At 61.6% G+C, this 57,671-nt stretch carries 44 protein-coding genes and 3 tRNA genes (2 of these 47 cut by a window edge); 30 read left to right on the forward strand and 17 right to left on the reverse strand.

The annotated features are described in order from the left end of the window. Positions 1 to 279, reverse strand: the 5' end (the start) of a protein-coding gene (gene purM, locus ACJO2E_RS13845; protein WP_406964587.1) for a phosphoribosylformylglycinamidine cyclo-ligase. The gene continues 786 nt to the left of window position 1, outside the view; the window shows 279 of its 1,065 coding nt (coding positions 1-279); its start codon is at positions 277 to 279; its stop codon lies beyond the left edge, outside the window. Positions 280 to 464: 185 nt separating this feature from the next. Here purM and ACJO2E_RS13850 point away from each other — a divergent pair, with 185 nt between their 5' ends. The 4 genes from ACJO2E_RS13850 to ACJO2E_RS13865 all read left to right on the forward strand — a co-directional run bounded on the left by ACJO2E_RS13850 (position 465) and on the right by ACJO2E_RS13865 (position 3,308). Further along, complete coding sequence (locus ACJO2E_RS13850; RefSeq protein WP_406964588.1) at positions 465 to 1,619, forward strand: DUF8605 domain-containing protein; 1,155 nt, start codon at positions 465 to 467, stop codon at positions 1,617 to 1,619. 40 nt (positions 1,620 to 1,659) lie between these two features. Next, on the forward strand, positions 1,660 to 2,217 hold the full coding sequence (locus ACJO2E_RS13855; protein WP_406964589.1) for a CDP-alcohol phosphatidyltransferase family protein: 558 nt from the start codon (positions 1,660 to 1,662) through the stop codon (positions 2,215 to 2,217). Further along, the gene (gene hda, locus ACJO2E_RS13860) at positions 2,214 to 2,909 is read left to right on the forward strand and encodes a DnaA regulatory inactivator Hda (RefSeq protein ID WP_406964591.1); all 696 of its coding nucleotides are present in this window, start codon (positions 2,214 to 2,216) and stop codon (positions 2,907 to 2,909) included. The genes ACJO2E_RS13855 and hda overlap by 4 nt, the downstream gene beginning before the upstream one ends. Before the next feature lie 63 nt (positions 2,910 to 2,972). Continuing rightward, entirely contained in the window at positions 2,973 to 3,308 is a 336-nt protein-coding gene (locus ACJO2E_RS13865) for a YqcC family protein (RefSeq protein ID WP_406964592.1), read from the forward strand. Between the two features lie 30 nt (positions 3,309 to 3,338). Here ACJO2E_RS13865 and ACJO2E_RS13870 read toward each other — a convergent pair whose 3' ends face one another. Then, positions 3,339 to 5,402, reverse strand: coding sequence for a putative bifunctional diguanylate cyclase/phosphodiesterase (locus ACJO2E_RS13870; protein WP_406964593.1), 2,064 nt, complete (start codon positions 5,400 to 5,402; stop codon positions 3,339 to 3,341). A gap of 75 nt (positions 5,403 to 5,477) precedes the next feature. Beyond that, positions 5,478 to 6,347, reverse strand: coding sequence for a carboxylating nicotinate-nucleotide diphosphorylase (nadC, locus tag ACJO2E_RS13875; RefSeq protein WP_406964595.1), 870 nt, complete (start codon positions 6,345 to 6,347; stop codon positions 5,478 to 5,480). Positions 6,348 to 6,642: 295 nt separating this feature from the next. On the opposite strand from nadC, the gene ACJO2E_RS13880 reads away from it, so the two are divergent. Continuing rightward, complete coding sequence (locus tag ACJO2E_RS13880; RefSeq protein ID WP_406964596.1) at positions 6,643 to 9,111, forward strand: DUF1631 domain-containing protein; 2,469 nt, start codon at positions 6,643 to 6,645, stop codon at positions 9,109 to 9,111. Between the two features lie 110 nt (positions 9,112 to 9,221). Continuing rightward, positions 9,222 to 9,800 (forward strand): 1,6-anhydro-N-acetylmuramyl-L-alanine amidase AmpD, encoded by a 579-nt coding sequence (gene ampD, locus ACJO2E_RS13885; RefSeq protein ID WP_406964597.1) that lies wholly within the window; start codon positions 9,222 to 9,224, stop codon positions 9,798 to 9,800. Here the strand turns inward: ampD and ACJO2E_RS13890 are convergent, their stop codons facing one another. The 5 genes from ACJO2E_RS13890 to ACJO2E_RS13910 all read right to left on the reverse strand — a co-directional run bounded on the left by ACJO2E_RS13890 (position 9,801) and on the right by ACJO2E_RS13910 (position 16,314). After that, entirely contained in the window at positions 9,801 to 10,358 is a 558-nt protein-coding gene (locus tag ACJO2E_RS13890; protein ID WP_406964598.1) for a cob(I)yrinic acid a,c-diamide adenosyltransferase, read from the reverse strand. A gap of 40 nt (positions 10,359 to 10,398) precedes the next feature. After that, positions 10,399 to 11,346, reverse strand: coding sequence for a ketopantoate reductase family protein (locus ACJO2E_RS13895; RefSeq protein ID WP_406964599.1), 948 nt, complete (start codon positions 11,344 to 11,346; stop codon positions 10,399 to 10,401). Continuing rightward, entirely contained in the window at positions 11,347 to 14,199 is a 2,853-nt protein-coding gene (locus ACJO2E_RS13900) for a valine--tRNA ligase (RefSeq protein ID WP_406964600.1), read from the reverse strand. Positions 14,200 to 14,354: 155 nt separating this feature from the next. Next, positions 14,355 to 14,834 (reverse strand): DNA polymerase III subunit chi, encoded by a 480-nt coding sequence (locus ACJO2E_RS13905; RefSeq protein WP_406964601.1) that lies wholly within the window; start codon positions 14,832 to 14,834, stop codon positions 14,355 to 14,357. Then, entirely contained in the window at positions 14,821 to 16,314 is a 1,494-nt protein-coding gene (locus ACJO2E_RS13910) for a leucyl aminopeptidase (protein WP_406964602.1), read from the reverse strand. The genes ACJO2E_RS13905 and ACJO2E_RS13910 overlap by 14 nt, the downstream gene beginning before the upstream one ends. A gap of 207 nt (positions 16,315 to 16,521) precedes the next feature. Here ACJO2E_RS13910 and lptF point away from each other — a divergent pair, with 207 nt between their 5' ends. Continuing rightward, positions 16,522 to 17,631, forward strand: coding sequence for an LPS export ABC transporter permease LptF (gene lptF, locus ACJO2E_RS13915; protein ID WP_406964603.1), 1,110 nt, complete (start codon positions 16,522 to 16,524; stop codon positions 17,629 to 17,631). Further along, the gene (gene lptG, locus ACJO2E_RS13920; protein WP_406964605.1) at positions 17,618 to 18,679 is read left to right on the forward strand and encodes an LPS export ABC transporter permease LptG; all 1,062 of its coding nucleotides are present in this window, start codon (positions 17,618 to 17,620) and stop codon (positions 18,677 to 18,679) included. The genes lptF and lptG overlap by 14 nt, the downstream gene beginning before the upstream one ends. On the opposite strand, the gene ACJO2E_RS13925 is transcribed toward lptG, so the two are convergent. Then, entirely contained in the window at positions 18,680 to 19,228 is a 549-nt protein-coding gene (locus tag ACJO2E_RS13925) for an RDD family protein (protein WP_406964607.1), read from the reverse strand. Between the two features lie 141 nt (positions 19,229 to 19,369). On the opposite strand from ACJO2E_RS13925, the gene alaS reads away from it, so the two are divergent. The 8 genes from alaS to ACJO2E_RS13965 all read left to right on the forward strand — a co-directional run bounded on the left by alaS (position 19,370) and on the right by ACJO2E_RS13965 (position 28,176). Beyond that, complete coding sequence (gene alaS, locus ACJO2E_RS13930; RefSeq protein ID WP_406964609.1) at positions 19,370 to 22,000, forward strand: alanine--tRNA ligase; 2,631 nt, start codon at positions 19,370 to 19,372, stop codon at positions 21,998 to 22,000. Between the two features lie 171 nt (positions 22,001 to 22,171). Further along, the gene (locus ACJO2E_RS13935; RefSeq protein ID WP_406964610.1) at positions 22,172 to 23,404 is read left to right on the forward strand and encodes an aspartate kinase; all 1,233 of its coding nucleotides are present in this window, start codon (positions 22,172 to 22,174) and stop codon (positions 23,402 to 23,404) included. 186 nt (positions 23,405 to 23,590) lie between these two features. After that, positions 23,591 to 23,791 (forward strand): carbon storage regulator CsrA, encoded by a 201-nt coding sequence (gene csrA / locus ACJO2E_RS13940; protein ID WP_406964611.1) that lies wholly within the window; start codon positions 23,591 to 23,593, stop codon positions 23,789 to 23,791. Positions 23,792 to 23,960: 169 nt separating this feature from the next. After that, positions 23,961 to 24,050, forward strand: a tRNA-Ser gene (locus ACJO2E_RS13945). A 189-nt stretch (positions 24,051 to 24,239) separates the two neighbouring features. Beyond that, positions 24,240 to 24,316 (forward strand) — tRNA-Arg (locus ACJO2E_RS13950). Positions 24,317 to 24,504: 188 nt separating this feature from the next. Further along, positions 24,505 to 24,581 (forward strand) — tRNA-Arg (locus tag ACJO2E_RS13955). A gap of 451 nt (positions 24,582 to 25,032) precedes the next feature. Beyond that, positions 25,033 to 26,460, forward strand: a complete 1,428-nt coding sequence (locus ACJO2E_RS13960; RefSeq protein WP_406964612.1) for an alpha/beta hydrolase — start codon at positions 25,033 to 25,035, stop codon at positions 26,458 to 26,460. A gap of 276 nt (positions 26,461 to 26,736) precedes the next feature. Continuing rightward, positions 26,737 to 28,176 (forward strand): alpha/beta hydrolase, encoded by a 1,440-nt coding sequence (locus tag ACJO2E_RS13965; RefSeq protein WP_406964613.1) that lies wholly within the window; start codon positions 26,737 to 26,739, stop codon positions 28,174 to 28,176. 45 nt (positions 28,177 to 28,221) lie between these two features. On the opposite strand, the gene ACJO2E_RS13970 is transcribed toward ACJO2E_RS13965, so the two are convergent. Beyond that, on the reverse strand, positions 28,222 to 28,761 hold the full coding sequence (locus tag ACJO2E_RS13970; protein WP_406964614.1) for a DUF2058 domain-containing protein: 540 nt from the start codon (positions 28,759 to 28,761) through the stop codon (positions 28,222 to 28,224). Positions 28,762 to 28,860: 99 nt separating this feature from the next. Between ACJO2E_RS13970 and dbpA the strand changes: the two genes are divergently transcribed. The 4 genes from dbpA (at position 28,861) to ACJO2E_RS13990 (ending at position 33,916) form a co-directional block, all read left to right on the forward strand. Continuing rightward, a complete protein-coding gene (gene dbpA / locus ACJO2E_RS13975) occupies positions 28,861 to 30,237 on the forward strand; it encodes an ATP-dependent RNA helicase DbpA (protein ID WP_406964616.1) in 1,377 nt (458 codons plus the stop codon). 240 nt (positions 30,238 to 30,477) lie between these two features. Next, positions 30,478 to 30,729 (forward strand): OadG family protein, encoded by a 252-nt coding sequence (locus ACJO2E_RS13980; protein ID WP_406964618.1) that lies wholly within the window; start codon positions 30,478 to 30,480, stop codon positions 30,727 to 30,729. Between the two features lie 42 nt (positions 30,730 to 30,771). After that, positions 30,772 to 32,568 carry a sodium-extruding oxaloacetate decarboxylase subunit alpha gene (oadA, locus tag ACJO2E_RS13985; protein ID WP_406964619.1) on the forward strand — a complete coding sequence of 599 codons (1,797 nt, stop codon included), beginning with the start codon at positions 30,772 to 30,774 and terminating at the stop codon, positions 32,566 to 32,568. Between the two features lie 13 nt (positions 32,569 to 32,581). Next, positions 32,582 to 33,916: a sodium ion-translocating decarboxylase subunit beta gene (locus tag ACJO2E_RS13990; RefSeq protein WP_406964621.1), complete on the forward strand. Its 1,335-nt coding sequence runs from the start codon at positions 32,582 to 32,584 to the stop codon at positions 33,914 to 33,916. 154 nt (positions 33,917 to 34,070) lie between these two features. Here ACJO2E_RS13990 and ACJO2E_RS13995 read toward each other — a convergent pair whose 3' ends face one another. Genes ACJO2E_RS13995 through imuA form a run of 3 tightly spaced genes read right to left on the reverse strand, consistent with a single transcriptional unit; the run spans position 34,071 to position 39,324 of the window. Next, positions 34,071 to 37,193, reverse strand: coding sequence for an error-prone DNA polymerase (locus tag ACJO2E_RS13995; protein WP_406964622.1), 3,123 nt, complete (start codon positions 37,191 to 37,193; stop codon positions 34,071 to 34,073). Positions 37,194 to 37,203: 10 nt separating this feature from the next. Then, positions 37,204 to 38,622 carry a Y-family DNA polymerase gene (locus ACJO2E_RS14000; protein ID WP_406964623.1) on the reverse strand — a complete coding sequence of 473 codons (1,419 nt, stop codon included), beginning with the start codon at positions 38,620 to 38,622 and terminating at the stop codon, positions 37,204 to 37,206. 3 nt (positions 38,623 to 38,625) lie between these two features. Beyond that, positions 38,626 to 39,324, reverse strand: coding sequence for a translesion DNA synthesis-associated protein ImuA (imuA, locus tag ACJO2E_RS14005; RefSeq protein WP_406964625.1), 699 nt, complete (start codon positions 39,322 to 39,324; stop codon positions 38,626 to 38,628). A gap of 122 nt (positions 39,325 to 39,446) precedes the next feature. Between imuA and ACJO2E_RS14010 the strand changes: the two genes are divergently transcribed. After that, positions 39,447 to 39,788, forward strand: a complete 342-nt coding sequence (locus tag ACJO2E_RS14010; RefSeq protein ID WP_406964626.1) for a 4a-hydroxytetrahydrobiopterin dehydratase — start codon at positions 39,447 to 39,449, stop codon at positions 39,786 to 39,788. Here ACJO2E_RS14010 and ACJO2E_RS14015 read toward each other — a convergent pair whose 3' ends face one another. Next, on the reverse strand, positions 39,789 to 40,577 hold the full coding sequence (locus ACJO2E_RS14015; protein ID WP_406964628.1) for a universal stress protein: 789 nt from the start codon (positions 40,575 to 40,577) through the stop codon (positions 39,789 to 39,791). A 118-nt stretch (positions 40,578 to 40,695) separates the two neighbouring features. After that, positions 40,696 to 41,553 carry a helix-turn-helix domain-containing protein gene (locus tag ACJO2E_RS14020; RefSeq protein ID WP_406964629.1) on the reverse strand — a complete coding sequence of 286 codons (858 nt, stop codon included), beginning with the start codon at positions 41,551 to 41,553 and terminating at the stop codon, positions 40,696 to 40,698. A 374-nt stretch (positions 41,554 to 41,927) separates the two neighbouring features. Between ACJO2E_RS14020 and ACJO2E_RS14025 the strand changes: the two genes are divergently transcribed. Continuing rightward, positions 41,928 to 45,038, forward strand: a complete 3,111-nt coding sequence (locus tag ACJO2E_RS14025; protein ID WP_406964630.1) for a hypothetical protein — start codon at positions 41,928 to 41,930, stop codon at positions 45,036 to 45,038. 100 nt (positions 45,039 to 45,138) lie between these two features. Here the strand turns inward: ACJO2E_RS14025 and ACJO2E_RS14030 are convergent, their stop codons facing one another. Then, the gene (locus ACJO2E_RS14030; protein WP_406964631.1) at positions 45,139 to 45,888 is read right to left on the reverse strand and encodes a substrate-binding periplasmic protein; all 750 of its coding nucleotides are present in this window, start codon (positions 45,886 to 45,888) and stop codon (positions 45,139 to 45,141) included. A gap of 82 nt (positions 45,889 to 45,970) precedes the next feature. Between ACJO2E_RS14030 and ACJO2E_RS14035 the strand changes: the two genes are divergently transcribed. Next, entirely contained in the window at positions 45,971 to 46,423 is a 453-nt protein-coding gene (locus tag ACJO2E_RS14035) for an acyl-CoA thioesterase (protein ID WP_406964633.1), read from the forward strand. On the opposite strand, the gene ggt is transcribed toward ACJO2E_RS14035, so the two are convergent. Continuing rightward, the gene (gene ggt, locus ACJO2E_RS14040) at positions 46,420 to 48,141 is read right to left on the reverse strand and encodes a gamma-glutamyltransferase (RefSeq protein ID WP_406964635.1); all 1,722 of its coding nucleotides are present in this window, start codon (positions 48,139 to 48,141) and stop codon (positions 46,420 to 46,422) included. The two genes, ACJO2E_RS14035 and ggt, sit on opposite strands and share 4 nt — an antisense overlap. Positions 48,142 to 48,304: 163 nt before the next feature. On the opposite strand from ggt, the gene purU reads away from it, so the two are divergent. The 7 genes from purU to cmk all read left to right on the forward strand — a co-directional run. Continuing rightward, a complete protein-coding gene (purU, locus tag ACJO2E_RS14045) occupies positions 48,305 to 49,159 on the forward strand; it encodes a formyltetrahydrofolate deformylase (protein WP_406964636.1) in 855 nt (284 codons plus the stop codon). A 75-nt stretch (positions 49,160 to 49,234) separates the two neighbouring features. Then, entirely contained in the window at positions 49,235 to 51,856 is a 2,622-nt protein-coding gene (gene gyrA / locus ACJO2E_RS14050; RefSeq protein ID WP_406964637.1) for a DNA gyrase subunit A, read from the forward strand. Further along, complete coding sequence (gene serC / locus ACJO2E_RS14055) at positions 51,849 to 52,931, forward strand: 3-phosphoserine/phosphohydroxythreonine transaminase (protein ID WP_406964638.1); 1,083 nt, start codon at positions 51,849 to 51,851, stop codon at positions 52,929 to 52,931. Before gyrA ends, serC begins: the two co-directional genes overlap by 8 nt. Positions 52,932 to 52,933: 2 nt before the next feature. After that, a complete protein-coding gene (gene pheA / locus ACJO2E_RS14060; RefSeq protein ID WP_406964640.1) occupies positions 52,934 to 54,031 on the forward strand; it encodes a prephenate dehydratase in 1,098 nt (365 codons plus the stop codon). Between the two features lie 76 nt (positions 54,032 to 54,107). Beyond that, a complete protein-coding gene (gene hisC / locus ACJO2E_RS14065; RefSeq protein ID WP_406964641.1) occupies positions 54,108 to 55,229 on the forward strand; it encodes a histidinol-phosphate transaminase in 1,122 nt (373 codons plus the stop codon). Between the two features lie 40 nt (positions 55,230 to 55,269). Then, positions 55,270 to 57,465 (forward strand): bifunctional prephenate dehydrogenase/3-phosphoshikimate 1-carboxyvinyltransferase, encoded by a 2,196-nt coding sequence (locus tag ACJO2E_RS14070; protein WP_406964786.1) that lies wholly within the window; start codon positions 55,270 to 55,272, stop codon positions 57,463 to 57,465. Beyond that, a protein-coding gene (gene cmk / locus ACJO2E_RS14075; protein ID WP_406964643.1) for a (d)CMP kinase crosses the window boundary here: on the forward strand, positions 57,465 to 57,671 show its beginning. Its footprint extends 483 nt past the window's final position; the window shows 207 of its 690 coding nt (coding positions 1-207); its start codon is at positions 57,465 to 57,467; the stop codon falls past the right edge of the window. Before ACJO2E_RS14070 ends, cmk begins: the two co-directional genes overlap by 1 nt.

The raw sequence follows: 57,671 nt of genomic DNA on the forward strand, positions 1-57,671 counted from the left end.
GACGCACATGGCTACCAGGTCGATGCCAATGGTGTCGTGGTTCTGGAGTTGCATTGCCAGGCGCAGTTTCGTGCCGACGCCATCCGTTCCCGACACCAGCACCGGTTCACGGTACCCCGTGGGCAGGGAGACCATGGCGCCAAAACCGCCGAGCCCTCCGAGCACTTCCGGACGACGGGTACGCTTTGCGGTGTCCTTGATACGGTCCACCAGTTCGTTGCCGGCATCAATGTCCACGCCGGCATCACGGTAGGTGAGGGAGGGCTTCTGTTCGCTCATGTCTGGGTCAGCCATGTTGGTCGGTGATGTGAGCGCGGGATTTTACCAGTTGCGGTAATGGGCTCCAACTATGATTGGCGGGATGTCCGCACTTTCCCGGACCCGCTCCCCGGGCGTGGTTGCTACTCAGGGTCTGGGCCATCGTGTATCCTATGCCCCCGTGTACCAGTAACGCAGGGTGAATCATGGCAGTCGAGCATCAAAAGTACCGTCAGCTCCGGGGAATCGTCGTCCTGATGACCCTGCTGTGGTTACTGGTATCAGCCACCTTCGCCCATGGCGTGGTGGTTGACGGGCTTTACCAGGCCGAGGTGCCTGTCTCCGGTGAGGAGGATGCCCAGCTCCAGGAGGGCTACCGGGCCGGCCTGGAGCAGGTGCTGGTGCGTGTCTCCGGTGACCGGAACGTCATGGATCGTGAGGGTGTGGCGTCGCGGATGGAGAACATTGAACCGCTGGTGGAAAGCTGGCAGGTGGAGCCGGGATCGTCCGGTGAGGACCAGTTGCAGATGGTGTTTTCGGCCCAGGGGGTAAATCGTCTGCTGGCGGATGCCGGTGCCAGGGTATGGGGCGCGAATCGTCCGAAAACCCTGGCCTGGATCGCGGTGCAGGACGGGGGCGACCGGGGGCTGCTGGTGGAGACTGGTGACCGGTCCGGACAGGGGTGGTCGGCCCTGATCCATGACAACGCGGAGCAGCGGGGCCTGCCCCTGGTACTGCCGCCGGCGGACCGCGCATCCGATCGCAGCCTGCTGTCGGAGGTCTGGGGGCAGTTTATGGGACAGATTTCCCGGGCGTCTTCCGGTATCGAGCATGACCTGCTGGCCGTGGTGCGTGTCCGGCAAAGCGATGGTCGCTGGCAGGCCAGTTGGCTATACCAGGGCCGGGGCATCGAACAGTCCCGCTCGGTGTCCGCCGATAGCCCCGAAGCCCTGGCCAGCGCCATGGTGGATGCCTGGGCAGGTGAACTGGCGTCGCGGTTTGCGGTGGCCGGTGATCGTATCGAGACTGATCCCTATGTCAATCTGGTTGTCGAGGGTATTGGTTCGCCGTCGGACTATGCCGCCATCAAGCAGGCACTTTCCCGCCTCAATCCGGTGGAATCCGTGGGCGCCACCAGCGTGTCCCGTGATCGTATCGTATTCCGGGTGGAGCATGCTGGCGGGGTGGCTCAGCTCCAGCAGAATATTGCCCTGGATGACCGCTTCCGGGCACTGACCGGTGGCGGTGATGACGACGACGGCGGCGAGTCCGGAAGAACCGACTCCGGGGCAATCGGGCAGATGCTGTTCTACCGCTGGCAGGACAATGTGGTCGCTCCGTCGGAGGCGGAAGACCAATAACCGGTTTCAGGACCAAGGACCTGACGTTGCTAAGGACCCGATGTTGCTAAAGTGGCGATGGATACCCAACGGGCTGACCTTTTTCCGGATACTGCTGGTGATTCCGTTCGTCTGGACGCTGACAAGCGATCAATATCGTCCTGCCCTGGCACTGTTTGTCCTGGCGGCGGTCACCGACGGACTGGACGGCTTCCTGGCCAGGGTCTGCGACTGGAAGACACGGTTGGGGGCCATCGCCGACCCCCTGGCCGACAAGTTTCTGATGATCACCGCCTTTCTGGTGTTGAGTGTTACCGACGTGCTGCCCCTGTGGCTGTTCGGGCTGGTGCTGGGGCGGGACCTGGTGATTGTCGGGGGTGGTTTGCTGTTCCATCGCCTGGTCGGCCCATTTGATATACAGCCGAGCCTGTTCGGCAAACTTAATACCCTGGTGCAGATCCTGGCCGTGCTGGCGGTGATGATGGCGGAGGCCGGTTTCAGCATGCCTGCCACTACCCATAAGTTGGCCATAGCGTCAGTGGCCTTCATGGCCGTGGTGAGTGGGGCCCATTATGTTGGTCTGTGGGGAATATGGGCCGTTCGGGGGGAGTCATCATGAGCGGTGCGCAACTGACCCTGGGAGTACTGCTGCGGGATGCTGCCCGCTGGGCCAACTTCCATGGCGAGCGCAACGCCACGGCGGTGTCGCTGATCCGGGGGGGCTGTGGCAGTGACGGGCATCCTCTGGTGGTGATCTGTGGCGACGAGGACACCGGCAAGAGTCACCTGTTGCAGGCGGCCTGCCACGATTACGAACAGTCTGGCCGCAGTGCGGTGTGTTTCAGTCTGGCGGAGCTGGAAGAGCTGGGCCCCCAGGCGCTGTCCGGGGTCGAAGCCATGGACCTGATCGCCCTGGATGATGTGCACCTGGTGATTGGTCAGCCGGACTGGGAGGAAGCCCTGTTTCACCTGTACAACCGGGCCCGGGACCTGGGGCACCAGGTTATGATCACCCTGGATAATACCCCATCGTCCCAGACCTTTGTGCTGGCGGATCTGCGCTCACGCTTTCAGGAGGGGCTGCTGGTGCAGTTGGGCACCTATCGTGACGACGACCGGATCACCATATTGCAGGCCCGTGCTGAACAGCGGGGGCTGGTGCTGAGTGATGAGGTGGCCGGATTCATCATGCGCCGCTCGTCCCGCCGACTGGGGGCGCTCCTGTCTGTCCTGGATCAGCTCGATGAGAACTCGCTGCGGGCCCAGAGGCGGCTGACCATTCCCTTCGTGAAGTCTGTCATGGGGTGGTAAGATAGCGGGTTTTCACCCGAGGCGGACGCAATGCGCTCCGCTCTCTCCGAAGAGGATTTCCCCATGAGCGTGTCCCACGAGCTGTTGTCCGAAGTGGCTGACCGTCTTCTGGGCATTGAAGTCGAAATGCGCCGGATTGAGGTATGGTCCAGCGAGCCCCCTTCCGATGAAGCCCTGTCCAGTACCCAGCCGTTCTGCATCGACACCCTGGAATTCACTGAGTGGCTACAATTCGTATTCCTGGCGCGCATGCGGGTTATCGTGGAGCGGGGGCATGGTCTGCCGAATGTCTCCGGTATTGCGCCCATGGCGGAGGAATACTTCCGGGCCCGCCCCGAGCCCGGCGATGGCCTGGTGCGCGAGCTGGAAGCGATAGACGAGCTGCTCAGCGAGTCCTAGTGGACCGTTTGGTCAATTCGCTGACGCGGGTTACTGGCTGTCCGACAGCGCCGGCATCAGTTGACGGCCCTCCCGCACCTGTGCGAACAGGCTGGCCAGTTCCTGGCTGGATACCGGCGGGCAGAACCGGTGTCCCTGTACCATGTGGCATCCCGACTGGCGCAGGAACCGGTCCTGGTCCTCGCTTTCAACTCCGGCGGCGACCACCCTCAGCGACAACCGCCGGGCCAGACTGATCAGGGTATGGGTAATGGCGGCGGTATTCTCGTCATCAGGCGACCGCTGAAGCAGGCTTGGATCAATCTTGACCTGGTCGAAGGGCAACTCCCTCAGCAGGGTGAGGGATGACAGGCCGCTGCCAAACCGGTCCAGGGTGAGGCTGATACCGATTTCCTTGAGCCTGTGCAGCACCGCTGCGGTCTCCTCCAGTCGATCCGACAGGATGCGTTCGTCAATTTCTACCATCAGCAGGGCCGGGTCCAGCCGGGTGGCTTCAATGGTGCGTTGCAGCTCCTCCGCCAGGTGAGGGTGATTGTACTGGCGGGATGACAGGTTGATGCTGATTCGCACCGGTGAGCCGCTCATGGCCTGGATGGCCCGGGCCTGCAGGCAGGCATTGCTGCAGATCCATTCGCCAATGGCATGGAGCTGACCACTCTGTTCCGCCACCTCCAGGAAATCCGCCGGCGACAGCATGCCCCGGCCCGGGTGGTTCCAGCGCAGCAGGCTTTCCAGGGCCACGATCTGACCACTGCGGGCGTCCAGCACGGGCTGGTAGTGGAGATCCAGTTCACCGGCCCGGATGCCGGCGCGCAATTCCTGTTCCAGGGACATCTGCCGCTGCATTTCGTGGTTCATGTCCTCGCTGAAGAACTGGATATTGTTGCGACCGGCCTTCTTGGCCCGGTACATGGCCATATCGGCGTTTTTCAGTAGCTGTTCGTAGCTGAAACCGTCATCCGGGGCCACTGTTATCCCGATGCTGGAGGTGATCACCAGTTCGCCTCCGGGCACCTTCACCGGCTCGGTGATGGCCTCCAGGATGCCCCGGGCCACCTTTTCGCAGCCTTCCGCGCCGCTGACATGGTGTAATAGCACCGCGAATTCGTCGCCACCGAGCCGGGCAATGGTGTCTTCCTCCCGTATGGTATTCCTGAGCCGTTGTGACAACGTCTTGAGCAGGGCGTCGCCGGCGTCGTGGCCCAGGGTATCGTTGATGCGCTTGAAGTGGTCGATATCGAGGCCGATCAGCGCGCAGTTGTGGCCATGGCGGCTGGCGCTGGCCAGGGCCCGGCGACAGCGATCCTCGAACAGCCGGCGGTTGGCGGTACCGGTTAGCACATCGAAATGGGCCAGGTAATGGAGCTGGTCCTGGGTTTTGCGGATCTCCGAAATGTTCTGGCCGATAAGGATAAGCTGCTGGCGGTCTTCTTCCTCGTCCTGGAGCAGGTTCAGGTTCCAGAGGATGATGTGGTCGGTGCCATCGTAGCTCTGGATGCCGGTTTCCAGAATCTCCTGGGTATGACCGGTGCCCAGGGTCTTGAGGATCTTCCAGCTCATTTCGTCCCGGTATTCCTCGGGTATGAAGGTTTCCACCAGGTTGCGGCCCACGGCTTCATCACGGCTGTAGCCGAACAGGGCTTCCGCGGAGGCGTTCCACTGGCGGATCCGGAAGGTGGAGTCGATCAGCATGATCGGGGTGGCCGCGGTATCGAACAGTGCCCGGAAATGCCGGGAGGAGCGCCGGAAGGACCGTTCCGCCTGCTGCCGTACGAACACCTCGTCACGAAGTTCCTGGTTGATGGCCTGCAGCTCCCGGGTACGTTCCTCCACCACTTCCTCAAGGTGGGATTCGATCCGGCGTCGTTCCCGCAGCAGTGCCCGTACGTAGACAAAGGTTCCCGCCAGCACCAGCATGGCGGGGCCCGCCGACCACATGAAACGGATCAGCGTCTCCTGCTCAAGGGGCACCTTGGGGGCGGTGAGCAACACAAGGGGGCTCAGGGCCAGCACCAGTATTACCAGGCTGACCAGACTGTCCGCCAGTATTGGCAGCCAGCGCTCCCGAATTTGATGGGTCCTGGTTTCTTCCATGTATCCCTACCTGTATCCGGCCCGGGAGTCCGCGCGGGTTCTCCGCGCATTCCTGGTGTCCGATTGTCTCTGGTGTCAGCCCGGGTCGGGGCTGCCCTCGACGTGAAGCCTCATGGATAGATCGACGGCTTCCACATCCTTGGTCAGTGTCCCTATGGATATATAGTCGACACCGGTTTCCGCAACGGGTACCAGGGTATCCCGATTGATGCCGCCCGACGCTTCCAGGCGGCAGGCGCCCGCGACCATGGTGACCGCGGTTTTCATCTCGTCCAGCGAGAACTCGTCCAGCATGACGATATCGGCGCCGGCGTCCAGGGCCTCATGCAGTTCGGCCATGTTCTCGGTTTCCACTTCCACCGGCCGGCCCGGTGCAATCTGTCGTGCCTGGCGGATCGCGTTGGCGATGGAGCCACAGGCGGCAATGTGGTTCTCCTTGATCAGGAACGCATCCCACAAACCGATACGATGGTTATAGCAGCCTCCACAGGTCACTGCGTACTTTTCTGCCAGCCGCAGCCCTGGCAGGGTCTTGCGCGTATCCAGCAGCCGTACCCCGGTATGGGCCACCTCGTCGGCGAATTCGCGGCAGCGGGTGGCTACCCCGGACAGGGTCTGCAGCCAGTTCAGGGCCGAGCGTTCACCGGTCAGCAGGCTTCGGGCAGGACCCTCGCAGGTGAACAGTGTCTGGTCCGGGGCCACCCGGTCACCATCCGCCACCGCCCAGGTCACGGTTACTGACGGATCTATCTGACGGAACACCTCATCCACCCAGGCTCGCCCGGCAATCACCGCCGGCACCCGGGTGATTACCCGAGCCCGTGCCCGTTGCCGCTCCGGGATCAGGGCAGCGGTTATATCGCCACTGCCGATATCTTCTCTCAGGCTGAGGGCAACGGACTCAGTACGGCTCTGGCGTAACAGCTCTTCGGACATGGGTGTCATGGTCGCTCTATTCCGGTCGGTCAATCGGGGCCGCTGATTGTATCGGCAGGTGCCTGTGACTGGAAATGCCCCGTGTATCGATCCATGGATCATTGGGTGACGTTTTACGTCAGTTTTTGCGAAAAGGCGACCGGTAGCATCCACCGGAGTGCCGAAAATTGGAGCTGGTATCACGAAATTGTGATGCTGTTCCTCTGTTCACAAATGGTGACAAAAACTGACACATATTGACGAAGTAAGCGCCTATGATACCCGATATAAGAGTGTCAATCATTGTAAAACAGGGCCTGAAACCATGGCACAGGAAAGCAAGGTAGTCAGTCTCAGAGACGCGCCAGGGGCGCGTACGGAGTTACCCGCTGCCCTAATACGCCTGAGGGATGCCTCTGCACGATCCCTGACCAGGGTCATGTCGGAGTTTTTCGATAGCGCCGACGATGTATTGTTCAGCATGGCGGACCGGGCGGGGTCCAACCAGGACCAGATTGCCTATTTTGACGCCATGCGGGAACTGCGTCTGCGGCGCAAGACCATGACCAATACCATGCTCCAGTGGGTGGCCCGGGCCTTCAACGAGATTGGCCGGTTTGATCCCATGCCCCGGAGTCGTGGTCTGGAGGATGTGGATCAGGACTCACTGACACTCCTCGATGACAACGAGCTGGAACAGAAAGTTGCCATCGAAAGCCTGATCAACAAGCTTGCCAACCGTTATGCCGAACCGGTGCGCCTGCTGAGTGCCCGTATTGCCCATGTTTCCGGCTACCATGAGCTGGCCGACCGCCAGATGCCCCTGAGCCCGGAAGTGATCTGTACCGGTCTGGGGGAGGCCAGTGGCGAACTGGATATTGATATTCGTGCCCGGCTGGTGGTCCTCAAACTCTTCGACCGGCTGTTACTGGACCGCCTGAGTTCGCTCTACCAGGATACCAACCGGATGCTGGTGGCCGAGGGTGTGCTGCCGGATCTCAAGCGTCCGTCGGCGGCAACCCCCGCGAAAGACGAGGCTCCACGTCGTCCGGTGCCGCCACCCGCAAAGCGTGCGTCCGCAGATACCGAACGACCGCAAGGCGACAGCAGTGACGAGGCCGAATCTTCGGTGACCTTCTCCGAACTCACGGCGCTGCTGCATCGTAGTGAAGGTGCCCAGCAAGGCCTGTCCGGTGGTGTGGCTGCCGGTTCCGGCACAGCACCGCAACTGGATACCCGCACCCTGATGAAGCAGCTGGGTGGCATCCAGGGGTCGGCCATAACCAGTGAAAACGGTGAAGTGCTGCCTCTGTCGGAGCTGCTTGGCCGGGTACTGGAACGTGGCGCCGGGCAGGGTGGCCAGGGCCTGCCGGTCAACCAGGTGGACGGTGATGTGATCAACCTGGTGGCCATGCTGTTCGAGTTTATCCTGGACGACCGCCAGTTACCGTCGGTCATGAAGATGCTGATCGGCCGCCTGCAGATTCCGGTGCTCAAGGTGGCGCTGCTGGACCGCAGTTTCTTCAATCGCGGTGGTCATCCGGCCCGCAAGCTGCTGAACGAACTGGCCCTGGCGGGCATTGGCTGGTCCCCGCGGGGGGATAACCAGCGTGACCCGCTGAGGGAAAAGATTGAAGGCATTGTCGACCGGTTGCTGAACGAGTTTACGGACAACGTCGGACTGTTCGATGAATTGCTGGTTGATTTCCAGCACTTCATGGACCTGGACCGTCGCCGCCGTGAGCTGGTGGAACAGCGCCTGCGGGATGCAGAAGAGGGCAGGGCCAGGCATGAGCTGGCCCGTGAACGGGTGGGTAAGCTACTGGCCGGTGTGCTGGATACCTACCGACTGCCGGACAGGGCGCTGGCCATTGTCCAGGAACCCTGGCGGAAGTACCTGGAGTGGCTGTTCCTGCGGGAAGGGGATAAATCCGGAGCCTGGCAGGAAGCCACCGACCTGACTATCAGGCTGGCCTGGAGTCTGGATCCTCAACCCGTGGAGGAAACCACCCGGGATGACCTGCTCAAGGCTATTCCCGGCATCACCGATGCCCTGCGCAGGGGGCTCCACGAGATTTCCTGGGATCCGTTCGCCATTGACGCGGCCATCCGTGATCTGGAACTGGCCCATGTGGATGTCCTGCAGGGACTGGTGACCCATCCCCGCAAGCCGGAAGCCGAGGAAGAGCTTCCCAGCGGCCCGGCGGATGAGCTGGTCGCCGAGCCGGCGCCCGAAGCCAGGCAGACAGTGCCCGAGCCGGCACCGGAACCCGAACAGCGGACACCGGAGCCTGGGGCAAAAGCGGATGACGTCCCTGTCCTGAAAGTGGCAGAAGACGAGCCGGCCCGGGCAGAGCCCGAGGCCCGCAAGGCCGTCAAGGCACCGGAACCCACCGTGACACAGGAAAAGGCGCCGACGCCGACCCCGGAAGACAAGGCCGGCACCAGGGCGGAGACCCCGACCCCGGAAGACAAGGCCGGCACCAGGGCGGAGACCCCGACCCCGGACGTGGATCCTGTCTGGATGGAAAAAGCCGCTGGCCTGCGGGTTGGTTGCTGGGTGGAGATGCCCCGGGACAATGGCCGCCTGCGTTGCAAGCTGGCGGCAATCATCCGCGCTACCGGCAAGTACATCTTCGTTAACCGCAATGGCGCCAAGGTGGCGGAATACCTGCAGGATGAGCTTGCCATGGCTCTTTCCACGGGCAGCATCACCATGCTGGATGACGGCCTGATCTTCGACCGGGCGCTGGAGTCCATTATCGACAACCTGCGTCACAACCGTCGGGACTGAGGGAACCCATCCCGGGAGTCTGCCGGATAACGTCCGCGCGGACTCCTCGCCCTGGCCGGGGCTTTATGATTCAATTCGGGATCTGACATTTGCCAACTAGCAGGAAAGCCGTGTCCGATCCCGAATTCTCCTACCTTGCCTCTGAACTGCGAACGTCCGGTCGTCTGCCGTCCGCCCGCTGGTGCCCCTCACCCAACTTCGGTCCCCGCCCGGACGAGGACGATATCTCGCTGCTGGTGGTCCACAACATCAGCCTGCCGCCGGAACAGTTTGGTGGCCCCTATATCGAGGACTTCTTCCGCAACCGTCTGGATACATCCGCCCACCCCTATTTCCGGGAAATCGGCGAAATGAAGGTGTCGTCGCACCTGCTGATTCGCCGGGACGGGGAAGTGCTGCAGTTTGTCAGCCTGCGGAGCCGGGCCTGGCATGCCGGGCGGTCGGCGTTCTGCGGTCGGGAGGAATGTAACGACTATTCCATTGGTATTGAGCTGGAGGGGGCGGACCATATCCCCTACACGAAAAAGCAGTACCGGACCCTGGTGGAGGTAACCCGGCAGATCATGGCGGGCTGGCCGGCGATTACCGAAGACCGGATAACCGGCCATAGTGATATCGCCCCGGGCCGTAAGACGGACCCCGGCCCGGCCTTCGACTGGAACTATTTCCGCCGGTTGCTGGCTGGCTGATCAGATGCGGGAGCGGTGTTGCTCCCAGAGCACTTCCTCGCCGCCATCCCGTCTTGCCAGTACCCTGGCCACAACGAACAGCAGGTCTGATAATCGGTTGAGGTAGTGGCGGGCGTCCGGGTTGATGGAGTCCTCGTGCCCGAGGGCCACCACGACCCGCTCGGCACGACGGCAGACGGCACGGGCCAGGTGGCACTGGGCGGCGGCCACCGATCCCCCGGGCAGGATAAAGTTCTTCAGGGGCGGCAGGTCGGTGTTGTAATGATCCAGGGTGTCCTCCAGCCAGCGGATATGCTGTTCGCCGATCACCTCGCTGCCGGGAATGGCAAACTCTCCGCCCAGGTCGAACAGGTGGTGCTGGATACGGCGCATGGTTCCGACCATCTCCCCGTCGGGTGCCAGTTGTTCGATCAACAGGCCGATATGGCAGTTGAGTTCGTCGGCGGTGCCCATGGCCTCGACCCGCTGGGCGTTCTTGGCAATCCGGTTACCGTCCGCCAGGCCGGTGGAACCATCATCGCCGGTGCGGGTGTAGATCTTCGACAGTCGGTTACCCATGTCGGGAACTCCGTTCTGGATTGGGGGGGGGTCTGGTGATTTACGACACTAACGCTTTTACCCGGTCGGTCAGCATCTGGTTCACCGGTGCATTCAGGCCCAGCTCCCGGGAGCGGTTTGCCACGTAACCGTTGATATAGTCGATCTCGGTGGCGCGACCGCTCTGGAAATCGCCCCGCATGGAGGATGTGTTGGCGGCCGTGTTCCTGGCAACCCGTTCGATATCATCCCGCAGTTCCCTGGGAGTATGGGCTGGCAGGCCCTCGGCGGTTATCAGGTTGGCGAGTTCCTGGCAGAGCCCGTCGATATGGTCCAGAAACAACGGTGAGTCCAGTATATCGCCATTACGGCAGTCGAGGATGGCGGTAAAGGGATTGATGCCGGCGTTTACGGCGAGCTTGCCCCAGAGCCGTTCCAGGATGCGGCTTTCCCCCCGCACTTCCAGGCCAGACCGGGATAGCTGTCGGATGACTCCCGGGGTGAGGCCGGCGGCCTGGTCTGTCAGGGCGCCAACCCAGGTATGCCCCCGGGCGGCGTGAACCACCCGGTCCGGTGTGGGGCGATTGGCCGCTTCCGTGGTGCTGGCGGCCAGCACCGGGCGATGGGGCCAGCGTTGGGCCACGGCCTGCTGGCTGCCAAGGCCATTCTGGAACAGCACGATCGGACAGGATTCGGGCAGGCGGTTGACGATGTCCGTCAGTGCCGCGAGGGTATCGCCCGCCTTGGTGGTCACCAGCAGCAGGGTGGTGGCGGACAGGTCGGTCAGCCAGCGACGAACGATGGCGTGTTCACGCCCTTCGGCGTCCTGGAAGTGGTAGTTAAGCCTGAACGAGGACAGCGCAGACGCGTTGCGGGGAACGAATCCGGTGCTCGCAGGTGGCAGGTAAGCGGCCCACAGCCCTCCCAGTGCACCGGCGCCGAGGATGGCGATGCTCTCATCCTCGACACCGGACTGGGAGGGATTGCTGGACGTCCGCGGGGAGGGCACTTACATGGCCTCTATGTCGGACCGCTGGTCACTCAGGCGCTTCTGGCTGCCCTGGGCGTCGCGGAGCTTGTCTTTCTCTTTCTCTACCACTTCGGGCGGGGCCTTGGCCGTGAACTTTTCGTTGTTCAGCTTGCCCTCCAGGCGCCCGATCTCCTTCTGCAGGCGTTCCAGCTCTTTGTCCAGGCGCTTGAGTTCCGCCTCCTTGTCAATCAGGCCGGCCATGGGCACCAGTACTTCCATGTCACCGACCAGTTGGGTCGCGGACATGGGGGCCTTGCCGTCCCCGAGCCATTCCAGCTTTTCCAGCTTGGCCAGTGAAATCAGGAACTGGCGATAGTCGTCCATGCGGCGCTGGTCGTCGGCACTGGTCCCCTTGAGCAGCACAGGGATCTGCTTCGCCGGGGAGATGTTCATCTCACCGCGAATGTTGCGCACGGCGACGATCACGCCCTTGAGCCATTCGATATCGCCGGCCACCTCGGGGTCGCGCTTGCTGTCGTCCGGCTGCGGGAAGGGCTGCAGCATGACGCTGTCACCGGTCTTGCCGGCCAGGGGCGCGATGCGCTGCCAGATTTCCTCGGTGATGAAGGGCATTATCGGGTGGGCCAGCCGCAGAACGGCCTCCAGCACCCGAACCAGGGTGCGGCGGGTGCCGCGCTTGGCTTCGGCGCTGGCGTTTTCATCGTTCAGGACCGGCTTGGACAGCTCCAGATACCAGTCACAGTATTCGTTCCAGATAAACTCGTAGAGGGCGTGGGCCGCCAGGTCGAACCGGTACTGATCCAGGTGACGGATCACCTCGCCTTCGCAGTATTGCAGTTCGCTGATGATCCAGCGGTCCGCCAGGGACAGTTCCACGGGTTCGCCGTTGACGCCGCAGTCCTCGCCCTCGGTGTTCATCAGCACGTAACGGGCGGCGTTCCACAGCTTGTTGCAGAAGTTGCGGTAGCCTTCCAGGCGCTTCATATCCCAGTTGATGTCCCGGCCGGTGGTGGCCATGGCTGCAAGGGTAAAGCGCAGGGCGTCGGTGCCGTGGGCGCTGATGCCTTCCGGGAACTCTTTCTTCGTGCGCTTGGCGATCTTCTCCGCCAGCCTGGGCTGCATCAGGTTGCCGGTGCGCTTGTCCAGCAGGTCGTCCAGGCCGATGCCGTCGATCATGTCCAGCGGGTCGATAACGTTGCCCTTGGACTTGGACATCTTGTCGCCATGCTCGTCCCGGATCAGGCCGGTGACATAGACGGTGTGGAAGGGTACCTGCGGGGTGCCGTCTTCATTCTTCATGAAGTGCATGGTCATCATGATCATGCGGGCCACCCAGAAGAAGATGATGTCGAAGCCGGTGACCAGCACATCGGTGGGGTGGAAGGTCTTCAGGCGTTCGGTAATTTCCGGCCAGCCCAGGGTGCCGAAGGTCCACAGGGCGGAGCTGAACCAGGTGTCCAGTACGTCTTCGTCCTGATTCAGCGCGAGGTCGTCAGCCAGGCTGTATTTCTGACGCACATCGGCCTCGTCCCGGCCCACATAGATGTTGCCCTCGGCGTCATACCATGCGGGGATCCGGTGGCCCCACCAGAGCTGGCGGGAGATGCACCACTCCTGGATATCCCGCATCCAGGCAAAGTACATGTTCTCATACTGCTTGGGTACGAACTGGATGCGGCCGTCCTCCACCGCCTCGATGGCGGGCTTGGCCAGGGTCTTGGCATCCACGAACCACTGGTCGGTCAGCATGGGTTCGATGATCAGCCCGGAGCGGTCGCCCCGGGGCACACTCAGGAAGTGGTCCTGGGTGTCCTCGAGCAGGCCGGCGGCGTCCAGGTCGGCGACGATCCGCTTGCGGGCCTCCTCGCGGGTCTGGCCGGCATAGGCCTCCGGCATGGTGCCGTCGAGATCGGTATTCTCGGTGCCGTCGGCATTGAAGATCTCCGCCTCGGCACGGATGCTGGCATCCGGGGTCATGACGTTGATCATGGGCAGACCATTGCGCTTGCCCACCTGGTAGTCGTTGAAGTCATGGGCCGGCGTGATCTTCACGCAGCCGGAGCCTTTCTCCGGGTCGGCGTGGTGGTCGGCGACAATCGGAATGCGGCGGTTTACCAGCGGCAGCATCACGTGCTTGCCGATCAGGTGCTGGAAGCGCTCGTCGTCCGGGTGTACCGCCACGGCGGTGTCCCCCAGCATGGTTTCCGGCCGCGTGGTGCCGACCACCAGGTAGTCCAGGCCGTCCTCGGTTTTCGCGCCGTCCGCCAGCGGATAGCGCAGGTGCCAGAAATACCCTTTCTCTTCCTTGTTCTCCACCTCCAGGTCGGAGATGGCGGTGTGCAGTTTCGGGTCCCAGTTCACCAGCCGCTTGCCCCGGTACACCAGGCCTTCGTCGAACAGGCGGATAAACACTTCCTGCACGGCTTTGTAGAAGCCATCGTCCATGGTGAACCGTTCATGGTCCCAGTCCACCGAGGTGCCCAGCCGGCGCATCTGGCCGGTAATGGTGCCGCCGGACTGTTCCTTCCAGTCCCAGATACGCTTGATGAACGCCTCACGCCCCAGGTCGTGGCGGGTCTTGTCTTCCTCGCTGGCCAGCTTGCGCTCCACCACCATCTGGGTGGCGATACCGGCGTGGTCGGTGCCCACGGTCCACAGGGCGTTGCGGCCCTGCATGCGGCGGTAGCGGGTGAGGGTGTCCATGATGGTGTGCTGGAAGGCGTGGCCCATGTGCAGGCTGCCGGTCACATTGGGCGGCGGGATGGCGATACTGTAGGACTGACCTTCACCGCTGGGGCGGAAATACCCTTTGGATTCCCAGTTTTTGTACCACTGGCGCTCGATGTTTTCTGGCTGGTAGGTTTTTTCCATGGGTGTCTTCTGGTGACCGTTTTGGTTGGTTCGCAAGGGACTAAAATGAAAGGCCGATTATACATGGTCACTGGTGTTGCGGCGAATGGGCGGCAGTCGATGCAGGCCGATGTTTTTGGCGGGCTGCGAAAGGTTTGGAGTGCGCTGCCGGGCGCTTATCGCTTTCTCTGATCATGAACCCTGGGCTCAATACCCAATGCCCTTAACTGCTTGAACTGGGAGCGTGCGGTACTCAGCGTTTGCGGGTCGTTGTGGGCCACCAGGGCCAGCCGCCGGAAGCGATCGGCGTCCGCCGGCAGCTTGGCGGACAGGATAACGACTGTGTCCCAGTCATCCGCCGCTGGCTCGCATAGCAGGATGCCCACCGGGTCAGGGCAGCGGGTGGTGGCGTCGGGCACAATGCTGTGGGGGATGAAGGCATCCGGTGCGAAGTTCCACAACAGGTCGTCCAGCTCCTCGGCGTGGCTGTACTGATCGCAGGCGATGCAGACCCGGTCTCCCTGCTGCCAGGCCTTGTCCACCAGGCGGACCGCATGGAGGTTGCGGTCCGCCGGGCTGGCACCGGCAAGGATATGGAACCAGTACGATCGGTTCCCGTTGCCGCCGGTTCCGGACGGGGTGTTACTTTCCGGCATTGGACATCAGGTAGTCGACCAGCAGCGGTACGGGGCGACCGGTGGAGCCTTTGGCCTTACCGGAGAGCCAGGCGGTACCGGCGATGTCCAGGTGCGCCCAGCGATAGTCCCTGGCGAACCGGGACAGGAAGCAGCCGGCAGTGATGGTGCCGGCAGGTCGGCCGCCGATGTTCTGCATATCGGCGAAATTGCTGTCCAGCTGGCTCTGGTATTCGTCCCACAGGGGCAGGCGCCAGGCCCGGTCGCCGGAGCGTTCACCAGCGGCCAGCAGGTCGTCCGCCAGGGCGTCGTTGTTGGCCAGCAGGCCGGTGGCATGACTGCCCAGGGCAATGATGCAGGCGCCGGTGAGGGTGGCCATATCCACCACCACTTCCGGATCGTACTTCTTGACGTAGGTGAGAGCATCACACAGCACCAGCCGGCCCTCGGCGTCGGTGTTCAGGATCTCGATGGTCTGCCCGGACATGGAGGTGACGATATCGCCGGGGCGGGTGGCGGTGCCGCTGGGCATGTTCTCGGCGGCGGCCACCACGGCCACCACGTTGATCTTTGGTCTGGTCTCGGCAATGGTCTTCATGGTGCCGAACACTGCGGCGGCGCCGCCCATGTCGTACTTCATTTCGTCCATGCCTTCGCCGGGCTTCAGGCTGATACCGCCGGTATCAAAGGTGATGCCCTTGCCGACCAGCACATAGGGTTTGTCCTTGGCCTTGCCGCCCCGGTATTCCATGACAATCAGGCGGGCGGGCTGGGCGCTGCCGGCGGATACGGACAGCAGGCTGTTCATACCCAGCTTCTTCATCTGCTTTTCGTCGAGAATCTCGGTTTTGATGACCTCGTTTTCCTTGGCCAGATCCTTTGCCCGGTCGGCCAGCCAGCTCGGGTGACAGACGTTGGCCGGGGTATTGCCCAGGTCACGGGTGAAGTTCATGCCGCGGCCGGTGGCCAGGCCCAGGTTGAAGGCGTCCTTCAAGGCCTTGCCGGCACCGGAGGCCAGCACGGTCACCTTGGTGAGGTTGCGCTTGGGTGGCTTCTCACTCTTGAAATCGAAGAAAGTGTAGAACTGCTCCTCCAGGGTGCGGCCAATCAGGTTGAGCTTCGCGGCCTCGGAGGTGGTGGCGTCCTCGCCGATAAGTGGGGTGTCGGCCAGGGCGACAACCGCGTTCTTGGCGGCGCCGTCCTTGAGCGAGCCCGCCATGGCGACCAGGGCCTTGCGGTAGTCCGCCGGCTTGCGACCCGCGTTGCTGCCGCTGCCCACTACCAGCACACGGCTCCAGGGCGTGTCTGCGGTGGGGATCAGCAGGGTACTGGCGGTCTTGCCGGTAATGTCACCACTCTTGTGCAGGGCCTTGAGCTGGCCGCCCATGGCCTCGTCGGCCTGGGTGGTGGACGCGGGCCATTCGCCTTTCTCGGGAACGGCGACGACCAGGCAATCGGTTTTGGCACTGCTGATGGCTTTGCTGCTGAGCGTGAAATTCATGGCGACTCCTGAAGGTTGTCGGCAAGGTGTCAGAATGATCCCTATAGCATCGGGGTCTGTTCCCGATTTATCAAGCACTTTGCGGTGTTGCGGCTATGGTTTATACCCTGGGAGTTATTCCGGGGCGCCCCTGTCATTTGGCGGGCAGGTTCCATAGAATAGCCCGCATTCCCTTTATGCCGGTGACTGCCCTTTGCGAGGCCATTGTTGAGCATCATCTTCCGCTATCTGACCCGACAGACCCTGATCACCATGCTCGCCGTCTCCGGTGTGCTGCTGCTGGTGTTCATGAGTGGCCGGTTTATCAAGTACCTGGCCGAGGCAGCCGCCGGCGAGCTGGCCGGGGATGTGCTGTTTGCCATCATGGCCTACCGGTTTCCCGGTTTCCTCGAACTGATCCTGCCCCTGGGGTTCTTTATCGGCATCCTGCTCGCCTATGGCCGCATGTACCTGGAAAGCGAGATGACCGTGCTGTTCGCCTGTGGTGTCAGTGATCGCCAGGTCCTGGGTCATACCCTGATCGCGGCGCTGGTGGTGATGCTGGTGGTGGGGGCCATGAGCCTGTGGGTTACCCCCTGGGGCATGAAGAACGTGGAGCGGATCTTCCACGAGCAGAGTCAGGTGACGGAGTTCGAGATGCTGGCCCCGGGGCGGTTCCAGGCCCTGGATTCCGGGGGGCGGGTGACTTACACCGAGGCCCTCAGTGATGACAAGCGCAAGCTCCAGGGCGTGTTTATCGCGGAGTATTCGGAGGCCGACCAGCAGTTGAGCCTGGTGGTGGCCGAGGAGGGCTCCCAGTTCGTGGACGAGGACACCGGAAGCCGCTTCCTGGTGCTGCAGGACGGGGCGCGTTTCCAGGGGCTGCCCGGCGAGCTGGACTACGCCATCACCGAATTCCAGGCCTATGGTCTCAAGGTCGCCGAGCAGGATGCCCGGGGTGGCGAGGATGAAGAGGGCATGAGTACCGCGCAACTGATGGAATCGGATGACCCGGAACTGCGGGCACTGTTGCACTGGCGTTTTTCGCTGCCGCTGATTGTTCCGGTGGTGACCCTGCTTGCCGTGCGCCTGAGCCGGGTAAATCCGAGGCAGGGGCGCTTTTTCCACCTGTTACCGGCGATGATGATCTACATCCTCTACTTGGGGCTGCTCATCGTGGCCCGTGATGCCCTGGCGTCCGGCAAGGTACCTGAATGGATCGGCATGGCCTGGGTGCATCTGCTGTTCCTGGCTCTGGGGCTGTGGCTGCAGTTCGGCCCCGCCTGGCTCCATCGACGGCGGCTTGAGCGCGAGGGAGGTGCCCGTGCGCAGGCTTGACCGGTACATCATGGGAAATGTTGGCGGCGCCATGTTCCTGGTCATGCTGGTGGTGCTGTCCCTGGACCTGGTGTTCGGCTACATCGCGGAGCTGGACGACACCCGCAACGACTACCAGGCCATGGAGGCGGTCCTGTACATGCTGCTGACGCTGCCCCGGCGAATCTATGACTACCTGCCCCTGGGGGCGTTCATGGGCTGCCTGGTGGGTCTGGGGGCCATGGCCAGTTCCTCCGAGCTGACGGTGATCCGCGCGGCCGGCGTTTCCATTCGCCGTATCGTCTGGTCCGCCATGAAGCCGGCGCTGGTCATTGTGCTGATCGGCGTGGTGATCGGCGAATACGTGGCACCCCCGGCCGAACGGATGGCCCAGAGCCAGAAGGCGGTGGCCCGGGGCGGCTCCGGCAATATCGCCGATGCCAGTGGTGTCTGGCACCGGGAAGGGGATACCTTTATCCATCTCAACGCGGTGCAGCCGGACGGTGACCTGCATGGCGTTGCCCTGTTCCGGTTTAATGACGACCGTTGGCTGGTGACGGCCAGCTACGCGGCATCGGCGACCTACCGGGGCGATCACTGGCTGCTACAGGATGTGCGCAGGACCTTCCTGTCCCGGGACGGTACCCGGCAGGAAAGGGTTGACCAGGAACGGTGGGACAGCGGGCTGACGCCGGAGGTGCTCAGTGTGCTGGTGGTCAAGCCCGAGAACCTGCCCCTGGGTGGTCTGTTTACTTACGCCCGTTACCTGGATCAGCAGGGCCTGACGTCCGGCCAGTACTGGCTGGCATTCTGGAAGAAGGTACTGATGCCGGTGGGCACGGCCGTGATGGTTATCGTGGCCATCTCGTTCATCTTTGGCCCGCTGCGGTCGGTCACCATGGGCTTCCGGGTGTTTACCGGGCTGATCGTCGGACTGCTGTTCAAGTACATGCAGGATCTGCTGGGGCCCATGAGTCTGGTGTTCGGGTTCAACCCGATCCTCGCCATCCTGATTCCGATCGTGATCAACGGCCTGATCGGCGCCTGGCTTATGCGCCGGGCGGGCTGATCAGGCCTTGCCGCCGGCCTTCTTTTCCTTCGCCAGGGCAACCACGACACTGTTGGAGGTCCGGTCCGTCAATGACAGCCCGTTGATGGGGTAGAACAGTGACACCAGCAACGGGATGGTCAGCAAAAGCGTGACCGTTCCGATGTAGTGGCCGGCCAGCATGGCGAGAAAGGTGGCGGCGGCCGCCGTACCATAGCGCAACAGTGCCTGGGTCCAGCTCACCGAGGTGCCATCAAGGTTCTCGATACGGATGCGCCAGACCTGCATGCCGAGGGTCTGGCCGATGCGTGTCCAGAAATAGGCAAAGAACAGGTAAAGTACCAGGAACAGTACAAAAGTGAGGCCCGGGCCACCCGAGAGCTCGCCGGCTTCCGCCATCTGCTCGTACCGGTCCCAGCCGGTGATCCAGCCGGCGATCATCAGGTAGGCCCAGGTGGCGAGTAGCAGCACGGCAATGCAGATCAGGCCGTCGTAGACAATGGCCAGAGCACGCTTGAGCGCGGTGGCGGGGGGAAGCAGTTCCTCGGCGTCGTGGAAGCGTCGGGGCATTGGGGCTCCTGGGTGGTTTCACGTTTTTCCTGATTTCGGCGTGTGCTAGAGTAGCGGATTTGCACACGCATGTAATTATTCCTTATTAAACGCGGCCCTGGCGGGTATTCCGCCGGGTTTCTGGAAAGGTATCAAAGGTCTATGAAAACCGCAGAGTTGCGTCAGGCGTTTCTCAAGTATTTTGAACAGCAGGGGCATACCATCGTTCCGAGCAGTTCGCTGGTGCCACAGGATGATCCCACCCTGCTGTTTACCAATGCGGGCATGAATCAGTTCAAGGACGTCTTCCTGGGTCGCGAGGAGCGGGATTACGTTCGTGCCACCACCTCCCAGAAGTGTGTGCGGGCCGGTGGCAAGCACAATGACCTGGAGAACGTGGGGTACACCGCCCGGCACCATACCTTCTTTGAGATGTTGGGCAACTTCAGTTTCGGCGACTACTTCAAGCGTGAGGCCATCAACTTTGCCTGGACCTTCCTGACCGGTGAGCAGTGGCTGAAACTGCCCCAGGAAAAACTGTGGGTCACCGTCTATGCGGAAGACGAGGAAGCCTACGATATCTGGAATCGGGAAATCGGCGTTCCGGCGGACCGCATCGTGCGTATCGGCGACAACAAGGGCGCCCGCTACGCCTCCGACAACTTCTGGCAGATGGGCGATACCGGCCCCTGTGGTCCCTGCACCGAGATCTTCTACGACCATGGCCCGGATGTGGCCGGTGGCCCTCCCGGCAGTCCGGAGGAAGACGGCGACCGCTATATCGAGATCTGGAACGTGGTGTTCATGCAGTACAACCGCCAGGCAAACGGCGACATGCTGCCGCTGCCCAAGCCCTCGGTGGATACCGGCATGGGCCTGGAGCGCATCACCGCGGTACTGCAGGGCGTCCACAGCAACTATGAGATCGACCTGTTCCAGGACCTGCTGAAGGCGGCCTCTGATGTGCTGGGTGGCGTCGACACCACCGAAGCCTCCCTGCGGGTGGTGGCGGACCACATCCGCTCCTGTGCCTTCCTGATTGCCGATGGTGTCATGCCGTCCAACGAAGGCCGGGGCTTCGTGCTGCGCCGCATCATCCGCCGCGCGGCCCGCCACGGCAACAAGCTGGGCGCCAGGGAGGCTTTCTTCCACAAACTGGCGGCTGCGCTCGTGGGCCTGATGGGCGATGCCTACCCGCAACTGCGCAGCAGCCAGAAACAGATTGAAAAGGTGCTGCTGCAGGAAGAGGAGCAGTTTGCCAAGACCCTGGACAAGGGCCTGCGTCTTCTGGAGCAGGATATTGCCGACCTGAAGGGCAGCGAGATCCCCGGTGAGACCATCTTCACCCTGTACGACACCTATGGCTTCCCGGTGGACCTGACCAACGACATTGCCCGCGAGCGGGGCCTGACGCTGGACTATGAGGGCTACGAGAAGGCCATGGAACAGCAGCGGGAACGGGCCCGCGCCGCCAGCAAGTTCGGCATCGACTACAACACCGCCGGCATCAAGCTGGAAGGCAAGACCGAGTTTACCGGCTACGAGCGTATCGACGGCCACGAGATCATCCGCACCGTGCTGGTGGGTGGCGAGGAAAAACCGGCCGAGGCCGGCGACGAGGCGGTGATCGTGCTGGAGCGCACACCCTTCTACGCCGAATCCGGCGGGCAGGTGGGGGACACCGGCCTGCTGACCTGGAGTGGTGGCCGCTTCCAGGTCAACGATACCCGCAAGGAAGGCGACAACCACCTGCACATCGGCACCGTGGTGGAGGGTGACTTCACCGCCGGGCAGGAGGTGGATGCCCGCATTGATCACAAGCGCCGCGAGGACACCAAGAAGAACCACTCCGCCACTCACCTGATGAACGCCGCCCTGCGCAATGTGCTGGGTGAGCACGTGAGCCAGAAGGGGTCGCTGGTGGATCCGGACAAGCTGCGTTTCGACTTTTCCCACTTCGAGCCGGTCACGGAGGAGCAGCTGCGTGAGATCGAGCGCCAGGTCAATGAGCAGATCCTGGCCAATACCCCTGTCCAGACCGACCTGATGGACATGGAGAGCGCTAGGGAGAAGGGCGCCATCGCGCTGTTCGACGAGAAGTATGGCGACACCGTGCGGGTACTGAGCATGGGGTCCGACGACTACTCCATTGAGCTGTGCGGTGGCACCCATGTTGCCCGCACCGGCGATATTGGCCTGTTCCGCATTACCTCCGAAAGCGGTATCTCCGCCGGCGTACGGCGTATCGAGGCGGTGACCGGTTTTGGCGCCCTGCGCTGGATAACCGAGACCGAAGACACCCTCAACCGGATCGGCAAGCTGGTCCGGGGCAGCCGTGAGACCGTGGTGGAAAAGGTCCAGGCGGTAATTGACCGCGGCCGGCAGCTGGAAAAGGAAGTGGAACAGCTGAAGGGCAAACTGGCCAGTTCCGCCGGTGCCGATCTGGCGGGCTCGGCGGTGGACGTCAAGGGCCTGAAGGTGGTGGCCGCCCAGCTCGACGGGGCCGACCGCAAGTCACTGATGGAGACCGCCGACCAGCTCAAGAACAAGCTGGGTGAGGGCGTGGTGGTGCTGGCCAGTGTGGAGGATGGCAAGATCACCCTGGTAGCCGGTGTCACCAAGTCCGCCACCTCCCGCATCAAGGCCGGTGACCTGATGAAACACCTGGCCGGCCAGGTGGACGGAAAGGGGGGCGGTCGTCCCGATATGGCCCAGGGTGGCGGCAACAACCCTGATGCGCTACCCGCTGCCCTTGAGAGTGTTGCTGGCTGGGTTGAGGAAAACGCTGGCTGAAGCCAAATGTGAAATCGCTTCTCCGCGACTGTTATTCCGCTTTTAAGCGAGTGTATAATTCCGCGGTTTTTTGGGTGGCGGGACACTAGTGTCTGGCCGTTGGGGCGGCCCGATTCCGGTGGTAGCCGGGTCGGGCTGCTTGGTATCCCTGACCGGATATTAGGGAAGGACATGGCTCTTCTGGTTCAGAAATTCGGAGGTACATCCGTCGGCTCCGTCGAACGGATTGAGGCGGTTGCGGAGAAGGTCTGCCGGTTCCGTAACCAGGGGCACGACATTGTCGTGGTGGTGTCCGCCATGAGCGGCGAGACCAACCGCCTGATCGCCCTGGCCAATGACATCATGGAGGAGCCCACGCCCCGCGAGATGGACGTGCTGGTGTCCACCGGAGAGCAGGTTACTATTGCGCTGCTGTCCATGGCCCTGCAGAAGCAGGGGTGTGATGCCCGATCCTACACCGGGTCCCAGGTGCGGATCCTCACGGACAGCGCCCACACCAAGGCGCGCATCCAGGACATCGACGAGCGCAATATGCGCGGCGATCTGGACAAGGGGCGTGTCGTGGTTGTGGCCGGTTTCCAGGGGGTCGATGAGCAGGGCAATATTACCACCCTGGGGCGGGGTGGTTCGGATACCACCGCGGTGGCCCTGGCGGCGGCGCTGAAGGCGGACGAATGCCAGATCTACACCGATGTGGATGGTGTCTACACAACGGATCCGAGGGTGGTGGATTCCGCCCGTCGCCTGGATCGCATTACCTTCGAGGAAATGCTTGAAATGGCGAGCCTTGGCTCCAAGGTATTGCAGATCCGGGCCGTGGAATTTGCCGGCAAGTACAATGTTCCGTTACGGGTGCTATCTTCCTTCCAGGAGGGCGAAGGCACCCTGATTACCTTTGAGGATGACAGCGCCATGGAACAACCGGTTGTTTCAGGAATTGCATTTAACCGAGATGAAGCCAAACTGACCATGGCGGGAGTGCCTGATACGCCGGGCATCGCGCTTCGTATTCTCAAGCCGGTCAGCGATGCGAACATAGAAGTGGACATGATCGTCCAGAACGTGGGGGCCGATAACCACACCGACTTCACGTTCACCGTTCACCGCAACGATTACCGTCGCACCCGTGAGATCCTGGAGAAACTGGCCAGGGAACTGGGTGCCCGGGAAGTGAACGGCGACGACAGGATTGCCAAGGTCAGCATCGTGGGCGTGGGCATGCGCTCACACGCCGGGGTAGCGACCCGCATGTTCGAGGCGCTGTCCAACGAAGGTATCAATATCCGTATGATCTCCACCTCTGAAATCAAGGTGTCGGTGGTGATCGACGAGAAGTATCTTGAGCTGGCAGTGAGGGCGCTTCATAGCGCGTTTGATCTGCAATCAGCCGGGACAGAGGCCTGAAAAAGGCGGATAAACAGGTCGGTCCGCCAGGGTCTCGCTATAAGAAAGGGAACCAAACCCGTCTTTAAGTCGTCACACTATTGCCTGTAAGGGATTGTGCGACTTTTGGTCAGGTGCATCCCAATATAAATTGGTAACTAATTGTTCAAGTCGGAACAGGTAGCTCTGGAATAGGGAGTAAAGGACATGTTGATCTTGACCCGCCGCGTAGGCGAAACCCTGATGGTCGGTGACGAAGTAACAGTCACCGTACTGGGTGTGAAAGGAAACCAGGTACGTATTGGTGTGAACGCGCCGAAAGAAGTGGCCGTACACCGTGAAGAAATCTACCAGCGTATCCAAAGCGAAAAAGGCGACCCTGAAGGCCCCGAGCCCGGCAATCGCTGAGAGACGTAACCGGCCGGGTTAAAGGCTGTTATCGTCCGAAAACCGCCATGACAACAGGCCGTGGCGGTTTTTTCGTTATGGATTGAGGGGATGGCCCAGGCGTCCAGAAAAATTCTGTGTCAACCCTATGAAAACAGAAAAATTATGGTAGTATACGCGCCGTTGTCACGGAGAGGTGGGTGAGTGGCTGAAACCAGTTCCCTGCTAAGGAACCGTACGAGCAATCGTACCGAGGGTTCGAATCCCTCCCTCTCCGCCATTTTTTCTTCTATAAAGGAGGGAAGCTGGCGACAGGTTGAGATAGCAATCGACCAGGCGGCCTCAGGCTCGCTGAATAGCTAAATCTGATGCGCGGCTGTAGCTCCCCGGAGCGCCGGCCGGCTGGATAAAGCACCTGGCTACGAACCAGGCGGTCGAAGATTCGATCGAAAGCTTAGAAGTTTGATGCGCGGCTGTAGCTCAGCTGGATAGAGTACCTGGCTACGAACCAGGCGGTCGGAGGTTCGAATCCTCCCAGCCGCGCCACTTATTGCACAGTCTCATCGTGAATCCGGAAAGCGCGACAAGCTTTGGAGTTCGATGGGATTCGAACCGGAAGAGGTTCGACGAAAAGTTTAGAGTTTGATGCGCGGCTGTAGCTCCCCGGAGCGCCGGCCGGCTGGATAAAGCACCTGGCCACGAACCAGGCTATCGAAAGCTTAAAAGTTTGATGCGCGGCTGTAGCTCAGCTGGATAGAGTACCTGGCTACGAACCAGGCGGTCGGAGGTTCGAATCCTCCCAGCCGCGCCATTTATACAGAAACGCCTCAGTCTGGAGCACCCCTCTGGCTGAGGCGTTTTTCGTTGTCTACTGGGAGGATTTGAACCGATAGAGGTTCGACCGGAGCACGCGAAGCGTGCGGAGGAACGTCGGAGCCAAGCGACGACGGCCCCGAAGGGGAAGGGTCGCAGGCCCGCCTAATCCTCCCAGCCGCGCCATTTATACAGAAACGCCTCAGTCTGGAGCACCCCTCTGGCTGAGGCGTTTTTCGTTGTGCGGCACAAACATTCCGTTTGCCACAGGAATGCAAATTTTCATCAAAAGTAACACCAAAAACGCATAGCGTAGATACATGTGTATCTCAAGTGTTCGCGGAACGTTCTTTCCTCCCTTCTAATAATCTCTGGTTGTACAAAATGATATTCCGCATGGCGGAATATCTTGTCGGCCAAGATACAACAATAAAAGTCGGAGGTTTACCTTGAACAAAAACAAACTTGGGTTTGCGATTACTGCTGCGTTGTTGACCACGTCCATGCTGGCGGCCTGCGGCGGCGGCAGCAGTGGTGGCGATGATGACTCTGAAGTCACACGAACCCATGACTCCCGCGAGTTTGCACCCGCAACCGATATCTCGTTCTCGGCGTCTCCCTCGGCGTCGGCCTACTACGGCACCTATGAGGGCCTCCAGGGGCCGGCTGTCTACGCAGCCGAGATTCCCGACGGCTGGAATGGCCATGGATTGATCATGTACACCCACGGCTATCGCGGGACGGGCGAAACCCTGGAGGTGTCCGTTCCGGACGCCGCCTGGCGGGCGACGGTACTGGCGGCTGGTTATGCCTGGGCGGCTTCATCCTATTCCGCCAACTACTACGATGTGCGTGCGGCCATCGAGGATACCAATAAGCTGGCCCTGGAAGTGATGGACTACATCGAGACGGATTTCGGCAACGCCTATGACGATCCTCAGCAGATCCTGATATCCGGGTACTCCCTGGGCGGACACACCGCTGCGGCGGCGGTTGATCGTGAGAACATGGAGCGAACCGCCTATAAGGTGGACTACCAGGGGGCGGCGCCGTTCTGTCAGGCGGAGCAGAACCAGTTCCAATGGCTGGGCGATTATCCCCGGGTCATTCAGGAGCTGTCCGGGTATGGCGATGAGCCTTACGAGGATTTCCAGCAGAACCTTCCGAGCATGTTGGCGAACCTGTTCGAGTTAGATGGCGCTAATGTGGACTGGGATCAACCGAATGAAGCAGGGGAGCGGCTGAAAACCATTGCCATGAACCTGACAGGCGGAGAGCGCCCGATCTTCTATGACTTCGGTTTCCCGAATCCGGCGCTCCAGGGGGCGGTGCTTGGAAGCGGCGGCAGCGGCGGTGACGTCGCAGGCATCCTGGCCCGGAATATCTATGACAATACCGATCGGGGGTATCGCTGGACAGACAGTGATCCCATGTCCGTGGATGAAGAAAACTTCAATGACCAGATCGAACGGATCAGTGCCGACGCTGGCGTAAATCCGCTTCGGGACGACGGTGTCCGGTGGATACCGCTGGTACAGGGTGATTTCGACGTTCCGGTACTGACCATGCACACCCTGGGTGACTTCTACGTGCCGTTCAGACACCAGCAACTGTATCGCGAGGGTGCCATTGAAAATGGTTCCGACGACATGCTGGTACAGCGTGCTATCCGGGCGCCCGGTCATTGTGATTTCACTGGTACGGAAATCCAGACCGCGCTGGTGGACTGGCTGACCTGGGTAAACGGTGGTGCCAAGCCTGATGGTGACGAGGTACTGGATCCGGCTGTGGTTGCCGATCCGGAGTACGGTTGCGACCATACCGTCAATGACACCACCCAGGGTCGGGATTCTCTGGGCCTCCCGGCCTGTTCCTGATCAAACTGCCCTCTGAGGTACAGGTGCGGGCACGGTGGGTGCCTGCATCTGTACCCCTCCCATCCCGTCGGAGGCTCCGGCCAACCTTCCTGAAACATCCGCTTGCTGGTCTGCCGCCAAAGATACTCGAAATGCAAAATAGTGTTAAAAGAAGAGTGTGGTGTATTAGCTGAACGATCATCCCTCCCCTTTAATTAGACGTGCCTCACAAAATGGCATATTCGTCGGACGCGCTTTGGTCCGATCTATAACAACAAAAGGAAAGTGGAGGTTACCTTGAACAACAAACGATTCTCGCTGGCCGCCCTGGGTCTTAGCGCTCTTCTGCTGGGTGTTTCCACCTCAGCCAATGCTATCTGGTGGGAATGGCCTGAACAGGTCCGTGACCACGATAGCCGTGAATTTGTCGTTGCCGATCCCCTGTCCTTTGATGCATCGGCCGCCGGGTTGTCCGAGGCGGTTGTCAATGCCAACCGGCATTGGGGGCGCTATGAAGGTATCCAGGGGGAGGCCGCCTATACCGTGGAAGTTCCCGAGGACTGGAATGGCGGTCTGATCATGTGGGCCCGTGGTTACGGGGGGGAGGGCGAGACCCTGAGGCGGGTGGTTCCCAGCGTTCCCTTCCGTAATGTTGCCCTTGGCGCCGGGTATGCCTGGGCAGCCTCATCCTATTCCGCCAACTACTACGACGTGCGCGCCGCACTGGAGGATACCAACAAGCTTGCCCTGGAGGTGACGGATTACCTGGAGCAGGACTGGGGGGTCGACTATGGAGCCGTGCAACAGTACCTGATTGCCGGCGGCTCCATGGGAGGCCATACCGCTGCGGTAGCGGTGGAAAAGGAAACCCGGTACACGGCCCGTTACCCGGTCCGGTATGAGGGAGCGATGCCGCTATGTCAGGCGGAACAGAACCAGTTCAACTGGCTGGGTGACTACACCCGTGTGGCCCAGGAGCTGGCAGGTTATGGCGACTATCCCCAGGACCAGTTCCAGGAACTGTTGCCGTTGATCCTTGGCGAGCTGTTCGTTGCGGTGGAAGGGGAGAATGCCTGGGAGCCGAAAGGTGAAGCCGGCGACAGACTCTTCCACATTGCCGAGGAACTGACCGGTGGTGAGCGTCCGATCTTCGAATATGGCTTCCGCGTTGGCGGTCTGCAGTATGCGGTGCTGGGCACTGGCGGATCCGATGGCACGCTGAATGGCATCCTGTCCCGGAATATCTATGACAATACCTGGCGTTTCTATCGCTGGACCGATGGTCGCCGTATCACCTGGGACGAGTGGCGCTTCAACCGTGAGGTTGACCGGGAACGCGCCGACCTGCTGGCCAATCCGATCCGCACGGATGGGGTGCGCTGGCTGCCCCTGGTGAAGGGCAATTTCGATGTGCCGGTGTTGACCATGCACACCCTGGGGGACTTCTACGTGCCGTTTAAACACCAGCAGCTTTATCGCAAGCGGGCGGAGTTGCGTGGTAACGGTGATCTGTTGGTGCAGCGCGCCATCCGGGCGCCCAGCCATTGTGACTTTTCGGGTACCGAGATCGCCACCGCCACGATTGACTGGCTGACCTGGGTCAACGGCGGTCCCAAACCCGGCGGAGACGAAGTACTGGACCCGAAGGTGGTGGCCGACCCGGACTACGGCTGCCAGTTCACCAACAACGCGCTATCGGTCGGGCGTGACAACCTGCCCGCCTGCAGCGGCGACTAACCACATATCACCCCATCCCGTGCCAGGGAAGGCTCGGGATGGTGATCACCACATCAGGTCGTCCGGAATCTCGTAGCCCGCGTAAGGGTCGTCCTCATCCTGCTCCGCCTGCTGCTGGCGTTCGTGCAGCACCACCACGGCGGCCTCGTCCCGTTCCATGATCTTGCGGGCCACCGGCTCCGGAACCACTTCATAGTTGTCATTGACGAAAACCACCGCAAGCCGGCCCCGTGAGAGCTGATCGGTCATGGTGTCGTCCACCAGGATCTTCTTGATCTTCTTGCCGTGAACGAACTGGTAGTCGGTATCGCAGCGGCTGCGGTCCAGGCGGTTGGTGTCTACCAGTTGGCGGATCTGGGCGGCGATGGCCTTGCGCCGGGCTTCCTCGTTGCGCTGACGGTTCAGTTCCCGGTCGCGTTCGGCTTTTTCCTCCCGGGCCTGCTGAGCCCGTAACTTGGTTTCGTCCTGCTGGACAGCGCCCTTGGGTTGCTGTTTACGCTGTTTCTTCTTTTCTTTCTGATGGGCCTTGAGCTTTTTCTCGTCGGCAAGGCCAGCCTTGAGCAATTGTTCCTGAAGTGATGCCATGCTTGTTTCCGTGGGCGATTCTGAATTGACGACGGTTTCCGGTATTATAAGCGTCTGACGACCCTTGTCGTAACCTCCATTCTCCTTTCCGGACCTCCCATGACTACATTCCAGATACCTGGCCTGTCCAGCGCCATGCTCGACAACCTGACGACGCTCGGCTTCGAATCCCCGACGCCGATACAACAGGGGGCCATCCCGGTGGTGCTGGAAGGGCGGGACGTGATCGCCATGGCCCGCACCGGATCGGGCAAAACCGCCGCCTTCGGTATCGGAATGGTTGAGCGGCTCAATCCCAAACGGTTTGCGGTACAGGCTCTGGTGTTGTGCCCCACCCGTGAACTGGCCGATCAGGTGGCCAAGGCACTACGGGAGCTGGCACGGGCCTACCACAACATCAAGATTCTGACCCTGTGTGGCGGCACGCCAATCGGTCCGCAGATAGGTTCACTCAGCCATGGTGCCCATATCGTGGTGGGTACTCCGGGGCGAGTGCAGGATCATCTCCGCAAGGGCACGCTCTCGCTTGACCGGTTGAACATGCTGGTGCTGGATGAAGCGGATCGAATGCTGGACATGGGCTTCCAGGAAGCCGTGGAATCCATTGCCTCTCATTGCCCGGAGGATCGGCAAACGCTGCTGTTCTCGGCCACCTGGCCGGAGGCGATCCGCCGATTAAGTACCCGGTATCAGCGAGACCCGATCAGTGTGACGGTCAGTGGGGGGGAAGAGTCGACAGCCACCCTTCAACAACGGTTCTACGAACTGTCGCCGGGTCAGGAGGCAGAAGCGCTTATGGGGTTGCTGTCCAGGGAGCAGCCTTCCGGCTGTCTGGTGTTCTGTGCCACCAAACAGGATTGTGACACGGTGGCCTCCTCACTGACCCGAAGCGGTTTCAGTGCCCGACCGCTGCACGGAGATCTGGAGCAGAAAGAGCGGGACCTGGTACTGACCCTGTTCGCCAACCAGAGCTGCACGATTCTGGTGGCTACCGATGTGGCGGCCCGTGGGCTGGATATCGATGACCTGCCGCTGGTGGTGAATCTTGAGCCTGCCCGGTCGCCGGAAACCCACACCCATCGCATTGGGCGGACGGGGCGTGCCGGTCGGCAAGGGCTGGCCGTCACTTTTTTCACACCGGCCAGGGCGCACAAGATCACCCAATTGGAGCAGTCCACCGGAGAAACCATCGAACCCGTGTCGGTGGACGAGCTGCTGACCGTGCCCCTGGCACCGATCAAGCCCCGATATGTGACGCTCTGTCTGTCTGGCGGCAAAAAGGACAAGGTGCGCCCCGGGGATATCCTGGGAGCCTTGACAGGGGAGGCAGGTCTGCCCGGGAAGGTGGTCGGCAAGATCCACATCGATCCGTTTCAGAGTTTCGTGGCCGTTGAGTCGGCGGTCGCAAAAAAGGCGCTAAGTCGGCTTGAAGACGGTCGCGTCAAGGGCAGAAAATTCCGCGTGCGAATGGTTTGAAAGCGATCTGAAGAGGCCTTTTTTGCCATGAGGGGGTAATACGTGGTAATGCCAATTGCAGGATGTGAAGTGCTGGAAAAATGCGGGTTTCCGGCCAATAACCAAGTTGCCCTGTCAGGAATAAAACGGTAAATTACGCAGGATTTTGCCTCCGACAATGGTCTTAGTTCCAGTTGTGGTAAGGGTTGGGACACCGCTGTCAGAGGAAAGTCATCACATTCAACACAGGTAGCACATGTTATGAGTGAGCTGATGTCACAGGCGGTCGACCTGATGATCGCAGGCATGGGTTTCGTGTTCGTATTCCTGGTTATCCTGGTATTCGCAACCGGAATCATGTCCAGAATCATTGGCCGATTCGCGCCGCCCGAGCCGGCGACACCGGCCAGGGCGCCACGTGCCAAAGCATCTGCACCCGCTGCGGTTGATCCCGACACGGCGGAAGCAATAAAGAAAGCGATTGCACAATACCGGTCACGCCACAAGAAGTGACCGGCGCAGAATACTAGAACCTTTTAACAGAAGGCTGACACGATGACTGACACCAAGAAACCATTGGGGATCACGGACGTTATCCTGCGGGATGCGCATCAATCCCTGCTGGCAACCCGCATGCGTCTTGATGACATGCTGCCCATTGCCGAGAAGCTCGACAAGGTCGGCTTCTGGTCTCTGGAATCCTGGGGTGGAGCAACCTTTGACTCCTGTATCCGCTACCTGGGCGAGGATCCGTGGGAGCGGATCCGCGAACTGAAGAAAGCCATGCCGAATACCCAGCAGCAAATGCTGCTGCGCGGCCAGAACCTGCTGGGTTACCGTCATTACGCGGACGACGTGGTGGACCGGTTCTGTGAGCGTGCCGCCGAGAATGGTGTTGACGTGTTCCGGATTTTCGATGCCATGAACGATCCGCGTAACCTGGATCGTGCCATCAAGGCCGTTCGCAAGACCGGCAAGCATGCCCAGGGTACCATCGCCTATACCACGAGCCCGGTGCATACCATCGACATGTGGGTCGATATGGCGAAAGAAGTTGCCGATATGGGCGCGGACTCCATCGCCATCAAGGACATGGCCGGCATCCTCAAGCCTTACGTGGCCTTTGATCTGGTTAGCCGCCTGAAGAAAGAGCTGGATATCCCCATCCACATGCAGTGCCATGCGACCACCGGCATGTCTACCGCCACCGCCATCAAGGCCGCGGAAGCCGGTATCGACAATGTGGATACCGCCATTTCTTCCATGAGCATGACCTATGGTCACTCGCCCACCGAGGCCGTGGTTGCGATCCTGGAAGGTACTGACCGCGATACCGGGCTGGACCTGGAGTTGCTTGAGGAAATTGCCAGTTACTTCCGCCAGGTGCGTAAGAAGTATGCGAAGTTCGAGGGCAGCCTGCGTGGCACCGATTCCCGTATTCTGATTGCCCAGGTGCCGGGCGGTATGCTGACCAACATGGAGAACCAGCTTCGCGAACAGAATGCCACCGACAAGTTCGATGACGTGCTGGCGGAAATTCCCAAGGTTCGTGAGGACCTGGGCTTCATCCCGCTGGTAACCCCTACGTCCCAGATCGTGGGTACCCAGGCGGTACTGAACGTTCTGACGGGCGAGCGCTACAAGTCCATCTCCAAGGAAACGGCCGCCATTCTCAAGGGTGAGTACGGTGCCGCGCCCTCTGACTTCAACAAGGAGTTGCAGGAGCGTGTTCTCGATGGCAAGGAGCCGGTCACCTGCCGTCCGGCGGATCTGATCGAGCCGGAAATGGACAAGCTGACTGATGAGCTGAAGAAGCTGGCGGAAGAGAAGAACATCAAGCTGGCGGACCAGGCAGTGGACGATGTCCTGACTTATGCCCTGTTCCCGCAGATCGGCCTGAAGTTCCTGGAGAATCGTGGCAATCCGGATGCCTTCGAACCGGTACCCTCCGCGGAAGACGCGGCTGCGGCATCGGCGCCGGCCAAGTCCACCGAAGGCCCGGAAACCTACACTGTTACCGTGAATGGCAAGGAATACGTTGTCGGTGTTTCCGAAGGTGGTGAGCTGAGCCAGATCGAAGCCAAGGGTGGCGCTGCCGCACCTGCTTCCGGTTCTGCACCGGCACCGGCCACAGGGGAAGGTGAACCCGTTGTGGCGCCTCTCGGCGGCAACATCTTCAAGGTTCACGTTTCTCCGGGGGATCAGGTCGAGGAAGGCGATGTATTGATCATCCTCGAAGCCATGAAGATGGAAACCGAGGTCCGCGCTCCCAAGGCCGGCACCATCGGCGAAGTTTTCATCAAGGTTGGTGACGCCGTATCTCCTGATGACGAAATGCTGACAATCGCATAAGGGCCAGCATTCCATGGATAAATTACTAACGCTGTGGACAGGCAGTGGTCTGTTCAATATAGAGTTGGGCCAGGTGGTCATGATCGCCGTTGGCCTTCTTCTTCTGTTCCTTGCAATTCGCAAGGGGTTTGAGCCGTTGCTGCTGGTACCCATCGGGTTTGGCGGTATCCTGGCGAATATTCCGGAGGCAGGGCTTGCCCTGACTGCGGCGGAAAATGCCATCCATTTCGCGCTGAAGGGCGGTAATGCCGAGATTCTTGCCGCGCTGGCCGCGCCACTGGATGTGGCCTATCAGGCCGGCCAGTCGGTGACGCCCGAACTGAAGGAAGCCTTCAAGGTCGCGGTTAAGGAGGCCAGTTATTCCGAGATGGCGATGGCAAACTCCATCGCTCAGGATTTCGGTTACGGCAATGGCATGTTGTACAACTTCTACTCCGTGGTTATCGGCAGCACCATCGGGCCGCTGGTGATCTTCATGGGTGTGGGGGCAATGACCGACTTCGGTCCCCTGCTGGCCAATCCGAAGACCATGCTGCTGGGCGCGGCTGCCCAGTTCGGTATCTTCGGTACCGTGCTGGGTGCGGCGCTGCTCGACTGGCTGGGTGTTCTTGATTTCACCATCCTGGAAGCGGCAGCTATCGGTATCATCGGTGGCGCGGATGGCCCCACATCCATCTACGTGTCCAGCGTACTGGCTCCGCATCTGCTGGGCGCCATCGCGGTGTCGGCCTATGCCTACATGGCGATGGTTCCGATGATCCAGCCGCCGATCATGAAGGCGCTGACGACCAAGGAAGAGCGGGCCATCAAGATGAGCCAGTTACGTCCGGTCAGCAAGCGGGAGAAGATCACTTTCCCGCTGGTGGTGCTGATCGCCGTGGTGCTGTTCCTGCCGGATGCGGCGCCGCTGCTGGGCATGTTCTGCTTTGGTAACCTGATGCGTGAGTGTGGCGTGGTTGAGCGTCTGAGTGACACCGCCCAGAACGCGCTGATCAATATCACCACCATTTTCCTTGGCCTGTCCGTGGGTTCCAAGCTGATGGCGGACAAGTTCCTGGATGCCCAGACTCTGGGTATCCTGGCGCTGGGTATCGTCGCCTTCGGTGTGGGTACTGCCTGTGGTGTTCTGATGGCCAAGCTGATGAACTCCATGGTGAAAGAGAAGATCAACCCGCTGATCGGTTCTGCCGGTGTATCCGCGGTGCCAATGGCGGCGCGGGTCTCCAACAAGGTTGGTCTTGAGGCCAACCCGCAGAACTTCCTGCTGATGCACGCCATGGGCCCGAACGTGGCCGGCGTTATCGGCTCTGCGGTTGCTGCCGGTGTGATGATCAAGCTGCTTAGCTGATCTTCTGTCACTGGCTTTGGAAAACCCCGGTAGGCATTTAGCCTTCCGGGGTTTTTTTGTTTTCCGGCCTGGTGAATTTTGGGGGCTGGTCTGGTGGTAGGGGGTGCCATACTCCCCAATTTGCAGGCTAATGAAGTCGAAGCAAACGAGAAGCCTACTGAAAATCCCGGGAAGCCACCGGCAGGGTATGAATCAGATGACTCAGGTCCGTCAGCTTTCCCGCCATGATATGAACGATCTCCCCCTCACGCTCCACAATGCCCTTCACATGCAGCAACCGAGAGGTCAGCAGAGGTTTGCGTTGCTGCCGGGCAGTGTTTAACCAGACCACCACATTGATGTTGCCGAATTCGTCTTCCAGGGTCACAAAGGTCACGCCAGAGGCGGAACCGGGGCGCTGGCGACCGGTGACCAGGCCGGCGACCTGGACCGGGCGGTTGGGTTCGGCGGTTTTTAACTGCTGCGAGTTCAGGCAGTTGCGCAGTTCGCCCTGTTCCCGTAGCAGGGCCAGGGGATGCCGTTCCAGGCTGAGTCCCTGGCTGGCGTAATCCGCCAGGATATTCTGGCCCTCCGATGGCTCCGGGAGGTCGATGTCATCCTGCTCCGTCCGGTAGTCGCCGTCATCACCGGCCTCGGAAACCCACAGGGGCGCGGCGGGTTCGTGTCCCAGTAACTGCCAGTAACTCTGGTGGCGATGGCCACTGATAGCCTCCAGTGCATTGGCTCCGGCCAGCAACTCCAGGTCCCGCTGGGGCAGGGCGGTGCGCTGCCTGAGTTCCCTGATGCTGTGGTAGCCGCCGGGTGGTCGCTGACGGCACAGGATATCGGCGCTGTCCGGATTCAGGCCCCGGATCTGTTGCAGGCCAACACGCAAGTGTTGTCCAGGGCCCTCAAGGGTATAGTCCCAGTGACTGTGGTTCACATCCGCCGGCAGTACGGTGACATCATGGCGGCGCGCATCCTGGATCAGTTGCGACGGGGAGTAGAAGCCCATGGGCTGGCTGTTCAGCAGGCCGCAGTAGAAGGCCGCCGGGTGGTGACACTTGATCCAGGCGGAGATATACACCAGCAGGGCAAAGCTGGCGGAATGGGACTCCGGGAAGCCATAGCCCCCAAACCCGCAGATCTGCTGGTACAGCCGTTCGGCAAAGTCCTCATCGTGCCCGCGGGCCCGCATGCCGTTGATCAACTTGTCCCGGAACGGCGTCAGGTCGCCGTGGGACTTCCAGGCCGCCATGGCCCGGCGTAACTGGTCAGCCTCGCCAGCGGTAAAGCCGGCGGCCACCATGGCCAGTTTGATAGCCTGTTCCTGGAAGATGGGAACGCCCAGGGTTCGTTTCAGCACCGCCCGGACTTCGGCGTTGGGGTAGGTGGGTTTCTCCAGGCCGTGCCGTCGCTTGAGGTAGGGGTGCACCATATCCCCCTGGATGGGGCCGGGACGGACAATGGCGACCTGGATCACCAGGTCGTAGTACTTTTCCGGTCTCAGGCGGGGCAGCATATTGATCTGTGCCCGGGACTCCACCTGGAAAACGCCGATACTGTCGCCGGTTTTCAGCATATCGTAAGTGGCTTTGTTTTCCCGTTCGATGCCCTGCATGGTCAGGGGCTGACCGTCGCCCCCGGGGATGAGTGCCAGGGCCTTGCGGATGGCTGTCAGCATGCCCAGGGCGAGTACGTCCACCTTCATCAGCCCCAGGCTTTCCAGGTCGTCCTTGTCCCACTGGATCACCGTGCGGTTTTCCATGGCGGCGTTTTCCGTGGGTACCAGTTCCGCCAGGGGGCCCGAACTGATCACGAAGCCGCCCACATGCTGGGACAGGTGGCGGGGGAAGCCCAGCAGGGTGTTCACCAGGGTAAAGAACTGGTTGGCGACGCGCTCGTGACGGGTCAGTCCCTTGTCCAGAATTTGGCCGCGCCAGTCGGTTTCCCGGTCCCGCCAGTCGATGCCGTTGAGCAGTTGCTCCACCTGTACCGGGTCAAAACCCAGGGCCTTGCCCACATCCCGGATAGCGCTGCGGGGGCGGTAACGAATGACGGTGGCTGCCAGGGCGGCCCGGTCCCGCCCATAGCGCCGGTAGATGTACTGGATGACCTCTTCCCGTCGCTCGTGTTCGAAGTCCACATCGATATCCGGGGGCTCACCACGGTCCTTCGAGATAAACCGTTCGAACAGCAGCTCCACCTGACGGGGATCCACCTCGGTGATGCCCAGGCAGTAGCAGACCGCCGAGTTGGCCGCCGATCCCCGGCCCTGGCAGAGGATGTCCTGGCTGCGGGCGAAGCTGACGATGTCCTGGATGGTCAGGAAGTAGTGCTCGTACTGCTTCTCGTGGATCAGGGCCAGTTCCTTGTGGATCTGTGCCTGGAGATCCGCTGGCGTGCCGTCCGGGAATCGCCGTTGTTCACCCTGGCGGGTCAGTTCCTGCAGCCAGGTGGCCGGGGTCTCGCCGGGGGGGATCAGTTCCGATGGATACTGGTAATGGAGCTCGGACGGGCGGAAGGTGCACTGTTCGGCAATGGTCAGGGTCTCCTGCAACCAGGCCTCCGGGAACAGGCGTTCCAGTACGGGGAGGGGGCGCAGGTAGCGTTCGCCGTTCTGGAACAGGTGATGGCCGGCGTCTTCCAGGCTGGTGTTGTGGCGGATGGCGGTGAGTACGTCCTGCAGGGGCTGGCGTTGCCGGCAGTGCATGTGCACCTCGCCGGTGGCGGCAATGGGGCGCCCGAGCTGTTGTGAGAGGGCGCGGATACGCTGCAGGCGCTGGTCCTCTCCGGATTCCAGGGTGCGACTGGCCGCCAGCCAGAGTTGTTCCGGGAACCGGCCCATCAGCCATTCACCGGTGCGATGTGCCTCGCCAAACCGGCCCTGCTCCGGTGTCGGTGGCAACCACAGGCAGAGACAGTGGTCCAGGGTATGGGTTTCCAGGTCCTCCGGCAGCAGTTGATAGCGGCCTTTCGGAGCCCGGCGCCGGGCGGTGGTGATCAGCCGGCAGAGCTGCCCATAGCCCACCAGGGTGCGGGCCAGCAGGATCAGCCGGGTTGTGGGTGATGCCGGGAATGCCGGTTCCAGTTCGAAATAGCTGCCGGTGATCAGTGCCACCGGGCTGCCCTCCAGGGTCTGCCAGGCCCGGGGAATGCCGGCTACGGAGCAGGTATCGGTAATGGCCAGGGCCTGGTACTTCAGTTCCAGGGCCTTCTCCGCCAGTTCATGGGGGTGGGAGGCGCCGGTCAGGAAGGTGAAATTGCTGAAGCAGTGCAACTCGGCATAACCGTTCATGGGGTGGCTCCTAACCAAACCAGCCATGGACGAACCAGCTTTGCTGGTTGTCCCGGTAGACCCAGGCCAGTTGCCCGCTGGCAAGGCGGGCAATGTAATAATCCCGCATCACCCGGGCGCCATCCCACCAACCCCCGCTGATGCGCTCGGGGCTGCTGAGCCAGGCCTCCGGTGTGGTGTCCAGGGGGAGGGGGTGTGGCAACAGCCACAGAGGGCGCAGGGGCAGGTGTGCCGAAGCCCTGCCATAGCCTTGGTGCCCGGTGGCCAGGCTGCGGGCGCTCCAGGCTCGTTCCGGCCGGTGATCCGCCGCCGGGGCCAGGTGACTGAGGGCCTGTTCCCCCAGGCGGGCCTGCAGTCGGCTGACCAGGGTATGCCAGGCTTCGCCGGGATCGGTGGCTTCCCCCAGCAGGTCCGTGTGGGGCGCGGTCCGGCGGTCCAGGAAGCGGGTGACTTTCAGTTCCAGGGTTTCCACCGGTGCCTGCAAAGGGTGCTGCTCCAGCCGAATCCTGAGCAGGCTCAGAAAGGCGTCCGCCCGGTGCTCGGGGCCGGTGGTGCGCACCCGCAGGCGGCTGGGCTCCCGCCGGTAATGGTGGAGTATCAGCAACAGACTGTCGGCGTCCTGCTGGCGCCATTGCAGGTCACTTTCCAGTTCCGACAGCATGCGTTGCAGGGCGAACAGCAGGCCCTGGGCTTTCTCCACGGGCAGGGCGAAATCAGCCCGTTGCTGGAAGTGGTGGGGTGGCTGCCAACTGGTCTGCGGGTCCGGTCGCTGCCCCTGGAGCCGCTGGACATAGGCCAGGGTTTCCGGTGCCAGGCGTCGGGCCAGTTCCGGGGCCGGCAGCCGGAAGACCTGGCCCAGGGTGGTCAGACCCAGGCGGGTCAGGCGTTGCAGGGTGCGTTCATCAAAGCCGGCGTGGGCCAGGGGGAGTGCCTTGAGCTGATCAAGCATGTGCGATGCCTCCCCGGTACAGCATTGGACCCCGGCCCGGGCCAGCAGGCGGGCCGACAGGGGGGTTGTGCCGGTGGTCAGGGTGGCGTTCAGCCGTCGCTCGTCCAGGGCCTGCTGGAGTTGTTGCCGCAGTGTTTCCAGGTCACCGTACAGTCGCTGCACGCTGGCGGCCTCCGCCAACAGGCCGTCCGGTGGGTGCAGGGTGATCCGGTCCATATAGCGATACAGCCAGTGGGCCTGTTGCTCCAATATCTCGCCCTGGCGGGCATCGTCGGCGTGGACCATGACCAGTTCCGGAGCCAGGTTGAGAGCGGTCTTCAGGGCCATACCCGGCTGGACGCCCAGCTCCCTGGCCCGGGGACAGGCCTGCAACACCTGCCGGGTGCCATGGGACAGCACGGCCAGTGGCCCGGTATCGTGCCTGGAGCGGGCTATATGATCCAGCAGCAGGTGCCGGAAATGCAGGTATAGCCAGGTCATGGCTTACCCCTGTGCGGATCCGTCAGGCCAGGGCCCGTGGATAACCGTGGCGGAGGGCTCCCGGTCGGCCTGTCCCGCCCGGGCCTGCAGGGGCAGGGTGCAGCCCTCGCCGGGCCAGCTTCCCCGGCGTTTGAGGATGTTGATCCGCAGGGCCAGCGAAGGATCGGGTGCCAGTTCCAGACGCAGGGCGGCCGGGGAACTCTGGTGGGCCTCCCGGCGGGACTGGAACAGGATGCAACTGCTCTGGCCGGCTTCGGCAGCCAGTTGCAGTCGGCGGATGTCCCGGGCAGCCAGGGTGCCCGGCCAGGCCAGGACCAGACCGGTGATGGTGGAGCGCAGGCAGTTTTCCAGGGTCCATAGCAGATCCGGGTGGGATTCGGTCCGCACCACCACCAACTGATCCAGGTCGATATCTTCACGGGCCAGGGCAGGGGCGTAGGGGGTCAGGGGGGGATTGATCCAGAACACCGCCTGCTTACGGTGGGTTACCTGGCGCAGCAGGGGCAGTACCAGTTGCAGTTCACCGATCCCGGGAGCATCCAGCAGGCATTCGCTGAGGGCTCCCCGGGGCCATCCAAGGCCGCCGAGCTGCTCATCCAGGGCATCGAACCCGGTGGGATCCGGAGCGGGTGCGGTTGTCTTCTGGTGGTGTCCGTGCCACAGACGGGCATCCGTGAACAGGGTGTTCAGCAGGTCATTCATGGTTCAATCCGATACTGTTTAAATGTACAGTATTATGAACCCGGGAGGATTTCAACAGTGGTGCCGACCTGTTACGGTGAAGATGAACCGAACGGAACGCACAGACATAGGGAGACACTAAAATGATTGCACTGGAAAAAGAGCAATGTGAAGCCTGCCGGGCTGATGCGCCGACCGTCACCCCGGAAGAGCAGGATACCCTGATGAAGGACGTGCCCGATTGGGAAGTCATCAAGGTGGATGGGGTCAACCAGTTACGCCGGGAGTTCCGCTTCCGTAATTTCGTCCAGGCCCAGGCCTTCACCAACCGGGTAGCGGACCTGGCAGAGGAAGAGGGGCATCATCCAGCCATCCTGCTGGAGTTTGGCAAGGCGACGGTGCGCTGGTGGACCCACAAGATCCATGGCCTGCACCGTAACGACTTCATCATGGCGGCGAGGACCGACAAGCTGTTCGAGGAGTAGTCAGGGGACCAGCAACACCGGGTGGCGGCTTTCCCGTACGACGGTTTCTGCGGTGTGCCCGAGGGGAAACTGGTCCTCGGGCGTGCTGCCGCGCTTGCCGATCAGGGTCAGTGCTGGCTGGCTGTCCCTGATCAGCGTCAGTAGCTCACGGGACGGATGCCCGGTGAGGATCCTGGCATGGACCGAGGCCTTGCTGTTGGCGATATCGTGAACCAGCCTGTCCACCTCGTCGGCCTCCGGAGGGGCGTCATCCGGACGCACCCAGACCACCCGGCCTTCCTGGCCATCGCCTGTCAGCCCCCGGAACAGATCCTCGCAACGGCGGGCGTTCCCGGAACCGTCGGTGGCCAGGAACACTGGTGAATGCGGGGAGGAAGGTTGTGCCTCAACCGGCAGTATCAGTAAGGGACGCCGCGTCATACGGGCCAGGTTCATGGTGATATTACCCCTGAACAGTTCGCGACCGGCGGAGTGATGGGTGCTGCAGCAGATAACACCATCGGCCTGGTGGTGGCGGGCCAGCTCCAGTACACAGGAGGCCACGAACCCATGACGGACCTCATAGTCGGTATCCACCTGCCACTGTTCGGCATACTGCCTGGCAAGATCCCTCAGTTTGCTCTCCACGGCGCTGTCGCTGTCCCGAATATCTTTTCGGGTGTGGGGTTCAATCACATAGGTGAGCGTCAGCCTCCTGGTCCCAAGTCGCTCCAGCAAGGGGGGCAACTGCTTGATGGCCTGTTCCCAGTTGTCGGAATAATCAACGGTCAGAATCAGATGGCTCAGCATATCCAGCACGCTCCTTGGAAGCATCATCAGATGGTCATGGGAAAGGCCTGATACGGCATTAAGGACGCTTTCAGGGACTTCCTGATACAAAGCTAGCACATTGTGGTGACGGCGCTATTCAGGAAACTTCCAGGGGCTTGCTCGATCCGGGCAGGGCGCTGAAACCCTCCGCCAACAGCTGGGGGTCGATATGGAAGCGGACGCCTTCACTGGTTCTGAGCAGTCCGGATGGCATGATGCCCATCATGCTGTGAAAAGTATTGGAAAAATGGGCCAGGTCGGAAAATCCCGAAGCCACGGCAGCCTGGGTGAAGGTCTGGCCATTGGCGATGGCCAGTGTGGTGGCGTGCATGCGGTGCCATTGCCGATAGCGACCGGCGGAGATGCCAAGGTACTGGCGGAACAGCTGGATCACCCGGGGCACTGAGAGGTTGACCGTGGCCGCCAGGTCTTCCGTGGTGATGTTCTGGGTTCGCCCTCCCCGGATCATGCTGATGGCCCGGACAACCCTGGGGTCGACGCCGGTCGGGTCCAGCCGGTTGGTGTCCGGCACCCCCAGCTTCACGAGGGTGCCCAGCACCGCCTGGGGAGACAGGGATGCTCCCAGGATATGCCGCGCCAGGGACACCAGGTGATCTTCACCGGATAGGGACCAGAGGATATCGCAGGTCCTGTGGACCGCGGTTCCGGACAGGGCAGCGAAGTCGTGCTGGAACGGATCAAGAAACAGCACCATGACGGATGGGCTGTCACTCTCGACCCAGATGGGCAGGCCGGGCCTGACCAGACAGCAGCGGGTATCCACCGCTTCGTCGGCATGGGTCTGTCGATGTACCCGCAGGTTGCTTTCCACACCGACCAGCAGGGCTGCACTGCCGTAGCTGCGGTAGCGCGGTGCCAGGCTGGGGCCGGCGTAAAGTACGCGGTTATCCCAGATATAGATGTGAGTGGGCACACGGTCGGCCGGAGATTGCACGGGGTTCCCTCCGTGGGATGCAAGTCTTTCCAAACTCCCTGAGAAGCCCCTGAACAACGGGGCCTGGGCGCGAGACGATGTTCAGCGCCTGTCAGTGGCTTTCTGTCATCCCTATATCCTACCCGGTATTGGCTGGAAGTGAGGTCATATCGGCGTGACCAAGTGCTCAGATGGTACCGAATTATCATTGCGCACAAATGATGCGGTCATGACCACGGGTATCCTGCGGGTTCCAGTTCAGGGGCGGCTCCGGTCCGCTCCTTATGCAGTATGGACGATGCATAACGCAAACAGGGTAGCCAGGGAGCAGTAGGTTGCCTTCAGGGAGAGTTCAATGGAGAGTTCCAATGAATAAGAACATCAGGCGACCGCTTATGAATAGGCGGGCCTCGGCATGTCGTTACTATCTGTCCGGCCTGGCCCTGGCCATGGCTGCCGTCAATGCGCCGGCGGCGGTCCTTTTCGAGGAGAATTTCTCGGATGGCCTTGGCGCCTTTACCGACCAGGGCCGCGTCTACAATATGACCGCGGGTGAGGTGTCCATGCGTGGTGGCGGGTCTACCGAGACCCGGGTCCGTTCCGGCCCCATCGCGATCAATGGCGCCAGTGACCTGACCCTGTCCTTCTACAGGGACATTTCAGGGTTTGACAGCGGTGAGTCACTGACAGCCTTTGTGTCCAGCGACGGCAGCACCTTCCAGTCCATCCAGTCCGTCAGCAGCGGATCCGGCGTGGTGACCGTGGATATCAGTGATGTGGCCGATGGTCAGGACCAGGTATACCTGCAATTCGCCATCAATGCGTCCAGTTTCTTCGAACGGGCGGGCCTGGGCAGCATCCTGCTTGAGGGCGATGCATCGGATAATCCGGACGATCCGGATGACCCCGATGACCCGGACGATCCCGATGATCCGGACAACCCCGGCGGTGATGATGAGCCCATGCCTGAAGCCGGGGATTTCGTCACCTTCGAATCCGGGCATGTGCGCCCCATGGCCCTGTCGTCTGACGGCAACCGCCTCTACGTGGTGAATACGCCGGACAACACCGTGCAGGTGTTCGATGTATCCGGTGCCTCCCCCACCCCGGTGGAAACCATTCCGGTGGGCCTGGAGCCGGTCTCCGTGACCCTGCGTAACGACGGTGAGCTGTGGGTGGTCAACCACCTGTCCGACAGTGTCAGCATCGTTGACGTATCCGGTACCACCGCCCGGATCAGGAATACGCTGCTGGTGGGTGACGAGCCCCGGGACATCGTCTTTGCCGGTAATAACGACCAGTGGGCCTTCATTACCGCTGCCCACCGTGGTCAGAACGTGCCGTTCGATCCCGAGTTGACCACGCCGGGTGTCGGTCGTGCTGATGTCTGGGTGTTCGATGCCGGTAATCCCGGTTTCCAGCTTGGCGGCGAGCCCGTCACCATCCTCAATATGTTTGGCGACACCCTGCGCGGCCTGGCCCGCAGCCCGGATGGCACCACGGTGTATACCGCCGTATTCAACTCCGGTAACCGGACCACGGTCCTGGATGAGGAAATTCCCGATGGCGGTCTGGACAAACCTGGTCCGCAGGTTGCCGCGGATGGTACCGAGCAACCCCGTACCGGCATGATCGTGCAGTTTGACGGTCAGGACTGGATGGGACCCGGTGATCCCGTCAATGGCGATGCCCCCCAGGCCTGGAACGATCTGGTCAAGCTCGAACTGCCGGACTACGACGTGTTCGAGATCGACACCACCGGTTCCGTGCCCCGTGTGGCCTCCCGCACCAGTGGCGTGGGTACCACGCTGTTTAACCTGGCGGTCAACCCGAGCAACGGCAATGTGTACGTTTCCAACCAGGAAGCGAACAACCTGACCCGTTTCGAAGGCCCTGGCCTGGCCTCCACCACCGTGAATGGCAACTTCGTGCAAAGTCGGATCACTGTGGTAGACGGCAATAATGCCTTGCCGCGTCACCTGAACAAGCACATCGACTATACCACCGAACCTGGCAACGGAACCGCCAGCGAGAAGGAGCGTGCTGTCGCCATTCCGTTGCAGATGGCGGTGTCGTCTGATGGCGAGGACCTGTTCATGGCATCCATGGGTTCCAGCAAGCTGGTACGCTATGACACCGGTGCCCTGGAGAACGACAGCTTCCAGCCCAATACCAACGACCAGCTGGTTGTCAGCGGTGGCGGTGCCACCGGGGTGGTACTGGATGAGGCTCGTGGCCGTGCCTTCGTGACCACCCGCTTCGACAACGGCGTGTCAGTGGTGGATATCGACGGCACCATGAGCGAGCTGGCCCATGTCACCATGGACAATCCGGAACCGCAGAAAGTGGTCGAGGGTCGCCGGTTCCTGTACGACGCCACCTACACCTCCAGTCGGGGTGATTCCTCCTGCGCAGGTTGTCACGTGTTCGGGGACATGGACCACCTGTCCTGGGACCTGGGTAACCCGGATATCGCCTCCGAGGACAATCCCAACGAGTACAACGAGAACGTTCCTGCATTTGGCCGCAACCTGACCTTCCACGCCATGAAGGGACCCATGGCCACCCAGAGTCTGCGTGGCCTGAAAGGCAATGGCCCCATGCACTGGCGGGGCGACCGTACCGGTGAGGACCGGGCGCCTGGCGAAAGCCTCGAAATGGCCGCCTTCAAGGAGTTTAACGAGGCCTTCCCGGGTCTTGTGGGTCGTTCCTCCGAACTGACGGATGCGGAAATGACCAGCTTCGCGGAGTTCGCGCTGGAACTGACCTATCCGCCCAATCCGGTTGCGGCCCTGGACAACAGCCTGAGTCCACGATTGCAGGAGGCCCTGGAGGTCTACAACACCATCAATTCCGATTTCGTGACCAACTGTAATGGTTGCCATGTGCTGGATGCGGATCAGGGCATGTTCGGTACCGATGGCACCATGTCCATTGAGGGTGGTGATGTTGACGAGGACATGAAGATCCCGCACTTGCGAAACATGTACCAGAAGGTTGGCATGTTCACCAAGAATGGTGCCGATCGTCCGGAAACCGGTCCCCAGATCCGTGGCTTCGGTTACGACAACCAGGGGGCATCCGGTTCCATCGACAACTTCCTGAGTGCTCCGGTATTCCTCCTGCTGGGTGAAGAGAATCGCCTGATGGTCCAGGACCTGGCCCTGGCATTCCCGTCGGAAATGAATCCCATCGTGGGTCAGCAGGTGACCCTGAACCCGGACAACCGCAACCGAGCGGACGTACAGGCTCGTCTGGACCTGCTGATTGAGCGGGCCCTGGTGACCGATCCACGTCCTGAGTGCGACCTGGTAGCCACGGCGGTACTTGATGGCCAGACCAGACGTTGGGTGTTCAACGCCAACGAGAAGTTTGTGCCGGGTGACCGTGCCACGCCGTCCCTGTCCCGCAGTGAGCTGCTGTCCCAGGTGAACGACGAGGACACTTCGGTGACCTTTACCTGCACGCCTCCGGGCAGCGGTGTTCGCAACGTGGCAAGCAACTGATCCGTCGGTTGCCTTGTTGTCAGGCTACGGCCTGAAGAACAAAACCCCGGCCTGCGAGCCGGGGTTTTTTGTGTTCTGCCAGGTGATATAGAACGTTTATTCAGTATTCCTGCCCGATTATTTCGGTATCTTCCTGCATGTCATCCCAGGCGCGGTTAAGGTCCTCGACCATCCTGTCGGTGCCCGGTGCCTTTTCCGAGAAGACCAGTGTCAGGGGCCAATCCAGGAGGTTGTCATACTGAAGGTCGGGCAGGGGGTTGTCCTGGAGCAGGTCGTCCATGGGGGACTGGAAGTTGATAAGGTAGTCGCCACGTTCGAATGCCAGCATCCGGATGGCAGAGAGGTGACTTGGGGCAATCGTGACCTGGGTGTCCGGGTCTTCCTTCAGAGAGTCCAGTAGGCGCCAGTAGGTATAGCCCCGGATCAGGATCAGGCTTTTACCCTGGAGATCTTCAATGGAGGAAATTCGGGCCGCATCCTCCCGGGAGTAGGCGTTGAGCCGGATGCTGCCGGTATGAAAATCGGTTTCCCGGGTGTAGGGGCCCAGCTCGGGAACGCCGGCCGACCCGAGCCACATATCGATGTCGCCGTGTTCCAGATACAGGTAGACCCGCTCTATGGGGAGCTCCTGCCAGGTGATATGGTATCCGGCCCGGTCGGCGACAGCCTCGGACAGGTCAATGAAGGTGCCTTCCACCTCTCCGGTGTCCGTAGTGTAGGCCAGTGGCGGGAACTCGATGAAGGCTCCACGAATAACCGGGCGATCCTCAGCGTTCGCTGCATGGGACGGGAAGCTGGCCAGTGTCGCGGCGAGCGACATGGCGCCTATGGTGCGACGAAGCATGCTCATGAGCGGATCTTTGTACTTGGAATTATTGTGCGGTTTGCATGGCGAACTTACTTGAGTTTGTAAATTATCGGGAAGCAGAAGCATGACAGCAGACTATCTGCGAAAGCGGACCGGGTTTCCGGTCTTTGATGAGATTACAACACGATGGGCGGACAATGACCTCTATGGGCATGTCAATAATGTGACCTATTACGCCTGGTTTGACAGCAGTGTGAACCGTTACCTGATTGAGCAGGGCGGCCTCGACATTCATAACGGTCAGACAATTGCCTATGTGGTGAATTCCTCCTGCGACTATTTCAGTCCCATCGCCTATCCGGAAAGGGTGGAGGCCGGGCTGCGGGTGGAAAGGCTCGGGAACAGTTCGGTGGTGTATAACATCGGTATTTTCCGCCAGGGGGAGGAGGAGGCCTGCGCCGTGGGCCGCTTTGTCCATGTTTTCGTGGACCGGAAAACCGATCGCCCGGCGCCGATTCCGGACCAGATCCGGCAGGCCCTGTCGAAACTGGTCCGGGAAACGGACGGGGCAGGCTAGTAACCGCGGGCGCTGGACGTACTTCTACGAGGATCCGCGGCGCCCCACAGCTGCCCGTTATCGTCGACCTGGATGCTCTGGATGGCGCCCATGGCGGCCCGGGGCCTGACGGTGTGCCCCATGCTCTCCAGCAGGTCAATGGTGTCCGGGCTGATGCCCTGCTCGATACGGATTTCGTCCGGCAGCCACTGGTGATGGATGCGGGGCGCCGACACTGCCGACTGGATGTTCAGGTCATGGTCGACCACATTCATGATCACCTGCAGGGTGGTAGTGATTATACGGGAGCCGCCAGGACTGCCGGTCACCAGGACATTCCTGCCGTCCTTACGCAGGATGGTGGGAGACATTGAACTGAGCATGCGCTTGTCAGGCTCGATACGGTTGGCTTCGCCGCCGATCAGGCCGTAGGCATTGGGAACACCGGGCTTGGCGCTGAAGTCGTCCATCTCGTTATTCAGCAGGAAGCCGGCGCCGGCCACGGTAATACCTGAGCCGTAGCTGAAGTTTATGGTGTAAGTGTTTGAAACGGCGTTGCCCCACTGGTCCACGATGGAAAAGTGAGTGGTCTCGTTGCTTTCATAGGGCTGTGGCTTGCCGGGGGCGATCTGTTCAGAGGGCGTCGCTTCATGGCGATCGATTCCATTCCTGAGGTGCTCCGCATAGGCCTTGCTGGTCAGTCCTTCCAGCGGTACCTCGACAAAATCCGTATCTCCCAGGTATTCGGAACGGTCGGCATAGGCCCGTTTCATGGCCTCGGCCATCAGGTGAATGGTCTGTGCCGAGTTATGGCCATAGTCGCCCATGGGGTAGCCTTCAAGGATATTCAGTATCTGGACGATATGGGTGCCGCCGCTGCTGGGTGGTGACATGGAGAAGACCTCGTGGCCACGATAGGTGCCCATGACCGGTTCGCGGATAACCGGCCTGTAGCCAGCCAGGTCCTCCAGGGTGATCAGGCCGCCGCCACGCTCCATTTCGTCGACGATCAGGCGGGCGGTTTCTCCTTCGTAGAAATCCTCGATACCGTGGTCGGCAATACGCTGCAGGGTGGCTGCCAGTTCCGGCTGGCGGAAGACCTCGCCGGGCTGGGGCGCGCTGCCATCCTCCCGGTAGAAGGTGGCCCGGGTGGCGGGCCAGGGCTGCAGTCTGTCGCGGGCCTGTTCCAGGCCTTCGGTGAAGCGGTGGGGTACCTCGAAGCCGTCCCGGGCCAGGGCAATGGCCGGCGCCAGAGCCTCAGCCAGGGGGATGGTGCCGTATTCCTCCAGGGCCAGGGCAAGTCCCGCCACCGTTCCCGGTACGCCCGAGGCCAGGTGGCTGAAGCGGCTGCGCTGTGGCACCACATTGCCATCACTGTCCTGGAACATGGTCCGGGTGGCCACCGCCGGGGCTGTTTCCCGGTAATCGATGGCTTTCACCGGGCTGCCATCTCCCGGCGCCACCAGCATGAAACCGCCGCCACCGATATTGCCGGAGCGGGGCTGGGTCACTGCCAGGGCAAAGCCGGCGGTCACCGCGGCATCCACGGCATTACCTCCGTCCTTCAGGACCTCCAGGGCCACTTCGGTCGCCTTGTGATGACTGGTGGCCACCATGGCCTGGTCGCCGGGCACAGGGTGCTGACGTTCTCCCTCGAGGATGGCCTGGGCGTTGCAGTACCCTGACAGCAAGGTCAGCAGGACCAGCCAGGGGAGGCAGTATTGCCGGGGGCGTTGCATGGGGGTGCTCCTTTTGGTTGGTGGCGCGGTCGTCGGAAACGGCTGCTGCACCTTCGTTCCAGCGCCGGTTTAGGCTATGATAGCCGGTCATTTTTCCATACGGGGGCCGGTCGTGAATTCGTCCGGTTTTCCGTTTTCTCCAGTTCCCTTATAGGACAGGTTCATGGAACACACATACCGTCTGGTGATTTCCTGCCCGGACCGGGTGGGTATTGTGGCAAAAGTCAGTAACTTCTTGTCCACCTACAATGGCTGGATCACCGAAGCCAGCCACCATTCCGACAATCAGGCTGGCTGGTTCTTCATGCGTCATGAGATCAAGGCCAGCTCCATTCCTTTCGGCCTGGATCAGTTCCGTACCGCCTTCGAGCCCATCGCCCGGGAATTCGAGATGAGCTGGCATATTGCCGACTCGGCCCAGCCCAAGAAAGTGGTGCTCATGTGCAGCAAGGAGTCCCATTGTGTGGCCGACCTGCTGTATCGCTGGCACAGCGGCGAGCTTAACGTGGATATCGCGGCCGTAATCTCCAACCATGAGGACCTGCGCCGAATGGTTGAGTGGCATGAGATTCCGTACCACTGTATCCCGGTCAGCAAGGAGAACAAGGCTGAGGCCTTTGCCGAGATCGACGGCCTGTTCCAGTCCTATGAAGCGGATGTGATCGTGCTGGCGCGCTACATGCAGATCCTGCCTGCCGAAGTGTGCGAGAAATACAGCGGTAAGGTGATCAATATCCACCATTCGTTCCTGCCGTCCTTTGCCGGTGCCCGGCCCTACCACCAGGCCTACAGCCGGGGTGTAAAGCTGATTGGCGCCACCTGCCATTACGTGACCCAGGACCTGGATGAAGGCCCCATCATCGAGCAGGATGTGATCCGCATCAGCCACAGCGATGCCATCGAGGACATGGTGCGACTGGGCAAGGATGTGGAAAAGAATGTCCTGGCCCGTGGCCTGCGCGCCCATGTCGAGGACCGGGTCATTACCTACGAAAACAAGACCGTGGTTTTTGACTGAGCCGACTACCTGATTGTGGTAGTATCGATCGCTTAAACAACACGACTTCCAGCAAATTCAAAGGAACCATTCTCGATGGGTGAGTTAGCCAAAGAGATCCTGCCGGTCAATATCGAAGACGAGCTCAAACAGTCGTACCTGGACTACGCCATGAGCGTCATTATCGGCCGGGCGCTTCCCGATGTCCGTGATGGCCTCAAGCCGGTACACCGGCGTGTTCTGTTCGCCATGTCCGAGCTGGGCAACGACTGGAACAAGCCGTACAAGAAGTCCGCCCGTGTGGTGGGTGATGTGATCGGTAAATACCATCCCCACGGGGACTCCGCGGTCTACGACACCATCGTGCGCATGGCGCAGCCGTTCTCCCTGCGTTATCCGCTGGTGGACGGGCAGGGCAACTTCGGTTCCATCGATGGCGATAACGCAGCGGCCATGCGTTACACCGAGATCCGCATGGAAAAGCTCGCCCAGGCACTGCTGGCGGACCTGGACAAGGAAACGGTGGACTACGTCGACAACTACGACGGCACCGAGCGAATTCCGGATGTCCTGCCAACGCGGGTGCCGAACCTGCTGGTCAATGGTTCCTCCGGGATTGCGGTGGGTATGGCCACCAACATTCCGCCCCATAACCTGACGGAGGTGGTCAGCGGCTGCCTGGCGCTGATCGACAACCCGGACACCACCGTCGACGAGTTGATGGAGATCATCCCGGGACCGGACTTCCCCACCGAGGGCATCATCAACGGCCGTGCCGGCATCGTCGAGGCCTACCGCACCGGTCGCGGTCGCATCTATATCCGTGCCCGCCACGAGATCGAGACCGACAAGAAGACCGGGCGCGACGCCATCATCATCACCGAGCTGCCATACCAGCTCAACAAGGCCCGCCTGATCGAGAAGATTGCCGAGCTGGTGAAGGAAAAGCGCCTGGAAGGCATCACCGAGCTGCGGGACGAGTCCAACAAGGAAGGCATCCGGGTGGTGATCGAGCTGCGTCGGGGCGAGAACCCGGACGTTATCGTCAACAACCTGTTTGCCCAGACCCAACTGGAAACCGTGTTCGGCATCAACATGGTGGCGCTGCTCAACGGTGAGCCCAAGATCCTCAACCTGAAGGAAATGCTGGAAGCCTTCGTGCGCCACCGCCGGGAAGTGGTCACCCGCCGCACCATCTACGAGCTGCGCAAGGCCCGGGAGCGGGGGCATATCCTGGAAGGTCTTACCGTTGCCCTGGCCAACATCGACGAGATCATTGAGCTGATCAAGGCTTCGCCGTCCGCCGCCGAAGCCAAGGAAAAGCTGATGGACAAGGGCTGGTCGCCCGGCGATGTACTGGCCATGCTGGAGCGGGCGGGCAAGGATGCCTGTCGCCCGGATGACCTGCCGGAAATCTATGGCCTGCGTGACAATCTCTATCACCTGTCACCGGAACAGGCCCAGGCGATCCTCGACTTGCGCCTGCACCGCCTGACCGGCCTGGAGACCGAGAAGCTCCAGAACGAATACAGGGAGATTATCGAGAAGATCGCCGACCTGCTGGACATTCTCGGCAACCCGGAGCGCCTGCTGCAGGTGATCCGTGACGAGCTGGCGGCCATCGTTGACGAATACGGCGACGAGCGCCGTACCGAGATTATCAGCTCCCGCCGTGACCTGACGGTGGCGGACCTGATCGACGAGGAAGACCTGGTGGTGACCATCTCCCACGGTGGTTATGCCAAGACCCAGGCGGTGGAGGACTACCAGGCCCAGCGTCGGGGTGGTCGGGGTAAGGCCGCCACGTCCATGAAGGACGAGGATTTCATCGAAAAGCTGTTGGTGGCGAATTCCCACGATACCATCCTGTGCTTCTCCAACCGCGGTAAGGTCTACTGGCTGCGGGTGTTCGAGATTCCCCGGGGCAGTCGTGGTTCCCGTGGTCGTCCGATGGTGAATATCCTGCCGCTGGACGAAGGGGAGCGTATCACCACCTTCCTGCCGGTACGGGACTACCCGGAAGATCATTACGTACTGATGGCGACCTCCAACGGCGTGGTCAAGAAGACACCGCTGCCGAACTTCTCCCGCCCCCGTTCCAACGGCCTGATCGCTCTGAACCTGGATGAGGGCGATGCCCTGATCGGTGCGGCCATCACCCAGGGCGACTCCGAGGTGATGCTGTTCTCCACCGCCGGCAAGGCGGTACGCTTCAATGAGGAAGCCGTGCGGCCCATGAGCCGGACCGCCCGTGGTGTGCGTGGTATCCGGATGCCGGAAGGGCATCATGTGGTATCGCTGATCATTCCCCAGGAAGGCGGCGTTATCCTCACGGCCAGTGAGAATGGCTACGGCAAGCGCACGACGTTTGATGAGTTTCCCGCCTACAGTCGTGGCAGCCAGGGCGTGATTGCCATGCAGTGTTCCGAGCGTAACGGCAACCTGGTGACGGCACTGCAGCTGTTCGATGGCGACGAGATGATGCTGATCTCCGACAAGGGCACCCTGGTGCGTACCCGCACCGACGAAGTGTCTGTTCTCAGCAGGAACACCCAGGGTGTCCGCCTGATTCGGCTGACCCAGGAAGACGAGCGTCTGGTGGGCGTGGAACGGATCGCCGAGAGCGATGACGAGGAAGCCGAGGAAGCAGAAGCCGGTGAGGAGTCCGGTGAGGAAAGTGGCAACAACGACAGCAATGGGGACGCCGCCGATGAGTAGGGCGTACAACTTCTGCGCCGGCCCGGCCACCCTGCCGGAGCCTGTGCTGCGGCAGGCACGGGACGAAATGCTGGACTGGCGGGGCACCGGCATGTCGGTGATGGAAATGAGCCATCGCAGCGACGAGTTCGTGGAAATCGCCGAAACCGCTGAGAAGGACCTGCGTGAACTGGCAGGTATTTCAGAAGATTACAGCGTACTCTTCATGCAGGGTGGAGCTTCCAGTCAGTTTGCCACCGTGCCCCTGAACCTGCTGGGCGACGGGGGCCGGGCGGACTACATCAATACCGGCATCTGGTCGAAGAAGGCCATTGCCGAAGCCAGCCGTTACGCGGATGTAAACGTGGCGGCCAGCAGCGAGGACAGTGGTTTCACCACCGTCCCCCTGCAGGAGACCTGGAACACCAGAGCCGATGCCGCTTACCTCCACTACACCCCGAACGAGACTATCGGCGGGCTGGAGTATGATTTCATTCCGGACAGCGGCGATGTCCCCCTGGTGGCGGACCTGTCCTCCACCATCCTCTCCCGGTCACTGGATGTGTCGAAGTTCGGCCTGATCTACGCCGGTGCCCAGAAGAACATCGGCCCATCGGGCCTGGTGGTGGTGATCATCCGCAAGGACCTGCTGGGCAAGGCACGGCCGGAAACGCCAACCATGATGAACTACCAGGTGATTTCCGATAACGGCTCCATGTACAACACCCCGGCAACCTACTCCTGGTATTTGGCCGGGCTGGTGTTCAAGTGGCTGAAAGAGCAGGGCGGTGTCGCGGCCATGGAGCAGCTCAACCGCCGCAAGTCGACCAGACTCTATGACTTCATCGACCGTAGCGACTTCTACGCCAACCCCATCGATCCCCGGTTCCGCTCCTGGATGAACGTGCCGTTTACCCTGGCGGACGATGGCCTGAACAGCACCTTCCTGAAGGGAGCCGAGGCCCGGGGGCTGCTGAATCTCAAGGGGCACCGCAGTGTGGGCGGCATGCGCGCCAGCATCTACAACGCCATGCCGGAAGCGGGCGTAGATGCCCTGATCGACTATATGGCCGGATTTGTGAAGGAGCATGGCTGACCATGAGTGACGAGCAGACCCGGTTGGCTGAGCTCCGGGACCGGATCGACAGCCTCGACCAGCAGATCATGGACCTGATCAGCGAGCGGGCGACATGTGCCCAGGAAGTGGCCCATGTGAAGACCTCCGCCAACCCGGGCGAGGACGTCTTCTTCTACCGTCCGGAACGGGAAGCCCAGGTGCTGCGCCGCATCAAGGAATCCAATCCTGGCCCGCTGGCGGATGAGGAAATGGCTCGTCTGTTCCGGGAGATCATGTCCGCCTGCCTGGCCCTGGAGCAGCCCATGCGGATTGCCTTCCTGGGGCCGGCCGGCACCTTCACCCAGGCGGCGGCGCTCAAGCATTTCGGCCACTCCGTGATCTCCGTGCCCATGCCTGCCATCGACGCGGTGTTCCGGGAGGTGGAGTCCGGCGCCGCCCAGTACGGCGTGGTGCCGGTGGAGAACTCCACCGAAGGCATGATCAACCACACCCTGGACATGTTCATGTCGTCACCGCTGAAGATCTGCGGTGAGGTGCAGTTGCGCATCCATCACCACCTGATGCGCTCGCCGGACAGCGGCGACCAGCCGTTGACCCGTATCTACTCGCACCAGCAGTCCTTCGCCCAGTGCCGTCAGTGGCTGGACGCCCACCAGTACGGCGTGGAACGGGTCACGGTCAGTAGCAATGCCGAGGCGGCCCGGCGAGCCGCCAGCGAGCCCGGCACCGCCGCCATTGCCGGCGATATGGCCGCGGAACTCTACGGGCTCGACATTATGGCCGGCAAGATCGAGGACCGGCCGGACAATACCACCCGGTTCCTGATTGTCGGTCGTGAGGCGGTCGGCCTCAGCGGGCAGGACAAGACTTCAATCCTGGTATCCATGCGCAATCGTCCCGGTGCCCTGTACCAGTTGCTGGAGCCGTTCCACCGGGCCGGTATCAGCCTGACCCGGATCGAGACCCGGCCATCACCCAGCGGCACCTGGGCCTATGTGTTCTACATTGATTTTGAAGGCCATATGGACGATGCCCCCATCAGCAAGCTGCTGGAGGACCTGGAAGAGGACGCGGTTGAACTCAAGCGACTGGGGTCCTACCCCGCCGGTGTGCTCTAGTGTCCCGTGCGGTTAATTCGCTGATCAGTTGCCGTACAACAGGAAACCCTGGCACGGAAACCCGGAGGATTTGGACATGTCGATCGACTATCAGTCACTGGCGGTGGAAGGCGTACAGGGCCTGACCCCCTACCAGCCAGGAAAGCCCATCGAGGAACTGGCCCGTGAATACGGCCTGGAGCCTGACAGTATCGTCAAGCTGGCCAGCAACGAGAACCCGCTGGGGCCCAGTCCGATGGCGCTGGATGCAGCGCGGGAGGCCCTGGAGGAGATGTGCCGCTACCCGGATGGCAACGCCTTTGGTCTCAAGCAGGCGCTGTCACGATACCTGGAAGTGGCGCCCAGTCAGCTAACCCTGGGCAATGGCTCCAACGACGTCCTGGAAGTGATTGCCCGCTGCTTTGCCGCGCCCGGTGCTGAGGTGATTTACTCCCAGCATGCGTTTGCCGTCTACCCCCTGGTGACCCTGGCAATTGGCGCCAAGGGTGTAGAAGTGCCGGCCAGGAACTGGGGCCACGACCTGAAGGCCATGGCCGATGCGGTCACCGACCGAACCCGCTTGATCTTTGTGGCCAATCCCAACAATCCCACCGGCACCGTCGAGGGCGAAAAGGCCATCAGGGCCTTCCTGGAGCGGGTACCCCGCCGGGTCCTGGTGGTACTGGATGAGGCCTACTGTGAATACCTGACCGGGGATGACGACGATGCGGATGGCATCGGCCTGTTGCGGGAATACCCCAACCTGATCGTTACCCGCACCTTCTCCAAGGCCTGGGGGCTGGCGGCCCTGCGGGTGGGCTATGCGGTGTCCTCACCTTCGATAGCCGATATCCTCAACCGGGTTCGTCAGCCGTTCAATGTGGACACGGTGGCCCAGGCGGCGGCGACGGCGGTACTGGGCGATCTGGAGTACCTGGAGCGTTCCCGGGAGGTGAACCGCAAGGGGCTGGCCCAGCTTGAGGCAGGCTTCTCGGAGCTGGGGCTGGACTGGATTCCGTCCGCCGGCAACTTCATTGCCGTGGACGTGGGCGACAATGCCCAGGACGTGTTTGAAGGGCTGTTGCAGCAGGGCGTCATCGTGCGACCGGTGGCCGGTTATGGCATGCCCCGGCACCTGCGGGTCACCGTTGGCCTCCAGGAGGAGAACGAACGCTTTCTGGATGCCCTGAAATGGACACTGGGCAGGCGGGGAGCCTGATGTGACGGAACCTCGGGCGCAAGGGCCACTGTTTGAACGTATGGCTGTTATCGGTCTCGGGCTGATTGGCGGCTCGCTGGCCCGGGCCGCCAGGCAGTCCGGCCTGGTGGGCACCGTGGTTGCCGCTGACCGTAGCGATGACGAGCTTGCCCTGGGGGTGGAGCTGGGGGTGATCGATGGTCACGGCTCCGTGGCGGAGGTGGTTGCGGGGGCTGACCTGGTGGTGGTTGCCGTGCCCGTCCGGGCCACGCGGGATGTGCTGGCGGCCATCCGGCCCCACCTCTCGCCGGAGGCGGTACTGACCGATGTGGGTAGTACCAAGGGCAGCTTCGTGGCGGCGGTGCATGAGATTTTCGGGGGCTGGCCCCCCAGGGTGATTCCCGGCCATCCCATTGCCGGCTCCGAAAAGAACGGGGTCAGCGCGGCACGGGGCGACCTGTTCAGCGACCACAAGGTCATCCTGACACCGCCGGCAGACGCGGCGGCGGACGCCCTCGACCGGCTCACACATTTGTGGCAGGGCTGTGGCGCCACCGTACTGACCATGGATGTGGCCCGTCACGATGAAGTGCTGGCGGCCACCAGTCATCTGCCTCATCTTATTGCGTTCTCGCTGGTGGATACCCTGGCCGGTGAGGACCAGAACATGGAAATCTTCCGCTATGCAGCGGGCGGTTTCCGGGATTTTACCCGCATCGCCGCCAGCGACCCGGTCATGTGGCACGATATCTTCCTGTCCAACCGGGATGCGGTGCTCAGGGTGATTGATCATTTCAATGAGGACCTGGCGCAGCTGCGGCAGGCCATCGAAGACCAGGATGGTGCCGCGCTGCTGCGGGTTTTCAGTCGTGCCAGGGCGGCACGTAACCATTTTTCCAAGATGCTTTCAGGGCAGGCCTACGTGACAGATATGAGTCAGAAACCGGTCAGGTTCCGGCTGCAGCCGGGTGGTAGTGTTAACGGGGACATCCGGGTACCGGGCGACAAGTCCATTTCCCATCGCTCCATCATGCTGGGGGCCCTGGCGGATGGTATCACCGAAGTGGATGGGTTCCTGGAGGGGGAGGACAGTCTGGCCACCCTGCAGGCGTTCCGGGATATGGGGGTCACCATTGAGGGGCCCGACCATGGCCATGTGCGTATCCACGGGGTTGGCATGAATGGCCTGGAAGCGCCCCGGGGGCCCCTGTACCTGGGCAACTCCGGTACCGCCATGCGGCTGTTCACCGGCCTGCTGGCGGCCCAGCCGTTCGACTCCGAACTGACCGGCGACGCCAGCCTGTCCCGCCGGCCCATGGGCCGGGTGGCCGAGCCGTTGCGGGCCATGGGAGCCGTCATTGATACCGCGGAGGGCGGGCGGCCACCGCTGAAGATCCGGGGCGGCCAGAAGCTTGCCGGTATCCACTATGACATGCCGGTGGCCAGTGCCCAGGTGAAATCCTGCCTGCTACTGGCGGGGCTCTACGCCGATGGCATGACCTCCGTACACGAGCCGGCACCGACCCGGGACCATACCGAACGCATGCTGGAAGGCTTTGGCTACCATGTTCACCGGGATGCCGCCACGTCCAGCGTGGTAGGTGGTGGACACCTGAGCGCCGGCCGTATCGATGTGCCGGCGGACATCTCCTCCGCCGCCTTCTTCCTGGTGGCTGCGAGTATTGCCGGGGATTCCGACCTGACCCTGCGCCACGTGGGCATGAATCCGACTCGCACCGGCGTGCTTAATATCCTGACGCTGATGGGCGCCGATATCACCGTCTCCAACGAGCGTGAGATTGGCGGCGAGCCGGTAGCGGACCTGCGGGTGCGAAGCGCCACCCTGCGGGGGATCGATATCCCCGAGGATCAGGTGCCCCTGGCCATCGACGAGTTTCCGGTGCTCTTTATAGCCGCTGCCTGTGCTGAGGGTCGCACCGTGCTGCGTGGGGCAGAGGAGTTGCGGGTCAAGGAGAGCGACCGTATCCAGGTGATGGCGGATGGCCTGAAGGCGGTAGGGGTGACAACCACGGTAACCCCCGACGGCATCATTATCGACGGCGGCCAGACCATTGCCGGCGGTGAGGTGGACAGCCATGGCGACCATCGCATTGCCATGTCCTTCGCCGTGGCTTCCCTGCGGGCCAGTGGTGAGATCCTGGTCAATGACTGCGCCAATGTGGCGACGTCCTTCCCCGGCTTTGAGGCCCTGGCCCGTCAGACCGGCATCCGCATCGACGCCGAGGAGGGAAGGTAATGCAGTCCGTATCAGACAATACCGTACCCGTAGTGACCGTGGATGGTCCCGGTGGCTCCGGCAAGGGCACCATTACCCAGATGCTGGCCCGTCAACTGGGGTGGCACCTGCTGGACAGCGGCGCACTGTATCGCCTGACGGCGCTGGCGGCCCGGCGTCAGGGTGTGGCGTTCGATGACGAGGCCGCGCTGGTCAATGTGGCGGCC

The sequence above is a fragment of the Marinobacter shunpengi genome, from assembly GCF_045449695.1.
Taxonomy (GTDB): domain Bacteria; phylum Pseudomonadota; class Gammaproteobacteria; order Pseudomonadales; family Oleiphilaceae; genus Marinobacter.

Bases quoted from the DNA above. Each gene is read 5' to 3' on its own strand.
- ACJO2E_RS13850 (WP_406964588.1), top strand. From the start codon at position 465: ATGGCAGTCGAGCATCAAAAGTACCGTCAGCTCCGGGGAATCGTCGTC.
- ACJO2E_RS13855 (WP_406964589.1), top strand. From the start codon at position 1,660: ATGTTGCTAAAGTGGCGATGGATACCCAACGGGCTGACCTTTTTCCGG.
- hda (WP_406964591.1), top strand. From the start codon at position 2,214: ATGAGCGGTGCGCAACTGACCCTGGGAGTACTGCTGCGGGATGCTGCC.
- ACJO2E_RS13865 (WP_406964592.1), top strand. From the start codon at position 2,973: ATGAGCGTGTCCCACGAGCTGTTGTCCGAAGTGGCTGACCGTCTTCTG.
- ACJO2E_RS13870 (WP_406964593.1), bottom strand. From the start codon at position 5,402: ATGGAAGAAACCAGGACCCATCAAATTCGGGAGCGCTGGCTGCCAATA.
- nadC (WP_406964595.1), bottom strand. From the start codon at position 6,347: ATGACACCCATGTCCGAAGAGCTGTTACGCCAGAGCCGTACTGAGTCC.
- ACJO2E_RS13880 (WP_406964596.1), top strand. From the start codon at position 6,643: ATGGCACAGGAAAGCAAGGTAGTCAGTCTCAGAGACGCGCCAGGGGCG.
- ACJO2E_RS13890 (WP_406964598.1), bottom strand. From the start codon at position 10,358: ATGGGTAACCGACTGTCGAAGATCTACACCCGCACCGGCGATGATGGT.
- ACJO2E_RS13900 (WP_406964600.1), bottom strand. From the start codon at position 14,199: ATGGAAAAAACCTACCAGCCAGAAAACATCGAGCGCCAGTGGTACAAA.
- ACJO2E_RS13905 (WP_406964601.1), bottom strand. From the start codon at position 14,834: ATGCCGGAAAGTAACACCCCGTCCGGAACCGGCGGCAACGGGAACCGA.
- ACJO2E_RS13910 (WP_406964602.1), bottom strand. From the start codon at position 16,314: ATGAATTTCACGCTCAGCAGCAAAGCCATCAGCAGTGCCAAAACCGAT.
- ACJO2E_RS13925 (WP_406964607.1), bottom strand. From the start codon at position 19,228: ATGCCCCGACGCTTCCACGACGCCGAGGAACTGCTTCCCCCCGCCACC.
- alaS (WP_406964609.1), top strand. From the start codon at position 19,370: ATGAAAACCGCAGAGTTGCGTCAGGCGTTTCTCAAGTATTTTGAACAG.
- ACJO2E_RS13935 (WP_406964610.1), top strand. From the start codon at position 22,172: ATGGCTCTTCTGGTTCAGAAATTCGGAGGTACATCCGTCGGCTCCGTC.
- csrA (WP_406964611.1), top strand. From the start codon at position 23,591: ATGTTGATCTTGACCCGCCGCGTAGGCGAAACCCTGATGGTCGGTGAC.
- ACJO2E_RS13970 (WP_406964614.1), bottom strand. From the start codon at position 28,761: ATGGCATCACTTCAGGAACAATTGCTCAAGGCTGGCCTTGCCGACGAG.
- dbpA (WP_406964616.1), top strand. From the start codon at position 28,861: ATGACTACATTCCAGATACCTGGCCTGTCCAGCGCCATGCTCGACAAC.
- ACJO2E_RS13980 (WP_406964618.1), top strand. From the start codon at position 30,478: ATGAGTGAGCTGATGTCACAGGCGGTCGACCTGATGATCGCAGGCATG.
- oadA (WP_406964619.1), top strand. From the start codon at position 30,772: ATGACTGACACCAAGAAACCATTGGGGATCACGGACGTTATCCTGCGG.
- ACJO2E_RS13990 (WP_406964621.1), top strand. From the start codon at position 32,582: ATGGATAAATTACTAACGCTGTGGACAGGCAGTGGTCTGTTCAATATA.
- ACJO2E_RS13995 (WP_406964622.1), bottom strand. From the start codon at position 37,193: ATGAACGGTTATGCCGAGTTGCACTGCTTCAGCAATTTCACCTTCCTG.
- ACJO2E_RS14000 (WP_406964623.1), bottom strand. From the start codon at position 38,622: ATGACCTGGCTATACCTGCATTTCCGGCACCTGCTGCTGGATCATATA.
- imuA (WP_406964625.1), bottom strand. From the start codon at position 39,324: ATGAATGACCTGCTGAACACCCTGTTCACGGATGCCCGTCTGTGGCAC.
- ACJO2E_RS14010 (WP_406964626.1), top strand. From the start codon at position 39,447: ATGATTGCACTGGAAAAAGAGCAATGTGAAGCCTGCCGGGCTGATGCG.
- ACJO2E_RS14015 (WP_406964628.1), bottom strand. From the start codon at position 40,577: ATGCTGAGCCATCTGATTCTGACCGTTGATTATTCCGACAACTGGGAA.
- ACJO2E_RS14025 (WP_406964630.1), top strand. From the start codon at position 41,928: ATGAATAGGCGGGCCTCGGCATGTCGTTACTATCTGTCCGGCCTGGCC.
- ACJO2E_RS14030 (WP_406964631.1), bottom strand. From the start codon at position 45,888: ATGAGCATGCTTCGTCGCACCATAGGCGCCATGTCGCTCGCCGCGACA.
- ACJO2E_RS14035 (WP_406964633.1), top strand. From the start codon at position 45,971: ATGACAGCAGACTATCTGCGAAAGCGGACCGGGTTTCCGGTCTTTGAT.
- ggt (WP_406964635.1), bottom strand. From the start codon at position 48,141: ATGCAACGCCCCCGGCAATACTGCCTCCCCTGGCTGGTCCTGCTGACC.
- purU (WP_406964636.1), top strand. From the start codon at position 48,305: ATGGAACACACATACCGTCTGGTGATTTCCTGCCCGGACCGGGTGGGT.
- gyrA (WP_406964637.1), top strand. From the start codon at position 49,235: ATGGGTGAGTTAGCCAAAGAGATCCTGCCGGTCAATATCGAAGACGAG.
- serC (WP_406964638.1), top strand. From the start codon at position 51,849: ATGAGTAGGGCGTACAACTTCTGCGCCGGCCCGGCCACCCTGCCGGAG.
- pheA (WP_406964640.1), top strand. From the start codon at position 52,934: ATGAGTGACGAGCAGACCCGGTTGGCTGAGCTCCGGGACCGGATCGAC.
- hisC (WP_406964641.1), top strand. From the start codon at position 54,108: ATGTCGATCGACTATCAGTCACTGGCGGTGGAAGGCGTACAGGGCCTG.
- ACJO2E_RS14070 (WP_406964786.1), top strand. From the start codon at position 55,270: ATGGCTGTTATCGGTCTCGGGCTGATTGGCGGCTCGCTGGCCCGGGCC.